Source organism: Streptomyces sp. NPDC088812 (genome assembly GCF_044750285.1).
Lineage (GTDB): Bacteria > Actinomycetota > Actinomycetes > Streptomycetales > Streptomycetaceae > Streptomyces.
Map to the genome: position 1 here is coordinate 1 of NZ_JBIVJP010000007.1, position 57,671 is coordinate 57,671.

Sequence of the window (57,671 nt, forward strand, 5' to 3'; positions counted from 1 at the left end):
TGTACTCACCCGAGAGACTCTCTCAGGCTTTCCTCCGGGCTTTTCCCTTCGGTCTTGCGTTTCCGACTCTATCAGATCTTTTCTCGATCCGATTTTCTCGGTGCTTTCCAGGTTCCCGCTTTTGTTTCGCGGTTTCCTTTCCGGCGGTTCCGACTTTATCAGAAGTTCTGAGTCGGTTTTCCCGGCCCCTCCCGGGGTGGTCCCTGCATGCTTGAAGCTGCCGGGTTCCCGTTCAGGCGGAGCCGTAAACGTACTGGAGCGGGGCGCCCCGATGCAAATCGAGGGGCCCCGCTCCAAGTCCACGCGGATGACGGGTCGTCCGCGGGTCAGACCTCCACGACGACCGGGAGGATCATCGGCCTGCGGCGGTAGGTGTCGGAGACCCACTTGCCCAGCGTGCGGCGGATGAGCTGCTGCAGCTGGTGGGGCTCGACCACGCCGTCCTGGGCCGAGCGCTCCAGGACTTCGGTGATCTTCGGGAGGACGGCCGAGAAGGCCGAGTCCTCGATGCCCGAACCGCGGGCCTGGACGTGCGGACCGCCCGTGATCTTGCCGGTGGAGGCGTCCACCACGACGAAGACCGAGATGATGCCCTCGTCGCCCAGGATCTTGCGGTCCTTCAGTGCCGGCTCGCCCACGTCGCCGACCGACAGCCCGTCGACGTACACATAACCGGCCTGGACCTTGCCGGAGATCTTGGCCTTGCCCTCGACGAGGTCGACGGCGACGCCGTCCTCGGCGATGACGATCCGGTCGTGCGGCACGCCGGTCAGGGCGCCCAGCTCGGCGTTGGCCCTCAGATGGCGCCATTCGCCGTGGACCGGCATCAGGTTCTTGGGGCGGCAGATGTTGTAGAAGTACAGGAGCTCGCCCGCGGACGCGTGGCCGGAGACGTGCACCTTGGCGTTGCCCTTGTGGACGACGTTCGCGCCCCAGCGGGTCAGGCCGTTGATCACGCGGTAGACCGCGTTCTCGTTGCCGGGGATGAGCGACGACGCCAGGATCACCGTGTCGCCCTCGACGATGCGGATCTGGTGGTCGCGGTTGGCCATGCGGGACAGCGCGGCCATCGGTTCGCCCTGGGAGCCCGTACAGACCAGGACCACCTCGTGGTCGGGGAGGTCGTCGAGGGTGCGGACGTCCACCACCAGGCCCGGCGGGACCTTGAGGTACCCGAGATCACGGGCGATGCCCATGTTGCGGACCATCGAGCGGCCGACGAAGGCGACGCGGCGGCCGTACTCGTGGGCCGCGTCCAGGATCTGCTGGATGCGGTGGACGTGGCTGGCGAAGCTGGCCACGATGATCCGCTTGCGGGCGTTGGCGAAGACCGTGCGCAGGACGTTGGAGATGTCCCTCTCGGGCGGGACGAATCCCGGGACCTCGGCGTTCGTCGAGTCGGCGAGGAGGAGGTCGATCCCCTCTTCGCTCAGACGTGCGAAGGCGTGGAGGTCCGTGAGGCGGTTGTCCAGCGGCAGCTGGTCCATCTTGAAGTCGCCCGTGTGGACCGCCATGCCGGCCGGTGTGCGGATGGCGACCGCGAGGGCGTCCGGGATGGAGTGGTTGACCGCGATGAACTCACAGTCGAACGGGCCGATGCGCTCGCGGTTCCCCTCCGCCACTTCGAGGGTGTACGGGCGGATGCGGTGCTCCTGGAGCTTGGCCTCGATGAGGGCGAGGGTCAGCTTGGAGCCGATCAGCGGGATGTCCGGCTTCTCCCGGAGGAGGTAGGGGACGCCGCCGATGTGGTCCTCGTGGCCATGGGTGAGGACGATGCCCTCGATGTCGCCGAGGCGGTTCCGGATGGACGAGAAGTCCGGCAGGATCAGGTCGATTCCGGGCTGCTCCTCCTCGGGGAAGAGCACTCCGCAGTCGAGGATCAGCAGGCGGCCGCCGTACTCGAAGACCGTCATGTTGCGGCCGATCTCTCCGAGACCGCCCAGTGGGGTGACCCGCAGGCCGCCCTCGGGGAGCGGCGGAGGCGGGCTCAGTTCGGGGTGCGGATGACTCAAAAGACTCTCCTCAACCACACGCGCCACGTACCGGTCGGGCACGTGGCGCGCGTGACGTTCGTGCAGAAGCAGTTGTCGTGTGGAAGGTGCAGGCGCCGGTGGGCCTGCCGTGTTCGGTCGTATTCAGTTGTGAAGTCTGGTGTCAGAGCTGTACCCCGCCCGCGGCAAGATCGATCTTGAGCTGTTCGATCTCTTCGGCGGAGCACTCGACCATGGGGGCGCGCAGCGGGCCCGCGGGCAGGCCCTGGAGGGTGAGGGCGGCCTTCGTGGTCATGACGCCCTGGGTGCGGAACATGCCCGTGTACACCGGGAGCAGCTTCTGGTGGATCTCGGTGGCCTTCTGGACCTCGCCGGCGACGAAGGCGTCCACGAGGGCGCGCAGGTCGGGGGTGACGACGTGGCCGACGACCGAGACGAAGCCGACCGCGCCCACGGAGAGCAGCGGCAGGTTCAGCATGTCGTCACCGGAGTACCAGGCGAGGCGGGAGCGGGCGATCGCCCAGCTCGCGCGGCCGAGGTCGCCCTTGGCGTCCTTGTTGGCCACGATCCGCGGGTGCTCCGCGAGGCGCACGAGCGTCTCGGTGTTGATCGGGACACCGCTGCGGCCGGGGATGTCGTAGAGCATGACCGGCAGCTCGGTGGCGTCGGCGATGGCCGTGAAGTGGCGGTACAGGCCCTCCTGAGGGGGCTTGTTGTAGTACGGGGTGACGGCCAGGAGGCCGTGGGCGCCCGTCTTCTGCGCCGCGTGCGCCAGCTCGATGCTGTGGCGCGTGTCGTTGGTGCCGACGCCGGCCACGACGTGGGCCCGGTCGCCGACGGCCTCCAGGACGGCTCGTACCAGGTCCGATTTCTCCGCGTCGCTGGTGGTCGGGGACTCGCCGGTGGTGCCGTTGACGATCAGGCCGTCGTTGCCTGCGTCCACCAGGTGGGTGGCGAGCCGCTGTGCGCCGTCGAGGTCGAGTGCGCCGTCTGCCGCGAAGGGCGTGACCATGGCGGTGAGGACCCGCCCGAAGGGGGTCTGCGGAGTGGAGGTCGGAGCCATGGGTAACACGCTACTCGTTGCTCAGGGCGGGGTCTGCCCTCGGGGCGGGCGACAAGTCGTGACAAAGGTGGAGCCCGGCACTGCCTGCTCGGGGGTTCAAGCAGTGCCGGGTCCGTTTGATCAGGCTAGATGAACTTCCGCAAATGCCGCAATACGGACACTTCACACGGATGATCCGTACATACGTCTTCGATCACGGGGCGACACGGCCGTTGGCGTTGAAGGCCGCGTAGGTGAGGGGCATGAGCCTGGCCCACTCGGCCTCCATCTTCTCGCCGACCATCTCGATCTCCCGCTGCGGGAAGGACGGGACCTTGGCCAGTTCGTGCTGGGTGCGCAGGCCCAGGAAGTGCATCAGGGAGCGGGCGTTGCAGGTGGCGTACATCGAGGAGAACAGGCCGACGGGGAGGACCGCGCGGGCGACCTCGCGGGCGACACCGGCGGCGAGCATCTCCTGGTAGGCCAGGTACGCCTCGCGGTACGAGTCCTCCATGGTGCGCTCGACCAGCTCCTGCTGGGCCTCGGTGCCCTCGACGAAGACGTACTTGCCGGGGCGGCCCTCCTGGACGAGCTTGCGGGAGGCGTCGGGGACGTAGAAGACGGGCTGGAGCTCCCGGTAGCGGCCGCTCTCCTCGTTGTACGACCAGCCGACGCGGTGACGCATGAACTCGCGGAAGACGAAGATCGGGGCGCTGATGAAGAAGGTCATCGAGTTGTGCTCGAAGGGGCTGCCGTGGCGGTCCCGCATCAGGTAGTTGATCAGGCCCTTCGAACGCTCGGGGTCCTTGTTCAGCTCGTCCAGGGACTGCTCGCCGACGGTCGAGACGCGGGCGGCGAACAGCACGTCGGCGTCGGACGCGGTGTGCTTGACCAGTTCGACGGTGACGTCGCTGCGGGTGAAGATCTTGGATTCGTCGACGGGCCTGTCGGTCACAGTGCGGAGGTCCTTCCGGGTCGGCTTGAACGCGGCGTCAACTCTACGGGGGTGCCGGGGGCGGGTCCTCACGGGCATGCCTCGGATTCGTCCGGGACGTCTCGTGAAATGGGGCACGTTTTCGGGCACCCGGTCGTCTGTATCAGTGATGCGTATCGGTGACACGTACCGGTGACGACGTCCACGCGACTTCCCAAGGAGGACTGACCCATCATGTTCCGTCGGCGCGAGTCCGTACCCTTCGCCTTCCTCGCCGAAGCCGACAGGTTCCGCAGCAATGTCGCCCCGCCGCCCCGGGAGCGGTCCTCCGTCGGGCAGATAGCCGGGCGCTGGCTGCTGGGGCTCACCATCGTGGCCGCGCTGGTGGGATCCCTGGTCATCGGGATGCCGGCGCTGTCCCAGGACCAGTCCGCACGGACGCAGCAGTCGCAGGCGTCGGAGGGACGCTGACTCCTCCGCCGTCCTCCGAAGGGTGCGGGAGTACTCCCACGGGACCCCGAAGGTGGTGGGGACGGGCGGGGGGCGGATAGCCTCTCCGGGCACAGCCCACGCATGGATCGAGTGAGGACCAGCCGTGCCCCTGTCCTTCCTGGCGGCCGACCGCGCCTTCGAAACGGTGGACGACGTCGCGTTGCCCTTCGACGACCGTGACCACTGGCGGCGCCCCTATCGTCCCGGGCCCTGCCGTGTCGGCGCGGCCGCGCTGTGTCTGCTGCTCGCCTCCTACGTGCTGTTCGCGGCGGTCGTGATCGCGCTGACCAGTTCGGTGTCGGAGGCCGGCGTGATCTTCGGCGTCTCGCTGCTGGTGATCGCCGCCGCGCTGCGACTGCTGCGGATGGGCGTATGGGTGAGTGCGCGCGGGCTGCGGCACGTGGGCTTCCTCCGCACCCGGACGGTGTCCTGGGGCCGGGTGGCGGCCGTACGGACCGTGCAGCAGCCGGTGCGCTGGCTGGGTCTGCCGCGGACCGTGCAGGGCCAGGCCCTGACGCTGCTGCGGCGGGACCGCGCGACGGACGGTGCCCTGCCGCTGCTGACCACGCACGGGGCCGACTTCTTCGGACGGGTCGAGGCCTTCGACCGGGCCGCGGACGCGGTGGAGGCCTGGGCCGAGGAGTACGGGCCGCACTGAGCCCGGAGGCGTACGGCGAGGGGCCCGACCGGCGCGTGTGCCGGTCGGGCCCCTCGCCGTCGACCTCCGGGTGCGTGTGTCCGTGCCCACTGCCCGGGCCCGGCCTTCGGGTGCCTGTCCGTGCCCTCTGCCCGGGGGTGCCGTCCGTTTCAGGGGGAGGACGGGTGCCGTGCGCTCCCGTGCAGGCTGATCGCGTGTTGCATGGCCTTGCGGGCGCGCGGGGTGTCCCGGGCGTCGTGGTACGCGACGGCGAGGCGGAACCAGGTCCGCCAGTCGTCGGGGGCGGCTTCCGTCTCGGCCTTGCGCCGGGCGAAGACCTCGTCGGCGGAGTCGCGGTCGATCCGGCCGCCGGGGGTGCGCTTGAGCTCGTCGACGGGCAGACCGCCCTCGGCGTCGAGTTCGGCGGCGAGCCGGTTGGCGCGGCGGACGAACTGGGTGTTCTTCCACAGGAACCAGACGCCGATGACCGGCAGGATCAGCACCGCCACGCCGAACGTGACGGTCAGGACCGTGCCGGACTGGATGAGCATGACGCCGCGGGTGCCGACCAGGAGGAAGTAGACGACCAGGACGGCGGCCGTGAGGGCGTAGGAGAGCTTTGCGCGCATGACGGTCGGGGCTCAGTTCAGGTCGAGGAAGTGTTCCAGGCCGAAGGTCAGGCCCGGGGTCGTCACCACACGGCGGGCGCCCAGCAGGATGCCCGGCATGAAGCTGCTGTGGTGCAGGGAGTCGTGCCGGACGGTGAGGGTCTCACCCTCGCCGCCCAGCAGGACCTCCTGGTGGGCGAGCAGGCCGCGCAGGCGGACGGCGTGGACGGGCACGCCGTCGACGTCCGCGCCGCGGGCGCCGTCCAGGGCCGTCACCGTGGCGTCCGGCGCCGGGGCGGAGCCGGCCCTGCGGCGGGCCTCGGCGATGAGCTGGGCGGTGCGGGTGGCGGTGCCGGAGGGGGCGTCCACCTTGTTCGGATGGTGCAGCTCGACGACCTCGACGGACTCGAAGTACGGGGCGGCGATCTGTGCGAACTTCATGGTCAGCACGGCTCCGATGGAGAAGTTCGGCGCGATGAGCACGCCCGTCTCCGGCGACTCGGCCAGCCAGCCCTTCAGCTGCGCGAGGCGCTCGTCGGTCCAGCCGGTGGTGCCGACGACGGCGTGGATGCCGTGCCGTACGCAGAATTCGAGGTTGTCCATGACCGAGGCCGGGGTGGTCAGCTCGACGACGACCTGGGCGCCGGTCTCGGCCAGCGTCTCCAGCTTGTCACCGCGGCTGAGGGCCGCCACCAGTTCCAGGTCCTCGGCGGCCTCGACCGCCCGAACCGCCTCGGACCCGATCCGGCCCTTGGCGCCGAGGACCGCCACGCGCAGCTTGCTCATCTGTTGCTTCCTTACCGAGGGTGCTTTTCCGGAGGTGATCACTGGTGGTGATCACTGGTGGTGATCACTGGTGGTGATCACTGGTGGTGATCACTGGTGGTGATCACTGGTGGTGATCACTGAGGGCTGAGGGGTGACTCACCGGGGGTGCTCACCGAGAGGTGGTCCGACCGGTGGTCACCGAAGGGTCTGCCGAGGACGTGCGGGCCGCTGGTGTCAGGCCACGGCGTCGTGCAGACGGGCCGCCTGTTTGTCCTTCAGCGGGCCGATGACCGACAGCGACGGCCGCCGTCCCAGGACGTCGCGGGCCACCGAGCGCACCTCGTCCGGGGTGACCTCCGCGATGCGGGTCAGCATGTCGTCGACGGACATCTGCTCGCCCCAGCACAGTTCACTCTTGCCGATGCGGTTCATGAGCGCGCCGGTGTCCTCCAGGCCGAGGACGGTGGAGCCCCTGAGCTGGCCGACGGCGCGGCCGATCTCCTCGTCGGACAGGCCGTGCTCGGCGACGTGGTCGAGCTCGTCGCGGCAGATCTTCAGCACGTCGTGCACCTGGCTGGGCCGGCATCCGGCGTACACCCCGAACAGGCCGCAGTCGGCGAAGCCGGAGGTGTACGAGTAGACGCTGTAGGCCAGGCCGCGCTTTTCGCGGACCTCCTGGAAGAGCCGCGAGGACATCCCGCCGCCGAGGGCGGTGTTCAGGACGCCCAGGGCCCAGCGGCGGTCGTCGGTGCGCGAGAGGCCGGGCATGCCGAGGACGACGTGCGCCTGCTCGGTCTTGCGGCCGATCAGTTCGACGCGGCCCGCGGTGCGGAGCGCGCGCCGGCCGTCACGCGGGGCGATGGGGGTGGCGTCGAGGTCCTTGAGGGCGCCCGCCTTCTCGAACGCGGCGCGCACCTGGCGTACGACCTTGTTGTGGTCGATGTTGCCGGCGGCGGCGACCACGAGGTGGGTGGGGTCGTAGTGCTTCTTGTAGAAGCGGCGGATGCGGTCGGCGGTGAGGGCGTTGACGGTGTCGACCGTGCCGAGGACCGGGCGGCCGAGGGGGTTGTCGCCGAACATCGTGTGCGCGAACAGGTCGTGCACGCAGTCGCCCGGGTCGTCCTCGGTCATGGCGATCTCCTCGAGGATGGCGCCGCGCTCGACGTCGACGTCCTCCTCCAGGATCAGGGAGCCGGTCAGCATGTCGCAGACGACGTCGATGGCGAGCGGCAGGTCGGCGTCGAGCACGCGCGCGTAGTAGCACGTGTACTCCTTCGCCGTGAACGCGTTCATCTCGCCGCCGACCGCGTCGAGGGCGGAGGAGATGTCCAGGGCCGACCTGCGGGTGGTGCCCTTGAAGAGCAGGTGTTCCAGGTAGTGCGTGGCGCCGTTGAGGGACGGGGTCTCGTCGCGGGAGCCGACGTGCGCCCAGATGCCGAAGGTCGCGGAGCGGACCGAGGGCAGGGTCTCGGTGACGATGCGCAGGCCGCCCGGGAGGGTGGTCTTGCGGACCGTGCCGATACCGTTCTCGCCCTTGATCAGCGTTTGGGTACGGGCGACGGCCCGCGCCTCCGAAGAGGTGCGGGCCGTCGCCTTGGAGCTACGGGACGTCACTGCTCGGCGTCGTCCTTCTTGTCGTCGTCGGCTTCTTCGCCCTCGATCACGGGCACGAGGGAGAGCTTGCCGCGGGAGTCGATCTCGGCGATCTCGACCTGGACCTTGTGGCCCACGCCCAGCACGTCCTCGACGTTCTCCACGCGCTTGCCGCCGGCGAGCTTGCGGATCTGCGAGATGTGCAGCAGACCGTCCTTGCCCGGGAGCAGCGACACGAACGCACCGAAGGTCGTCGTCTTCACGACGGTGCCCAGGTAGCGCTCGCCGACCTCCGGCATGGTCGGGTTGGCGATCGAGTTGATCGTGGCGCGGGCGGCCTCGGCCTGCGAGCCGACCTGGGCACCGATGTAGATGGTGCCGTCGTCCTCGATCGTGATCTCGGCGCCGGTGTCCTCCTGGATCTGGTTGATCATCTTGCCCTTGGGGCCGATGACCTCGCCGATCTTGTCGACCGGGATCTTCACGGTGATGATCCGCGGCGCGTTCGGGGACATCTCGTCCGGCGTGTCGATCGCTTCCATCATCACGTCGAGGATGTGGAGGCGGGCGTCACGGGCCTGCTTGAGGGCGGCGGCCAGGACGGAGGCGGGGATGCCGTCCAGCTTGGTGTCGAGCTGGAGGGCGGTGACGAACTCCTTGGTGCCGGCGACCTTGAAGTCCATGTCGCCGAAGGCGTCCTCCGCACCGAGGATGTCGGTGAGGGCGACGTAGTGCGTCTCGCCGTTGATCTCCTGGGAGATCAGGCCCATGGCGATACCGGCGACGGGGGCCTTCAGGGGCACACCGGCGTTCAGCAGCGACATGGTGGAGGCGCAGACCGAGCCCATGGACGTCGAGCCGTTGGAGCCGAGGGCCTCGGACACCTGACGGATCGCGTAGGGGAACTCCTCGCGCGTCGGCAGCACCGGCACGATGGCGCGCTCGGCGAGGGCGCCGTGGCCGATCTCGCGGCGCTTGGGGGAGCCGACGCGGCCGGTCTCGCCGACCGAGTACGGCGGGAAGTTGTAGTTGTGCATGTAGCGCTTGCGGGTCACCGGGGAGAGGGTGTCCAGCTGCTGCTCCATGCGGAGCATGTTGAGGGTGGTGACACCCAGGATCTGGGTCTCGCCACGCTCGAACAGCGCCGAGCCGTGCACGCGCGGGATGGCCTCGACCTCGGCGGCGAGCGTACGGATGTCCGTGACGCCGCGGCCGTCGATGCGCTTCTTCTCCTTGATCACGCGCTCACGGACCAGCTGCTTGGTGAGCGAGCGGTACGCGGCGGAGATCTCCTTCTCGCGGCCCTCGAACTCCGGCAGGAGCTTCTCGGCGGCGAGCGCCTTGACGCGGTCCAGCTCGGCCTCGCGGTCCTGCTTGCCCGCGATGGTCAGCGCGGAGGCGAGCTCCGGGCGGACGGCGGCGGACAGCGCCTCCAGGATGTCGTCCTGGTAGTCGAGGAAGACCGGGAACTCGCCGGTCGGCTTGGCGGCCTTCGCGGCGAGGTCGGCCTGGGCCTTGCAGAGCACCTTGATGAAGGGCTTCGCGGCGTCCAGACCGGAGGCGACGACCTCCTCGGTCGGCGCCTCGGCGCCGCCCTCGACCAGCTGGATGGTCTTCTCGGTGGCCTCGGCCTCGACCATCATGATCGCGACGTCGCCGTCCTCGAGGACACGGCCCGCGACGACCATGTCGAAGACGGCGTCCTCGAGCTCGGTGTGCGTCGGGAAGGCGACCCACTGGCCGTTGATCAGCGCGACGCGGACGCCGCCGATCGGGCCGGAGAAGGGCAGACCGGCCAGCTGCGTGGACGCGGACGCGGCGTTGATCGCGACGACGTCGTACAGGTGGTCGGGGTTGAGCGCCATGATGGTGGCGACGACCTGGATCTCGTTGCGCAGGCCCTTCTTGAAGGACGGGCGCAGCGGACGGTCGATGAGGCGGCAGGTGAGGATGGCGTCCTCGGAGGGGCGGCCCTCACGGCGGAAGAAGCTGCCGGGGATCTTGCCAGCGGCGTACATCCGCTCCTCGACGTCCACCGTCAGGGGGAAGAAGTCGAGCTGGTCCTTGGGGTTCTTGGAGGCGGTGGTGGCCGACAGCACCATGGTGTCGTCGTCCAGGTACGCCACGGCGGAGCCGGCGGCCTGCTTGGCCAGGCGGCCGGTCTCGAAGCGGATGGTGCGGGTGCCGAAGGAGCCGTTGTCGATGACGGCCTCGGCGTAGTGGGTCTCGTTCTCCACTAGCGTTTTCTCCGTTACTTGTCGTCTTTCGTCCCTCGGCTGCCCGTGTGGCAGGGGGACGGTGGCGGAGAAGCGCTCCGTGCGGTGCGGGCCGGTCTTCGATCGAAGCACCCGGGGCTCGCTTCCCCCCGGGGGCCACTACCGAGGACCGGCGGCGGCTAGGTGCGCTCCTCCTCGTTCTGGTGTCGTGCGTGGTACTGCGTGGTACTGCGTGATGGTGCGTGGTGTGATGTGCGTCGTGCTACCACACTACAAAGCGTGAGTGACACTCCGCACGTTTCCGTACGTACAGCAAAGGGAGCGGCCCCCGATCGTCACGGGAACCGCTCCCTTCACGGCGTCTTACTTGGCGCCCGCCGCACCACGGCGGATGCCGAGGCGGTCGACCAGCGCACGGAAGCGCTGGATGTCCTTCTTCGCCAGGTACTGCAGCAGCCGGCGGCGCTGACCGACCAGGATCAGCAGGCCACGGCGGGAGTGGTGGTCGTGCTTGTGGGTCTTGAGGTGCTCGGTCAGGTCGGAGATCCGACGGGACAGCAGAGCGACCTGGACCTCGGGGGAGCCGGTGTCGCCCTCCTTGGTACCGAACTCGGAGATGATCTGCTTCTTCACTGCGGCGTCGAGCGACACGCGTACTCCTCGAAGATGTTGGATGCCCACCGAGCGCCCCCGGTCTGCGTCTCGGGGGAGCTTCCGTTACTCGGGAGGCGGGGATCCGCTGGGCGCGGCCTCCGGAGCGGGCGCTCCGGGGGTGCGTACACAGACGGCCGTCACCCACAGTACCAGCAGGCCGGGACCGCTCCGGCACCGGTCGCCGAACCGGGTCGGCGGCACGGGCACTGCCGCTAGGGTGACGGGTTGGATCATCCGTGCGTCGGGAAGGGGTCGCCGCGCCATGGCGGACGAAACGAACGAGGACGTCAGGGCCCGCAAGGAACGGGAGCGGGACGAGCTGTACGCGCTCGACATCTCCGGGGTCGAGTGGCAGTGCGCGCCGGGTACGGAGGAGCAGGAGGAGCGCGTGGAGATCGCGTACCTGCCGGGCGGGGCCGTGGCGATGCGGTCGTCGCTCGACCCGGACACCGTGCTGCGGTACACGGAGGCGGAGTGGCGGGCGTTCGTGCTGGGCGCGCGGGACGGGGAGTTCGATCTTGAGCCGGCGCCGCACAATGGGGGGCTGGACGTGTAGGCGGCCCTGGTACGGCAGTGGGGAAGCAGCCCGCCGGGGGCCTTCCCCGCCGCCGTGCACCCGGGCACGGCAACGGCCGTACGGCTACTGCTTCTTCGTCGCCTGGCTCTCGATGCCGAGGACGAGATAGACCCACTTCGGCTGGTCGGCGGCCGGGCCGGTGGCGGATCTGACGCCGAAGAAGAGACGGCCGTTCTGGACGATGACGTCGTTGAAGTCGATCGAGGTGAAGTTCTCGGCCTCGGCCGACAGCTCGAAGTAGAAGTACGGCGTCTCCTTGCCGGTCTCCGGGTCGAGGCTGACGAGTGCGGTGGGCGAGAGGTGGTCCTGGCTCTCGCGGAGGGCGAGGAGCCGGCCGCCGCTCATGCGCACCGGGATCAGCAGCGTGTTGGCGCCGGACTCGAACTTCTGCGTACTGTCCCCGGTCGCCAAGTCGAAGCCGATGATCCAGTTGGAGGTGGTCTTCTCGATGACGTCCTTGCTGCGCACGAAGACCTGGCCGTCACCCACGGCGATGGTCGGGCAGTCGTCGATCACGATGTAGTCGGTGGAGTACGAGCAGTCCCCCACGTACGTGCCGTTGCGGAGGCTGATGGTGGCACGGTTCTTGCCGTCGGCGTCCAGCGAGAGCAGCTCGGTGAAGCCGGTCTCCCCCGCGGAGACGGCGAGGACGACAGGGTCGGTGGACGGGACCGCAACCTGGCGCACGCCCTTCGCCGCGGAGTAGGTCCACAGGGTGCGCCCCGTGGCCAGGTCCACCTCGCGCACCTTGTACGTGATGCGTTCCCAGGAGTCGACGGCCAGGCTCTCGTCGTCGCTCCAGCACTCCTCGCGCACCAGGAGCGCGCCCCCTCCGGCGGCGCCCCCGTCGTGGCAGGCGCCGGTGTTCGAGGTGCTCCACCGCTTCGTGCCGTGGTCCATGCCGTAGGCGACGGTGCCGCGTCCCCACGTCACGGCGACGGTGTCGTGCGTCAGGGTCACGCTCGGCGGGTCCTGGACGCTGCCGTTGCGGGGAGTGCCCGTGGTGGTCCCGATGGCCGCGACGGGGAAGTCGTGCGACCAGATCCTGCGGCCGTCGTCGAGGTCGAAGAAGACGACGTGGTCGCAGAAGGCCTCCTCGTCGGTGCTCGCGCGGTACAGCACGGCGGTGCGGTTCTCGTTGGTGACATGGCGGGTGTAGCCGCAGATCGGGCCGTCGAGGGCCAGCTTCCACTTCTCGTCCCCGGGCGAGGCGTCAGTGCCGAGGCGGAAGCCGACCAGCGTCTTGTTGATGCCCTTGGCGAGGATCTTGTCCGTGGCCCACATGCCGGGCATCTCGTAGCTTTCCTCGGGGGTCATGTCGTCCACGGAGAGGCGGAAGGCCATCGTGCCGACGGTGCCGGCGGGCGGCTCCTCCACCGATTCCCGGACGTCGAGGCGTCCCTGGGCGGAGGGCGTGTCCGTCGGGCTCTTCGACCCCACGGAGCCGGCGCCCCAGAGGAACCAACCGCCGGTGCCCAGTGCCGCGACGAGGACCACGGCCAGAGACCACAGCAGCGCCCTCCGGCGTCGCCCGGTCCGGACGGCCTCGGCGGTCATGGCGGACTGGGTGTAGACGGACGGGGGCGGGCCGAAGCTCACTCGACGTTCCTTTCCGTGCACTGCGCTCGAGCGGCCGCGCGGCCGGCGGGCCTTCCGGCTGGGCGGTGAACCGATTCTGCGCTCGGCCGGGCGGTGCTCAGCCGCACGCGGCCACGCGCCCGGACGGCGTTCAGGGTTCAGGCGGTCGACCGTGCCCGGCGCCGCAGCCGGTCGGCCGCCGTTGTCCGCGGCACACTCCGACGGGCGCCGGACGGTGGCGCCGCGGTCAGCTCGTCATCGACCGGACGGCCGTGTACACGTCGAAGACGGCCAGCGCCAACGGGACCAGCGTCAGCAGGACGAAGCCCTCGGCGATTTCCAGGAAGCGCCCCCAGAACGGGGTGACCCCGCCCCGGGAGGCGATCAGGCCGACGGCGGTGATGATCGCGGACGCCGCCGCGATCGCCGCGACGAGCCAGATCGTGCGGATGTCGAGGTCGGTGCGGTCACCCGTCAGGGCGTCACGGAACACGGACAACGGCGGGTTGAGCGCCAGACCGAGCCCGAGGAGCACGAGGGAGCCGAGGCCGGCGGCCAGCAGGGGGGCGACCTGGGCGGTGTACCGGAAGAGACCGGCGCGCATCAACAGGGCGATGCCGACGGCCAGCGCGAGCAGCTGGGCCCAGACCCCGTCGGAGAAGCCGAGCACGGCGCAGGCGCCGGCCACGACCGCCGCGCAGCCACCGACCAGGCCGACGAGGAGCTCGTGGCCACGGCGGGCCTGGGCGGCGATCCGTTCCACGTCGACCGGCTCCTGCGGGGCCGGATCGGCGCCGTAGGAGCTGCGGGGAGCGGCGTCCGGGGCGTCGAATCCGATGGGCAGCCGGGCGAAGCGCATGGACAGGCCGGGCAGGAAGGCCAGCGCGCCCACCGCGACGGGCGCGCACAGGGCAGCGGTCTCGGCCGGCGACCAGTGGAGGAGGATCGCCGCGAACACCGCCGCCAGACCGACGCCGGAAGCGACCGCGCCGGCGACGAAGGGCGCGTCGCCGCCGGGGGAGCACAGGGTGAGGAGGACTGCGGCGAGCAGGACCGCCGCGCAGGCCAGGAGGAACTGGAGCTTGCCGATGCCCTGGCCGTCGGCGAGCGGGAGGAGGCCGGAACCCGCCACACCGACGTTCGGCAGCGCGCCCAGCCCGAGGGCGACGGCCGAAGGCCGGTCGTCGTAGACGCGGGCCCGTACGCAGGCGAGGGCGACCAGCAGGACGCCGGTGACCGCGGCGAGGACGCCGGGCAGCGAGTGCATGTCGTGGCGTGGGTCGCCCGTCCAGGCGACGAAGGCGAGCAGGGCCGGCAGGACGCCTCCGCCGACGAGGCCCGCGGCGCGGGTCAGGTCGCCGCTCCACAGGGTGTGTTCGCGCGTCACCGCCGAGGCGATCGCCTCGGACACGTCGTCGTGGACGGCCGGGGGCAGCGACTCGGCGAAGGGGCGCAGGGTGAGGAGTTCGCCGTCGAGGATGTGCTGGGCGGCGAAGGAGCGCGAACCGTCGAGGACCCTGCCGTCCCGGCGCACCAGGTGGTAACCGACCGGGGCGCCCTCGGCGGGGCTCTGCCGGGAGAGCCTGAGGATCTCCGGATAGATGTCGACGACGGGGATGTCGTCGGGCAGGGCGACGTCGATCCTGCTGTCGGGCGCGACGATCGTGACCCGGCAGAAGCCGAGGCCCGTCCGGGAGGCGGCTCCCGTCCCGTGCCCTCCCCCGGTGGCTGCCGCGGAGGCCGTGATGCTCACCTGCTGCTCCCCCTCAGTGATGGTCCCGCGTCGGTGGTGTGAAGAATTCACGCCGGTTCGCGCCCCGCGGTGCCGGTGGTTACGGCCGGGCGGTGGAACCGACGCCGTCGAGCGGCCGTCGAGCGCCGAAGCATCCCGATTCTCGCGGAATGTCCCCGCCTCCACGGCCCCTGCCGCATGTGCTCACGCGAACATCCGGCACCCTACCTCCCTCTCGTCCCACGAGAAGTCAGTAGGATCGCGCGGCGGCCTGCGTCCGCCTGACACGGGGTTGGCGGACCTACTTCCGGGGCCGGCAAGGGAATTGGTGAGCAGTGAGCCACATCGTCGTGAAGCGTCCTCCGAGGTCGCTGCCGTCCGAGGTGCCCACGGGCGAGATCGCCGTGCAGCCTCCGCCCGAGCTGCCTCGGGGGCATCAGGAGAGCGTGCTGATGCAACTGCTGCCGACCCTCGGCATGGGCGGCTCGGTGGTCTTCTTCTTCACGAGCGGGCAGCCGTTCATGAGGATCATGGGCATGGTGATGATCGCCTCGACGGTGGCCATGTCCGTCGCGATGGTGGTCCGCTTCCGTCGCGGCTCCCAAGGGCAGTTGGCGGACATGCGCCGGGATTACCTGGGCTACCTGGCGCAGACCCGTCGCACGACCGCGGCCACGGCCACGGCGCAGCGGGACGCGCAGTACTATCTGCACCCTTCCCCCGAGCAGTTGTGGGCGCTGGTCGCCGAGGGCAGCCGGGTGTGGGAACGGCGGCCCGGCGACGAGGACTTCGCCCAGGTCCGGGTCGGCCTGGGCGCCCAGACGCTCGCCACGCCGCTCATCGCGCCGGAGACCGGCCCCGTCCAGCAGCTGGAGCCGTTGACCGCGGGTGCCCTGCAGCGTTTCCTCGCTGTCCACGGCACCCTGGACGACCTGCCGATGGCCGTCTCCCTGCGGGCCTTCTACCACGTGACGGTCAGCGGCGAGCCACAGTCGGTACGCTCCTCGGTCCGGGCCCTGGCCGGTTCGCTGGCCGCGCTGCACTCCCCCGAGGACCTGGTCGTCGTCATCGCGGCGGGCCGGGACGAACTGGCCCACTGGGAGTGGGCCAAGTGGCTGCCGCACGTGCAGGCGCCGGACTCCGTGGACGGTGCGGGCAGCCGCCGGCTGATCGGCGGTGACGCTCGTGAACTGGAGAATCTGCTGTCGTCCCGGCTCACCGGCCGCCCCCGCTTCCACCCCGGCGCCGCGCCCCTGCCGGACGAGCCGCACATCGTCATGGTCCTCGACGGCCTCTCGCTCCCCCCGGACTCGCTCCTGGCCAACCCCGAGGGCCTCCAGGGCGTGACGGTCCTCGAGGTCGTGCCCGGCGAACTGACCGGGGCGGGCGGTGACCTGGACATCGTCGTACAGCCGGGCGCACTGCACCTGGAGTCGGGGCACGGTGTGGTCTACGAGGGGACGCCCGACGTCCTGTCGTACGAGGCCGCCGAGGTGCTCGCGCGGCAGCTGGCGCCGCTGCGGATGGCGTCCGGCGGCGACGACGACGAACCGCTGCTGGCCAACCTGGAATTCACCGACCTGCTGAACCTGGGCGACGCGGCGTCCGTCGACCCGCGGCGCACCTGGCGGCCGCGTTCGCTGGCGGAGCGGCTGCGCGTGCCGATCGGCGTCGGCGAGGACGGCCGTCCCGTCATGCTCGACCTGAAGGAGGCGGCCCAGGAGGGCATGGGCCCGCACGGCCTGTGCGTGGGCGCGACCGGTTCCGGCAAGTCCGAGCTGCTGCGCACCCTGGTGCTGGGCCTGGCCGTCACCCATTCCTCGGAGACCCTGAACTTCGTCCTCGCCGACTTCAAGGGCGGCGCGACCTTCGCCGGCATGGCGCAGATGCCGCACGTCGCGGCCGTCATCACCAACCTGGCCGACGACCTGACCCTGGTGGACCGCATGGGCGACTCCATCCGCGGTGAGCTCAACCGGCGTCAGGAGATGCTGCGGGACGCCGGCAACTACGCCAACATCCACGACTACGAGAAGGCTCGGGCGGCGGGCGCGCCGCTGCAGCCCATCCCCTCCCTGGTCCTGGTGATCGACGAGTTCAGCGAACTGCTGACGGCGAAGCCCGATTTCATCGAGATGTTCGTGCAGATCGGCCGTATCGGCCGCTCGCTCGGCGTCCACCTGCTGCTGGCTTCCCAGCGCCTGGAGGAGGGCCGCCTGCGCGGCCTGGAGACGTATCTGTCGTACCGCGTCGGTCTGCGGACGTTCTCGGCGGCGGAGTCGCGCGCCGCGCTCGGCGTGCCCGACGCCTACGAGCTGCCGAACGTGCCGGGTTCGGGCTTCCTGAAGTTCGGCACGGACGAGATGGTGCGGTTCAAGGCGGCCTACGTCTCCGGCGTCTACCGTTCGGTCCCGCAGCGGACCGGGCCGGCAGGTGCGGCGCTGCCGGTGGACCGGCGGCCGGTGCTGTTCACGGCGGCCGAGGTGCCGGTGCGGTACGCGCAGGTGCCCCAGCAGCGGACCGCGGCGGACGAGCCCGAGGTCGACGAGGCCCTCGCGGACACGGTCCTCGACGTGATCGTGCGCCGGCTGGAGGCGCAGGGTCCGGCGGCGCACCAGGTGTGGCTGCCTCCGCTGGACAGCCCGCCGTCGCTCGACGCGCTCCTGCCGGGACTCGCCGCGGTGCCGGGCCGCGGCCTCACACAGCCCGGCTACGAGGGCGCGGGCCGTCTGGTCGTTCCGGTCGGGCTGGTGGACAAGCCGTACGAGCAGCGTCGCGACGCCCTCTGGGTGGACTTCTCCGGCGCGGCCGGCCACATGCAGATCCTGGGTGGCCCGCAGTCCGGCAAGTCGACGCTGGTGCGCAGCCTGATCTGCTCCTTCGCCCTGACCCACACGCCGTACGAGGTGCAGTTCTACGGCCTCGACTTCGGCGGCGGCGGTATGGCGGCCGTGGCCGGGCTCCCGCACGTCGGCGGGGTGGCCTCGCGCCTGGACCCGGAGCGGGTGCGGCGCACGGTGGCCGAGGTGTACGGCGTGATGACCCGCCGCGAGGAGTACTTCCGGTCGGCGGGCATCCCGTCGATCGGCGACTTCCGGGCGCGGCGGGCACGGGGTGAGATCTCGGTGACGGACCAGCCCTGGGGCGACGTCTTCCTGATCGTCGACGGCTGGGGCAACTTCCGCGCCGACTACGAGACCCTGGAGCCGATCGTCCTGGAGATGGCGGCGCGCGGTCTCGGCTACGGCATCCACGTCGTCGTGACGGCCTCGCGTTCCATGGAGGTCCGGTCGAACATGAAGGACCACCTGATGAACCGCCTGGAGCTGCGGCTCGGCGACACGATGGACTCCGAACTGGACCGCAAGATCGCCGCGAACGTCCCGGCGGGGGTCCCGGGCCGCGGTCAGTCGCCGCAGAAGCTGCACTTCATGGCGGCGGTGCCGCGCATCGACGGGCTGGCCTCGGACACGGACCTCTCGGACGCCACGCAGGCGCTGGCGGCGGAGGTCACCCGCCACTGGCAGGCGCCGCCCGCTCCCGAGGTGCGGCTGCTGCCGCGGGAGTTCCCCGCCGCGGAGTTGCCGGCGGGCGACCGGTTCCCGCAGCAGGGTGTCGCCTTCGCCCTCGACGAGAACAACCTCGAACCGGTCTTCGTCGACTTCGAGCAGGACCCGTTCTTCCTCGTCTTCGGCGAGAGCGAGTCGGGCAAGTCGAATCTGCTGCGGCTGCTGATCAGGCAGCTGACGGAACGCTATTCCGGCGACGAGTGCAAGCTGTTCGTCGTCGACAACCGGCGCTCCCTGCTGGACGTCACCCCGGCCTCCCACCTGGCCGAGTACATTCCGATGTCCAACGCCATGGAACACCACATGTCCGCCCTCGCCAACCTGATGCAGCGCCGCACACCGACCGCCGAGGTGACCGCGCGGGAGCTGCGGGACCGCAGTTGGTGGCGGGGCCCGACGGTGTTCGTCGTCATCGACGACTACGACCTCGTGGCGACGTCCAGCGGAAACCCGTTGGCCGGTCTCACCGAACTGCTCCCCTTCGCCCGGGACGTGGGCGTCCGCTTCATCATCGCCCGCTCCACGGCCGGCGCGGGCCGCGCCTCCTACGAGGCGTTCATGCAGCGCATCAAGGAACTCGGCGCGCAGGGCGTGGTGCTCGCGGGCGATCCCGGAGAGGGAGACCTCCTCGGCGGGATCCGGCCCCGGCCGATGCCCGCGGGGCGCGGGATCTTCGTCTCGCGGCGGCGGGGGAAGCCGTTGGTGCAGGTGGGATTGGCGCCGGAGGGCGTCTACTGAGGCGGTGCCGCCGGGGGTAGCCCCGGTGGGTGATCGGCGGGCCCGGGAGGGAGCCTCCTGGGCCCGCCGATCGTGTGTCCGGGGGGACTGCCTCCCCAGCCACCGATCACGTGTCCGGGAGGACTGCCTCCCCAGCCACCGATCACGTGTCCGGGATGCGCCGTACCTACGGTGCCGTGTCGGCCGTACGAGGAGGCAGGGCTGTGGACGCTCCTCGCCCGGCGTGGGCCGGGCGGAAGGCACCGCGCGTCGGCGTCCCGAGCCGGTACCGCGGGTACGGCAAAGGGTGGGCACCTCCCGCGCGTACCCACCCCGTCGAACCATGCCGCCGGCATCACATGAAGTAGCTGGCGCCCTTCAGGTCACCGCCACGGTAGTCACCGCCGGCGGTGTGGACCTTCTGCGAGATCTGGAGCAGCGCCGCGTGGATGGCCCGGGCGTGCTCGTCCCACTTCTTGGTCTTCTTCTCGAACTCGCTGTACGCCTCGCCGCCCCAGCCCGCGGACACCTTCAGCACGGCCTGCTTCAGGGCCTCGAGGTCGTCCTCGAGCTTCTTGGCCTGGTCGCCGAGCTCTGTGGCGAGCGCGTCCATCGTGCCGTACGTGACGGCAAGCTCGTCGTAGTGGGCTCCGGACATCTTGTTCCTCGTTTCTCAGAAGATGGTGTGACGGGGGCTCTGCTCCGTCGACGGCTCGTCAGTAGCTGTTGAGAGCCGAGGTCTTACCACCGAGGTCCTCGGTCGAGATCTTGTTGAGGTCGGCCTCGATCTGGTCCTCGAGGTTGCGCTTGTCGGTCGCGGTCATGTGGATGCCCTCGAGGAAGTCGTCGAGCATCTTGCCGATGGAGACCATGCGGCCGTTGATCTCCGTCTGCTTCGCGTTGAACGCGTTGGCGCCCCGGCCCGTCCAGGCCTTCTCGATCATGTCGATCGTGCCCTGCAGCTTCGCGAGCGACTGCCGGATGTTGTCGTAGCGATCGATGACTTCGGTCTGAAGTTGCTTCACGTCGCTGTCATTGAGCTTGCGGTCGACCATGTCGGCACTCCCTTTCGTAGCAGCTGTGGTGTGTTGGAACGGTGTAGGTCACTGCTCGGTCGTGGACAACCGGTCAGTCGGCGTGAGCCGTCATGCTCCTCGGCGCGAACGGATCACCGCGAAGGCACCGGCCCCGATCACCAGGACGGCGCCTGCGGCTCCGAGGGCCACCCACAGGGTCGTGTTGTCGGACGGCTCCGAGCCCGATCCTGCAGCCGAAGCCCGGCCGCCAGAAGTGTCCTGGGAAGCTTGTGACGAGGTTGAGGCGGAAGGGGCGGGCGAGTCGTCACCCGTGACGCCCGTCACGTTCTCCTTCGCGAGCGGGTCGGTGCCGGCCGCACCGGGGTCGTAGTCGCTGTCCTCCAGCACCTTGCGGGGCCGGATCAGCCCGTAGCCGAGGTACGTGCTCGGGTCGTCCTTCGCCCAGTCACGTCCGGCGGTGTCGATCAGGCTGGCGAGAACCTGGTTGGCCGTCCAGTCGGGGTGCGCGGACCAGATGAGGGCGGCGGAGGCGGAGGCTATGGCGGTGGCTTGGCTGGTGCCCTGGCTCGGGCAGTACGACTGGAAGGTGTTGTCGCACCACGTGGGGACGTCCAGGCCGGGGGAGGCCAGGTCGACGTAGTTGCCGTACTCGGAGAACTTCCCGACGGTGCCGGACTCGTCCGAGGCGGCGATGCCGACTACGTAGGGGTAGGCGGCTGGGTATCCGATGAAGTTCTTTTCCTGGGCGTCGTTGCCGGTGGCGGCAATCATCAACTTACCCTTGGATTCTGCGTACTTGATCGCCTCGAGATCCTCCGACCTTTCAATGTCCTCACCGATGGACATGCTGATGATCTTGGCGTCGCTATCAGCGATCGCCTTGATCACAGCCGCCAGCCCAGGGGCTTTCTCTTTCTCGCTCTCGCTCTTCATGTCCTTCATGACGACCCGATAAGGAACGATCTTCGCGCCGGGAGCAAGACCCTTCAGACCGCCATCTGCACCGGTCCCGGCGATCAGTTCCGCCATGCTGGTTCCGTGCCCGTCCCAGTCCTCGGTCGCCTTATAGCCGACGGCCTCGGGCACCTCGTCAGCGAGTACCTGGCCCTTCAGTGAGGAAGTGTTGGGGTTGACTCCTGTATCGACAACCGCTACTTTGACGCCTTTGCCGGTACTTACCTTCCACATCTCGTCGGCCTTCATCGCCGACAGGTACCACTGCTGGGACTGGACGTCCGTGGCCGCCGCGCTCGGAGCCAGACCTGCCGACAGGACGGCCAAGGCGCCAAGCGCTGAACAGACGGCGGAAACCCGTCTCCCGTTCCGTCCCGCGATAGGCGCGCTCCACCTGTCGCGCCGGCTGCTCCCTGCCACCATGACTCTGTTCGTCCTCGCTCTTGTCCGGTCAGTCGGTCGACGACGCCCCGTCGCGCCGCTCGTCACGGCGCGCACGCGTCTTGCCAGAACCCTTATCGCTCACGGGACCTCGCGTCGCGCCGATGCCGCCAGGGGTGTGTCCGCCGTTCCTGGGCCCGGAAGCTCGTTCTTTCGGCGCTCCGACCACGCCACCAGGACTGCCAAGAGGGCGGCCAGGTGTCTGTCCCGAGCCTGCCGTCGAACCCGGTGCCTTGATCACCCCACGCTGGCCCGGCCTTTCGCCCGTGCCACGCGAGGTGGGTGCGTTCTGACCTCCGATGACGGTGCCCCGCGGCACCCTGGAGCCGGTGGCGCCAGGGGCAGTTCCCTTGACGGGCTTCCCGCCGACGACGCCATCGGTGGTCCGTCCGATGCCCCCGCGGCCGGCGCCCGTACGCCCCGGGCTCGTGGCACCGTTCCCGGCGACAGGACCGCGTGGGACGCCATTGGCCTTGCCGGCCGCCGTTCCGGCAGCCCTCGGCACTCCACCGACCACGCCTCGACCTGCGGCGCCGGACGCACGGCCGCCTGTCTGCCCTGACACGGCAGCACGTCCGACCGGGCCGGTGCCACCGGTTCCGGTACGTCCCGCCGACGTACCACCGGCTCGCCCCTGCGCCGAGGTGGGCGTCCTGGTCGCGGACACTCCACCGAAGCCCGAGGTGCGCCCGACCTGCCCGCGCGCCGCAGGGGGTACTGCAACGGGGGCGAAGGGAGGGGTCGTCCCCACGGGTGTGACGTTGGGAGTCGTCGACGGCGACGTGACGGGCGTCGACTTGATGGTCTCCTGCGGCGGCAACGTACCGACGCTGTCGATCTCCGTGCCGACGTGCTGCGCTGGAGAGCTGGCAGAGTCGTCCACTCGCTGGCCGGATGACGACAGGTTCTCCGCATGCGCTTGCCTCGCGGCCGCGTCTACGGAGTACTGCGGCGTGGTTACCGCATGACTCACGGTCTTCAGGGACCCTTGGTCCGGCTGCTCATCCCTCGGGGTGATGCCCGGTGCCGGCTGAGGCACCCCCACACTCGGCATCTTAGGAAACACCGGCTCCTCGGCCGACTGCATCGTCCCGCTCGACACCGTGTAGAACGACGCCAGGCGGTACATCTGGTTGATGGCTTCCTGCCGGTGGCTCTCCGCCTTCACCGCCGCCGTGTACTCGTCGTTGGTGTCGACCTGCTTGACCACCGGGATCTCGTCGACCGTCTTGGGGTCGGTGCGGTTGTCGCGCGGGGGCATGGACTTGCGTACGGAGGCCAGGCCGGAGCTCGCGGCCATGACCTGGGTGCCGACCACGTCGGTGTAGGAGGCGAGGGAGAGAGCGGTGGTGACCAGGTCGGTGCCCCAGTTGTAGAAGGCGGTGTGGGCCTCGCCCTCCCAGTCGACGTCGCCGAGGTTGCGGCTGAGTTCGTTGGCGGCGTCGTTGATGGCGTCGCGGGCCGCGACCAGGGCCGTGCCCGCGCTCTCCAGCAGCTCCGGGCTCGCGGACTCGACGATGTCGATCATCTGGTTGAGCTCGTGGTTCTCGAAGCTGGTCTTGCCGAAGTGGATGCCCCTGGTGGACCCGAAGGGGCTCACGATCCGGGTCATGTCCGTGACCGCGTCGAGGGTGTCGTTCTGCCGGGCGGCGTCCTGGTGTTCCGCCTGGTAGAGGTCCGGCTGCTTCCTGTCGCCGCTCATCAGTACCCCGCGTCGGTGTGGTCGGCGTCGTTGTCGCGCTTGATCTGCTCGTGCAGCATCTCGTCGCGGTCCTGGTTGACCTCGGCACGGATCTCGTGGAACCGGTACCGCAGGTCCTCTTCGAGGTTGTCGAAGGTGACGTCCACGCCGTGGACGGCGATGTACATCGCCTCGAGTTGCAGGCCGAGCGACTTGGACAGTGACGTGATGCGTTCGTGGACGCGCTCGTACTCCAGGTGGAGGGTCTTCGCCTCCGGGAAGTTCCCAGTGCCGAACGAAGTCTGCGACAGGCTGTGCGCGGCGACCTTCGACGAGCCGCCCGCCGACTCCTCGAAGACCTTGAGCAGGTCGTCCACCCGCTCCTTGAACTTCGAGAGCGCCATCAGCCCACGCCGTACATCGGCGGATCCCCCGCCCGTGTCCGCAGGAAGCACGAAGCTTTCCCTCCCCGTTGTCTGCTGCTGTCCTGAGCAGCCCACGCTCCTCAAGTGTTCATGACTGCAACACGACCACTCTAATGACTGGGTACGACAGTCCCAACTTCCTTATGCGACAGGTGTGCTATAGCCGCTCGAAGCTTCACTGGTCCTTCACGTTCGGCGGCCCGCGGTCCGGGGGCCGTGCTCGGTCCGTGACCGCTTCTACTTCTACTCCGCCCCCGCGACCCTCCGCGCCCGCCGCCGCGCGTCCCGGATCGCGACCGCCGTGCCGCCGAACCCCGCGACGAGCACCGCCGCCGCCACGGCCACGTACGTGGCGAGGCGGGCGTTGCGTTCGTCGGCGGTCTCGCCCACCTGGAGCTTCGCGGCGGTGGGGGCCTCGGCCCGGGTGAGACCCTCCTGGGGGTCGGGGGACTCCAGGGGGTGGTCGTCCTCGGTGAGGGCGCGGACGGGATCGACCACGCCCCAGCCGACCAGACGGTCGTGGCCGGCGATCGTGCGCTCCGCGGTCTGTTCGATCTGGGCCACGACCTGGCGGGCGGTCCAGTCCGGGTGCTTCGCTTTGATCAGCGCCGCGACGCCCGCGACGTACGGCGCGGAGAAGCTCGTACCGTTGTCGGAGCAGTGGCCGCCCTGGGGGACCGTCGAGATCATGTCGACGCCGGGGGCCGCCACGCCGACGAAGTCGCCGGACTGGGAGAAGGAGGCGCGTTCGTTGTTGCGGTCGGAGGCGGCGACGGCCAGGACGCCGTCGTAGGAGGCGGGGTACGTCTCCTTGACGTTGCCGCCGACGCCGTCGTTGCCGGCCGACGCCACGACGACGATCTTCTGGTCGAGGGCCTCGTCGATCGCCTTCTCCAGGTCGGAGGTGGGCTTCACCGCGTTCGAGGTGTCCTGGGAGATGTTGATGACCGCGGCTTTGGCCTGGATCGCGTAACGGATCGCGGTGGCCAGGGTCTCGGTGGTGCCGTGGCCCTCCGCGTCGTTCTGCTGGATCGGGATGATCGTCGCCTCGGGGGCCAGTCCCACGAAGCCGGTTCCGTCGGCGGGGCGGGCGGCGATGATGCCGGCGACCTTGGTGCCGTGACCGACGGTGTCCGTCGTGCCGTTCTCCTTGCCGCGCTCGATCGGCTCGCCGTCCTCGTCCTTGAGGTTCTTCGGCAGGAGGTTGCGGCCGCTCGCGGCATCGACCGCATCGGTGAGCTGCGGGTTCTGCACGTCCACACCCGTGTCGATGACGGCCACCCGCACCCCCTTGCCCCTGGACTGGCTCCACAGCTCCTCCAGGAGGACGCGCTGGAGGGACCAGGGACGGCCGGAGTACAGGCCGTTGGGGAACTGGCACTGGTCCGAGTAGGGCAACGTGTCCGCGGCGGCCGCGGGGGGTGCCAGGACCGTGGCCGTGGTCAGCAGGCTCGCGGCCGCCGCGAGCGCCGTGCGCAGCACCATCGTCGGTGTCCTCCTCACGAGCCCTGCGGCTGGCGTGCCGCGGCCGTCGACAGACGCGGGCCCGTGGGCAGGAACTCCGACCACGCGGTGGGGATCGGCGCGGCGTCCACGTCCTTGTAGCCGAGGCGCGTCTGGGCCTGCTGGGCCTCCTGCTGGAGTTGCTCGCGCTCCTTGGCCGTCGTGCCGATGCCCGCGTCGTCCGTGGCGCTGTCGGCGTTGGACTGCAGGACGTAGCGCAGGCCGGTGTCGGTGACGAGGAAGACGGGGCCGTCCTTGGTCGCCTGCCCCTGGAACTGGCGGTAGAGCTGGCCGGAGCCCGGTGTGACGTAGGCGCTGGAGGAACCGGACGGCAGTTTCTCCGGGAAGTCCGTGCCCACCCAGGTGCTCAGGGTGGTGGCGCCGGTGTCGGCGTTCACTCCGCGCAGGACGTTGCAGACCGTGCTGCGGCTGCCGGAGGCCGTCGACGCCTCGTTGACGGGCGTGGGGTCCCCGGTCGGCCAGCGGTGCTCGGTGCCGAACTCCTTGCCAGGGACGATCGCGCCGGGGCTGACCTCACGGGCCTGCCCGGCCTGGTCGAGCCCGGCGAGCTCCTCGCTGAACAGCAGCAGCTGGGCGACGAAGGCGGAGACGGGGGCGACTTGGCCGGGCAGCACGACGTAGTACTGCTCCGTGTTGTTGTCGAACGCCTTGAGGACCATGCCGACCCTGTTGGCCGAGTCGTCCAGCCGGCCCGGCGCGCCGGCCGCGGTGCCCGGCTGCCCGTCGATGCCGGGGAAGGTGATGGCGTCGCCCTGGTGCAGGGTCGCCAGCCACTCCGCGGACACCCGCTGCGGCTGCCGGCCCGAGCCGACCAGGGCGCGCAGCAGCAGTTCGTCGCTCGCGTCGACGGCGTACGCTCTGCCGTCCGCGTCGACGACGTAGCGCTTGCCGTCGGGGTCCGCCACGTAGAGCAGCTGGCCGCCGGTGAGGCGGCCCTTGCCGTCGGTGACCTTCATGTCGCGGGTGGAGAGCACCAGGGCGGCCTTCTGGACGGAGTCGCCGCCGCCCGCGCCCGGGCGCTCGCAGACCACCCAGCGTTTCGCGGTGCTCGCCTCGGACGCCGAGGGCAGCCGGTCGGGGGCGTACGGGATGCCGATGGTGACTCCGTGCGGGATGTCGCCGTTGTCGAGGACGGACTCGGCGACGGTGACGACATCGCCCTCCCCCGCGTCGAGGAGCAGCTTGGCGGAGGCCATGTTGAGGACCGGGTGCAGCTGGACCTGGCCGTCGGTCTTGAGCACGACGTAGCGCGTGGTCGAATCGCTGGCCACGATCACCTTGGCGTTGGGGGTGTCCCAGCCCGTCGGCGCGGTCGGCTTGAGCATGCCCCACGCCCCGAAGACGGCCATCACGATCACCCCCACGATGACGCTGGGCACAACCGCGCGCAGCGGTCTCGGCGCCCCCTCCTCCGAACCGTCGGTCGACGACTGCAGGAAGGCCGCGAGGGTACGGCGCTTCGCGAAGGTGTAGGCATTGAGCTGATCGCGCCGGGATGCCATCTGTCTGTGTCTCTCCCCGTTTCCCGTCCTGGCCGCACTCGCGGGGCCAGCTCCCCGCCCCCGATGTCAGAGCGGCCCCCTACTATGCCTGGTGTCCGCGGGGATTTGGGGAGCGGGTAGGGTTCCCGGGCCGTCAAGTGCCCTGTGCGGTGCGGAAACACGGACGAGTCGTGAGCGAAACGGGGGGATCGGGTGATGGCTTCGGGAACGCGTGAGCGCTCCGGCCGGTCACGGGCGCGGGGCTCTTCGGCGCCCCGGCCGCACACACCTCAGCGTGCGTCGGCGGCGGGGGCGCCCCAGCTCAGGGCGCGTTCGGGACAGGCCGGGGCATTCCGCCTGCAACGCCTGGTCCTGTGGGAGATCGCGGCCGCCGTGCTGCTCGTCGGCTGGGCGGTCGGCCCGGTCGGTCTCGCGGTGGCGGGGGCCGTCGCCGTCGTACTGGTGGTTCTCTCCGTGGCCCGCCGGCGCGGCCGCTCCCTGCCGGAATGGCTGGCCACGGCACGGGCGTTGAAGGCCCGGCAGCGAGTGGCCGCGGCCCTGGAGATACCGCCCGGGACCGAACCGGGCTTCGCACCGGCCCTGGAGTGCGACCCCAGCCTGCGGACGTACACCTACGGCGGCCGTGACCGGCGGCCCGTCGGGATCGTCGGGGACGGCTCGTTCGTCACCGCCGTGCTCCTGGTGGAGGCGGACGCGACCGCCCTGCGGGCCGAGCGCAACCGGCAGCCGCTGCCGCTCGCCCTGGTGCACGACGCGCTGGACGTGGACGGGATCCGCCTGGAGTCCGCGCAGATCGTGCTGCACACCCAGCCCGCGCCCGCGCTGCATCTGCCCCCGCAGTCCGTGGCCGTGGCCAACTACGCGCCCTTGCAGGAGCAGACCGGCGCTCCGGCCGTACGCATCACGTGGATCGCGTTGAAGCTGGACCCGGAGCTGTGTCCGGAGGCGGTGGCCGCGCGCGGGGGCGGTCTCGTCGGCGCCCAGAAGTGCGTGGTGCGGGCCGCCGACCACCTCGCGAGCCGGCTCACGGGGGCCGGGTTCCGCGCGTCCCTCCTCGACGAGGAGCAGCTGACGGCCGCCATCGCCACGTCGACCTGCGCCAACCCACTGATCACGGCGGAGGCCGGTCGGACCGGGGCGGTGGAGCGGCGGACGGAGGAGTCCGGCCGGAGCTGGCGCTGCGACAATCGCCGGCACACGACGTACTGGCTACGGCGATGGCCCTCGCTGGGCGGCGGCAACGCGCCGTCCCTGCCGCAGTTCGTCGCCCTGGTCACGTCGGTTCCCGCGCTCGCCACGACGTTCAGCGTCGCCCTCGCGCGCGGTGACCGGCAGGAGGTGTCCCTGAGCGGCCACATCCGGGTGACGGGCCGCAGCGACGACGAACTCGTGGCGGCCCGGCGCGCGGTGCAGGGCGCGGCCCGGCACACCGGCGCGGGCCTCGTCCGCCTCGACCGGGAACAGGTGCCCGGCATCCTGGCCACTCTGCCCCTCGGAGGTGTTCGGTGACGGCGATGACGACCGGGGCGGCCACCACCGCAGGCCGGCCGGAGCCCTCCGCGGGCCGGCGGGCGGTACGGGCGCTGCGCAGCGGCTTCGGCCTCGTCGGCCCGCGGCACGGCCGCCACTCGTCGACCGTGGAACAACTGGCCTCGCTCGCGCTGCCCATAGGCGACGACGGGGTCGTCATCGGTGTCGATGCCGAGGGTCGGCCCGCCGTGCTGGGCCTCAACCGGCCCACGCCGTACGACGTCGTCCTCATCGGTGGTCTGTGGACCGCGCAGGTCCTCGCGCTGAGAGCGGCGGCGACCGGGGCCCGGGTGGCCGTGGAGACGGGGCGTCCGCAGGCCTGGGCGCAGATGGTGCACGCCATGGGCGGCGGGCAGAACGGTCTCGCGGTGTACGAGGTCGGCCGGGTGCCTCCGCAGGGCGCCTCCGCGGGAACGCCCGTACTGGTGGTGCGGGACTGCGGTATGCGTCCGCCGCGCGGACGGGTGGCGTCCGGGCCCTGGCAGGCCGTGCTGACGCTGCTGCCGTACCTCAGCCCGGTGGCGCCGCGCCTCATCCGGCAGGCCCGGCTCGTCGGGGTGCAGCGGATCTCGCCGGACGAAGCCGCGGAACTGGGCCGCGCCCTGACGCTGCCCCGGGAGAACGTGGAGGCGCTGCCCACCCTCGTCGACGGCTTCACGCTGTGGTGCACCGACCGCGACCGGCAGTACGTGATGACGCAGCCGACGGACGCGGAGATCGGGCTGCTGGGCAGACCTCGGCGGATGGACTGAGGCGGGCGGGGTGCTGGTGGAGGGGCGGGGCACCGCGCGGCGGGTGGTGGTGCGCGGGTGATGGCCGGCGGGCGGCAGTTTGTCGCTCGGGAGGGCGGCTTCCGCTCGGAGGGCGGCTTCCTCTAGGGAGGGCGGCTTCCGCTAGGGGAAAGCGGTTTGCCGCTCTGCGGGCGGCGGTTCTCCGCTCGGCCCGTCGTCCGGGGCAGGTGGCTTGCACAGGGCCGTGGTGGACGTGATGGACTGGTACTGAGGGACGGGCGGGCCTGCCGAGACGGGGCACCTGATGATTAGGCTGGTGCGGGGCGCGGCACCGGAAGCCGTGGGGTGGGTGTCGGCGACCCGGGGAGGGCCTGTGCGTCGGACGACCTGCCTCGGACAACTCGGCCGGCCTCGAACCACTTCGGACGACAAGGAACTCGGTCGCCCCGGCACGGCATGAGGGTGCTCGACCACACCAGGAGGAACTGTGAGCAGCGACCGGGACGGGATGCGCGGGGGCTGGGCCACACCCGGCGATGACCAGCCCGACGCGGAGTCCTCCATCGAGATGACGGGCGAGTTCACCATCGACTACGCGCCGCCGGCTTGGTACACGCAGAACGCCGGAGGGTCGGGATCGGGTTCCGACACCGGTTCGCGGGACGGAACGGGAGACGCCTCAGGAGGCGCTTCGGGGGGCGGAACGGAAGCGGGTCCCGGTTGGGGTACGGCTCCGGGTCCTGGGACCGGTCCTGCGGCGGCCCCGGGCGACGGCGCGGGGATGGACCCCCGCATCTCCGGGCCCACGGGTGCTCCGGGTGCTCCGGGTGCTCCGGGTGCTCCGGGTGCTCCGGGTGCTCCGGGTGCTCCGGGTGGTGATTTCCTGGTCGGTGGTCCGGTTCCGGGGCAAGCTTCGCCTGTCCAGGCGAACATGGCGCCCGGTGGGCCGTTCGCGCCGCCTCCTCCGGCTGTACCGGGGGCGCCGTTCCCGCCGCCCGCGGCTCCTGTTGCGGGGGCGCCTTTCACTCCGCCCGCGCCCCCTGCGCCTCCTGTGCACCCCGCGCCTCCCGCAGGGCACGGCGCCGTGCCGAGGCTGCCGGAGGGCAGCGGATTCGAACCGCAGCCACAGCCGCCAGTTCAGCCACAGCCGCCAGTTCAGCCGGTGCAGCCGGTGCCGAGCGCGGGCTTTCCCAGCCAGGGCGACGCCACGGGTGCGTCGGCCGCCGAGGAAGACGACACCTCCACCGGGGACCTCGAGAGCGGTGCCACCATGCGCTTCTCGCCGGTCGCGCTCAGGCATCAGATCGCGGAGCAGGCGGCGGCCCAGCCGGCGCCGGACACGGCGGACGGCGATGCCGCCTCCGAAGCAGCCCAGACCGCCGAAGCCGCCCACGCCTCCGGACCCTCGACGGAGGCTGCCGGGGCACCCGAAGACGGTGCGGCCGACGACGCCACCACCGATGGCGCGGAGCCCTCGGACGCGGAAGCGGAGTCCTCCGTCTCCGCCGACGAGGCCGACTCGTCGAGTGAGACCTCGGTGGCCGCAAAAACCGGGAGCGAGGCCAAAGACGCCGACGGCTCGGACGCCGAGGTGTCCGCCGCCGGGCCGCAGGAGCCCGCTGCGGCGGAGCCGGGCTCCGAGGACGTATTGCCGTCCGAGGAGGCGGAGCAAGCGGAGGAAGCGGAGGAAGCGCAGCCTCAGGCCGCCGTACCGCCGGCACCGCCCGCCTGGACCGTTCCGCAGGCCCCGCAGAGCGAGGTGCCGCCGCTGCCGCCGTCGTACCAGCCGGCCGCGCCCGCCCCCGCGGCCCAGTGGCCGGCCCAGCCGGACCCGCAGGCGCAGCCCCAGCCCCAGCCCCAGCCCCAGCAGACGGACCCGTCCGCGCCCGCCCCTGCGGCCCAGCAGCCGCCCGCGCCGCCCGCCTGGAGCCCGGCCGCGCCCGCGCCCGCCCCGCAGCCCGGGTACGGCTTTCCGCAGGCCCCGGCCCCGGCACCTACCGCTCAGCAGCAACCGCAGGTCCCGAACCCGGCACCTGCCCCCGACGCCCAGCCGGGGTACGGCTTCCCGCAGCCCCCTGCTCCCAACGCCCAGCCGGGCTACGGCTTCCCCCAGCCCCCCGCCCCCAACACTCAGCCCGGATACGGCTTCCCCCAGCCCCCCGCCCCCAACACTCAGCCCGGATACGGCTTCCCCCAGCCCCCCGCCCCCAACGCCCAGCCCGGATACGGCTTCCCCCAGCCGTCCGCCGGACCCGTGCCCACGCCCCCTGCTTCGCCCGGTGGTTACGGCTTCCCGCAGCCCCCGGCCGCCCAGGTGCCCCCGGCACCCCAGCCGCACGCCGGGATCCCGCAGCAGGCCGACGGGCAGACCACCCCCACCGGCGCTCCCCACGGAACGCCTCCGGGAGCGCCCCAGGGCTTCGCCGGTCAGCCCCAGCAGGCACCCGGGGCACCTCATGTCCCCCACCAGCCGCCACACGCCTCCCCCCAGGCACAGCCGCAGCCGCAGGCACAGGCGCCCCAGGACCCCCACGTCCCGCAGCCCCCGATGGACCCCCGTACCGGAGCCGCCTGGCCGCAGCCGATCCAGCACGACCAGCGGCAGCCGGTCAACCCGGGTGCCGCCCCGCTGGGTTACACGGCGGCCGTGGAGCTCTCCTCCGACCGGCTGCTCAACAACAAGAAGCAGAAGGCGAAGAGCAGCCGCCCGGCAGCCGGCGGCGGCCGGTTCAAGCTCGGCGGCAAGAAGGAGGAGGCCGAGCGGCAGCGGAAGTTGGAGCTCATCCGCACGCCCGTGCTGTCGTGCTACCGCATCGCCGTCATCAGCCTCAAGGGCGGTGTCGGCAAGACGACCACGACCACCGCGCTCGGCTCCACGCTGGCCACCGAGCGGCAGGACAAGATCCTCGCGATCGACGCCAACCCGGACGCGGGCACCCTCGGCCGCCGTGTGCGGCGGGAGACCGGGGCCACCATCCGTGACCTGGTCCAGGCGATCCCTTACCTCAACTCGTACATGGACATCCGGCGGTTCACCTCCCAGGCACCCTCCGGGCTGGAGATCATCGCCAACGACGTGGACCCGGCCGTCTCGACGACGTTCAACGACGAGGACTACCGGCGCGCGATCGACGTGCTCGGCAAGCAGTACCCGGTCATCCTGACCGACTCGGGCACGGGTCTGCTCTACAGCGCGATGCGCGGTGTGCTCGACCTCGCCGACCAGCTCATCATCATCTCGACCCCGTCGGTCGACGGCGCGAGCAGCGCCAGCACCACGCTGGACTGGCTGTCCGCGCACGGGTACGCCGAGCTCGTCTCACGGTCCATCACGGTCATCTCGGGTGTCCGCGAGACCGGCAAGATGATCAAGGTGGAGGACATCGTCAGCCACTTCGAGACACGGTGCCGGGGCGTCGTCGTCGTGCCGTTCGACGAGCATCTCGCGGCCGGTGCCGAGGTCGACCTCGACATGATGCGGCCGAAGGTGCGGGAGGCGTACTTCAACCTCGCGGCGATGGTGGCGGAGGACTTCGTCCGGCACCAGCAGATGCACGGTCTGTGGACCAGCGACGGCAACCCGCCGCCGGTCGCCGCCCCGCCGATGCCGGGCCAGCCCATGCCGGGCCAGCCCTACCCGCCCCAGGCGGAGCAGCCCTACCCGCAGCAGCCCGGCCAGCCGTACCCACCGCAGCCGTACCCGCAGGGTCAGCCGTATCCCCAGGGCCAGCCGTATCCCCAGGGCCAGTCGTACCCGCAGGTGCCGCAGCAGGGCGGGCCCTACCCGCCGCAGCCCGGCCAGCCGTACCAGCAGCCCGGTCAGCCGCCCGCCGGATACCCGCAGCAGCCACCGCAGCCACAGCACCCGCAGCCACAGCACCCGCAGGGCGCCGAGGGCCAGGCCGCTCCCCCGCCCCCGCCCCCGCAGCAGTAGCCGCGAGCAGTAGCCGCGAGCAAAGGGCGGCCGGTGTCCCAGGACACCGGCCGCCCTTTCGTGGGGTGGGCCGCGGGGGTTACTCCGCCGCCGCGATCAGCTCCCGGCAGCGTTTGACGTCCTGCGCCATCTGTTCCAGCAGCGCCTCGAGCGTGTCGAACCTGGCCTGGCCGCGGACGAAGGCGAGGAAGTCGACGGCGACATGGAGGCCGTAGAGGTCGAGGCCGACGCGGTCGATGGCGTACGCCTCCACCGTGCGCTCGGTGCCGTCGAACTGCGGGTTGGTGCCGACGGAGATGGCGGCCGGCATCGCCTCGCCGTCCGCGTGCAGCCAGCCGGCGTAGACGCCGTCGGCGGGGATCGCGGTGTGCGGGAGCGTCTCCACGTTGGCGGTGGGGAAGCCGAGTTCCCGGCCGCGCTGGGCACCGCGTACGACCACGCCCTCGACGCGGTGCGGGCGGCCCAGGATCTCGGTGGCGCCCTCGACGTCGCCCTCGGCGACCAGGCGCCGGGTCAGCGTCGAGGAGAACGGCTCGCCACCACCCGCCTCGCCGGTCAGGCGCAGCTCGACGACCTCGATCTCGAAGTCGTAGACCTCGCCCTGCTCGGCCAGGAAGTCCACGTTGCCGGCGGCCTTGTGGCCGAAGCGGAAGTTGGGGCCCTCGACGACCGTCCTGGCGTGCAGCTTGTCGACCAGGACCTTGACGACGAACTCGGCCGGGGACAGCTTCGAGAACTCGGTCGTGAAGGGCAGGATCAGGACCGCGTCCACGCCCAGCTCGGCCATCAGTTCGGCGCGGCGGTGGTGCGGGGCGAGCAGCGGCGGGTGGCTGCCGGGGCGGACCACCTCGCTGGGGTGCGGGTCGAAGGTGACGACGACGGTGGGCACGCCCAGCTCGCGGGCGCGTTCCACGGCGTGCTGGATGATCAGCTGGTGGCCGCGGTGCACCCCGTCGTAGGAGCCGATGGTGACGACGCTGCGCCCCCAGTCCTGGGGGATGTCCTCCAAGCCACGCCAGCGCTGCACTGTGACCGCTCCTCGAACCCGTGTCCGTGTTTACCGTTGACCGCGTTTTCCGTTGACCGCTTACGCAGCTCTAAGGGTGCCATGCCGCGTCTTGTCGGCCCGCATCGGCATGGGGCCTGTGATCCGGCCCACGTCCCCGCGTCCCCGCCCCCGGCGTTCTTCCACCCGTAGCCGCCCCGCCGTGCCGCCACGCCATGCCCCGCCGCGCCGCCACGCCGCGCCGCCCCGCGCCGCCTTGCCGTGCCGTGCCGTGCCGTGTCACCGGGGCCGTCGCGCCGCGGCAGTCACGCCGGGGGCTCAGGCCAGGACCCCGGCGGCACCTGCCAGGTTCTCGATCGTGCGGCGGGCGCCCGGGCCGATCAGCGGCGCCCACTCCGCGGGGGCCTCGGCGAGCCAGCCCGCGACCTGCGCGGCGAAGCCGGGGACGTGGCGGCCCAGCTCGACCACGCCGCGGTCGAAGCGGGTCGCGCCGTCCGGGGTGCGGACGAGGAGGAGGCCGGTGCGGTGGACGAGGACGCGCAGGGCGTCGCCGCGCAGGGCGGCGGCCGCGTGCAGGACGGCGTCCAGGACGGCGGGGTGGTGCTCGTGCGCGAGGAGGTGCTCCAGCAGCTCACGGCGGAGGGAGCCGGACTCCGGGCCCGCGCCGGGGGCGGCCAGGACGGTGGCCAGGGCGGCCCGCATCTGCTCGGGGCCGCTCTCCAGCAGCCCTGTGACCAGGGGGATCAGGACGGCGCGGGCGGCCGGCCCCCGGTCGAGGCGCCGGTCGACGGACACGGCCACCTCGCCCGCGGTCTCCGGCCGGTGCTCCACGGTCTCCCGGACGAGGTCCACGATCCGGTCGGCCAGGTCGGGCGTGGCCGTGTCGGCTAGCGCGCCCAGCAGGCGGCCCGGTTCCGGGTGCGGGCCGCGCAGACGGGCGCGGACGGCGTCCAGGACCGGCTGGGGGTGGGTGGTCAGGGCGGTGAGCAGGGTGCTCGGCGGCAGCCACGGGTCGCCCGACGCGAACCGTTCCAGCGCCTGCGGCAGGTGCCGGGCGCGGGTCTGCGGGTCCCGTACGAGGAGGGCGATCGCGCCGCCGTGCAGGGTGCGGTCGGCGGGGCGGGCCAGCAGGGCGAGGGCCGCGTACCGCAGCAGCGCCCGGTCGGCTGCGGTGCGGACGTGGGGCGCGGCACGCAGGGCGCAGACCAGCGCCGCGGCCCGCCGGGCCGGTCGCTCGTCGTGGGCCCAGCGGTCCACGGCCCGGCACAGCGCGGCCGGTTCCTCCTCCGCGAGCACCGCGAGCAGTTCGTCGGCACGCGGGTGCGCGCAGTCCACCAGAGCTTCCGTGAGGTCGTCCGGGGCCCGGTGCCGATGTGTGTGCAGCAGTGCCTGCGCGGCCGTCGCGACGGTGGCGTGCGGTGTCGCGGGCAGCGGCCGCTCGTCGTCGAACCAGTGGGTGAGCAGCGGCTGTACGGCGGCGGGGTCGGCGGTGAGCAGGCCGGCGACGGCGTCCAGGTAACGGGGCCGGTCCGCGGCGTGCGGGGCGGCGTCGGCGAGGACCAGGCGGCGCAGCAGGTCCAGCCGGGTCCGATCCGGCAGGGGCAGAGCGGTCCAGAAGTCGGGGTCGAACCCGGCAGGGCCGCCTGGCCGGCCGCGCCGGGCCGCGAGCCGGTCGGCCAGCAGCCGCAGGACGTCGGCGTACGGTGTGGCGTCCGGGACGCGCAGCAGGGTCTCGCCGAGCAGTCGGGCGGCCCACCACACGTCCGGGTCGGCTTCGAGGGCGTCCGTCACCTCGCGGAGGTGGTGGGAGAGCCGTGGTGTGCCGTGCTGGCGGGCGACGAGCAGCAGTGCCTGGACGACGGGGCCGATGCGGTGGTGCGGGACGGGCGACGCGAGGGCGCCGTCCTGAACCCTGCCGCGCGGGACGGGCACCACGGGGACGCCGTCCGAGGTGCGGTGGTGGTGGACCAGGGCGCGCAGGGCCTCTTCGAGGTCGAGGTGGACGCCCTGGATCCAGTCGGCGAGTTCCTCGTGGGCGAAGCGGTAGCCGCTGCCCGCCGGTACCAGGAGGCCCTCGGCGAGGACCGCCGACGCCCAGCCGGTGCCGCCGCCGAGCCGGGCCGGGGCGGGCCCCCACGGGAACACCGCCTCGAAGGAGGCCCGGTCCAGTTGCCCCTGTCCCGGGCCGAGACATCGCCGGGCGGCCTCGTGGACCTGGCCGGACACCTTCGCCGCGAGCCGGCGTACGGCGGTGCCGCGCAGGCCGTTCTCCGCGGCCAGCCGGACCGCGACGCGCAGGCACATCAGGTCGAGGTGGGCGGCGAGGACGTCGTCGCGGCCGAGGGGCGCGCCGGGGGCGTCGGCGCCGGGCAGGGCGGCGCGGAGTTCCGCGCAGAGGCGGAGGGTGAGGGGGTGCCGGGCGTCCGAGGGGTGGAGCGCGGTGTCGGGGACGCCGTATCGGGCGCGGGCCTCGCGGGCCTCCTCCGGGGTGAGGTCACCGAGCGGGACGCGGGGCGGGAACGCCCGGGTCGTACGGCCGTACAGCGTCTCCGGCGGGAAGTGCGCCCCGGCCTGCTCCCAGTACTCGGCCCGGCAGGCCACCACGAGCCGGGTCCGCGTCTCCCGCAGCCATGCCACCGTCCCGGCGGTCCACTCGCGCAGCCGGTGGGCCAGGGCCGAAGGCATCTCCTCCGGGCCGTCGAGCAGGAGCAGCAGGGGGCGTCCGGCCGCGCCGGCGAGGTGGGCCACCCGCTCCGGCGTGAGGTCGCCGGGGTTCAGGCCGGGACGGGACGCGGCCACGATCCGGGCCGCGCGGTGCAGTGCCCGGCGGGCCGCGTCGGCGACCGAGCCGTCGTCGTCCCGGAGGTCCGCGCCGCGCAGCCACAGGGTGGGCGCCGGTTCCGTGCCCCGGCCGCGGCGTGCGGCGAGCGCGGCGAGTTCGGTCGTACGGCCGCTGCCCGGGGCGCCGACGAGGCCGAGGACGGCCGCCGGGCTCGTGGTGAACGCGGCGAACTCCCGGGCCGGCAGGGCGCGTTCGACCGGCGGTCCGGCGGGGTCGGCGGGCGGGCCGTCCGAGCCCACCGAGGTGGCGGTGAGTTCCAGGACGCCGGCCAGGTTGAGGTCGGCGCCGTAGGCGGGGACCGTCGCCGCGTTGCGGGCGAGGAGCGCGGCGAGCGGGCCGTCGGGCGGGGCCGGGCGCAGCGGCACGGCGAAGGCGGCGTCGTGCCGGCCGGAGCGCAGGGCGGTGCCCAGGACGGCGACGACCGCCCCGGTCGCGGCGTCGAGCACCGGTCCGCCGGCGGCGCCCCCGCCGGGCCGCAGCGCGTCCCGGCCCGCCGTGCCGATCGCGAGGTCCAGGGCGGTGCCGAGGGAGTGGCACCGGTCCGTGGCCGTGTACGTCACGGGTGTCGCGGCGAGCACCCGCGCCTCGCGCCAGCAGCCGGCGGCCAGCCGGACGTGGGCGCCCGTCGCGACGCCGTCCCGGACGGTGACCGGCAGGGGGTCGGCCACGAGGCCCTCGGCGCGGACGAGGGCCAGACCGAGCTCCGGCAGCGGGGCGACGGCGTCGGCGGTGACCACACGACCACGACCACCGCCGAAGCCACCACCGCCGAAGCCACCACCGCCACAACCACCACCGCCACCACCGCCACAACCACCGCCACTCAAGTCACCGCGGTCATCCACGCCCCCTTGCTCGTCGCCTTGCAGGTACCCCTGGACCCCCTGGCCCCCTTGGACCCCCCGGTCCCCCGGGTCATCTCGGTCACCGACGACGTGCAGGACGAGACGGTGGAGACCGTCGACGGCCTCATGGCTGGTGACGACCGTGCCGTGGTGGTCGGCGACGAAGCCGCAACCGCGCGGCCGGCCGGCCGGGTCGTGGAGAGTGACGAGGGAGGCGTCGAGGACCCGCGCGGCAGGATGCGCGGGACCGGCCGGGTACGGCGGTTCCACCGGGCGCGGAGGACGGTACGGAGATCCCGCGGGATGCGCCGGCTCTGCCGGATGCGCAAGGTCCGCCGGATGCGCCGGGACCGCCTGGTCCGCCGGGTCCGCCGGGTCCGGAGAAGGGTACGGAGAAGGGTACGGAGAACGGTACGGAGGACCGGCCGGATACGCCGGATGCGGGGCGGGACCGGGGGAAGGGTGACGGCCGTCGTCGGTTCGCGGGTCCCTTTCCGCCATCGTCGTACCTCCCACCGCACGTGCGTGTCCGTTCGACGGTAGGCACGGGGGATCGCCCGGGCGGACGGCGGAATGAACGCGCCCCCTGACACCCCCGGGTTCACTCCGAGCGCCTGCCCGGACGGGTGAATGAACGGGGGCCGTCGGACACACCCTAGGGGTGGGGGAACCGAGGGGGGACCGTGGAGCGGCGGCGGAGCAGGGCCCCGTGCCGGCCGCTCCACGGGCGGTACCGGCGGTGGCTCAGCCGAGGACGGCCAGGCTCTTCGCCTTGCCCTTCTGCTCCTCGACCAGCGCCAGGAACCGTCCCTCGGGGTCGAAGACGGCCACCGGGCCGGAGCCGGAGTACTCGTCGGGCATCTCCAGCCGCACGCCGTTGGTGAGCAGCCGGGCCCGCCGCGCGTCCACGTCCCAGCGGGGGAACGCCGCCGCGGCGGCCTCCGCGATCGGCATCACCGTCAGCTCCTTCTGGAGCTGGTCCAGGGTGCGGGCCGCGTCCAGCTTGTACGGGCCGACACGGGTGCGGCGCAGGGCGGTGAGGTGGCCGCCGACGCCGAGGTCGGCGCCCAGGTCGCGGGCGAGGGCGCGGATGTAGGTGCCGGACGAGCAGACCACGGAGACGATCAGGTCCAGCACCGGGGTGCCGTCCTCGGCGACGGCGTCGCGGACGTCGTACACCGTGAAGGAGGAGATGGTGACCGGCCGGGCGGGGATCTCGAACTCCTCGCCCTCGCGGGCCCGCTTGTAGGAGCGCACCCCGTCGATCTTGATGGCGCTGACCTTGGACGGGACCTGCATGATGTCGCCGGTCAGCTTGGCGATGCCGGCGTCGACGGCGTCCCGGGTGACCGCGGAGGCGTCGGTGGAGGAGGTGATCTCCCCCTCGGCGTCGTCCGTCACGGTGTTCTGGCCCAGCCGGACGGTCCCCAGGTACTCCTTCTCGGTGAGGGCGAGGTGCCCGAGGAGCTTGGTCGCCTTCTCCATGCCGAGGACGAGGACGCCCGTCGCCATCGGGTCGAGGGTGCCGGCGTGCCCGACGCGGCGGGTCCTGGCGATGCCCCGCATCTTGGCCACGACGTCGTGCGAGGTGAAGCCCGACGGCTTGTCGACGATGACGAGGCCGTCGGGCGCGGTGTGCTTCCGGTTCATTCGGCGGTGTCGTCCGTCTCGTCGTCACCGGGCTTGCGGTACGGGTCGGCGCCGGCGGCGTACGCGGCGCCCGCGGACGCCTCGCGCACCTTCTCGTCGGCGGCGCGCGCCTTGTCGAGGAGGTCGTCGATGGTGCGGGCGTTGTCCGGCAGGGCGTCGGCGACGAAGGACAGCGTCGGCGTGAACTTCACCCCGGCCGCGCGGCCGACCTCCGAGCGCAGGATGCCCTTGGCGCTCTCCAGGCCGGCGGCGGCGGCCTTCCGCTCCTCGTCGTCCCCGTACACGGTGTAGAAGACGGTCGCCTCCCTGAGGTCACCCGTGACCCGGGTGTCCGTGATGGTGACGTGGGAACCGAGCCGCGGGTCCTTGATCCCTCGCTGCAGCTTCTGGGCCACCACCTCTCGGATGAGGTCCGCCAGCCTCTTGGCGCGCGCGTTGTCGGCCACTGGTCCGTCTCCCGTTCTTTCTTCTGCTTGCGTTCTCTGGTCTGGTCGGTCAGTCGTCTTCGCCGTGGAAGCGGCGCCTGACCGACAGCAGCTCCACTTCGGGGCGGCCGGCGACCAGCCGTTCGCACCGGTCCAGTACGTCGGTCAGGTGCTCCGCGTCGCCGGACACCATGGCCAGGCCGATGACCGCCCGGCGGTGCAGGTCCTGGTGGTCCACCTCGGCCGCGCTCACCGCGTACTTGCGCTGGAGCTCGGCGACGATGGGGCGGACGACGGAGCGCTTCTCCTTCAGCGACCGGACGTCGCCGAGGAGCAGGTCGAAGGACAGAGTCCCCACGTACATGTGTGTAGCCGGTTCACCCGCCGGTACGGGATCGATGGCCCCGTCTGCCGTGTGGAACAGGGCATCAGGAACGGTACAACGATACCCGCGGTGGTTCGACGGGGTTTCCGGGTGCCCCCGGGAACGGCGGCGCGCCGGCTGGCAGGGACGGACCCTGCCGGCCGGCGCGCACCTCGGGTGGTCACACCCGCGGCTTCTCCCGCATCTCGTACGTCGCGATGACGTCGTCGATCTTGATGTCGTTGAAGTTGCCGAGGTTGATACCGCCCTCGAACCCTTCGCGGATCTCGGTGACGTCGTCCTTGAAGCGACGCAGGCCCTCGATGTTGAGGTTCTCCGCGATGACCTTGCCGTCGCGGATGAGGCGCGCCTTGGTGTTGCGCTTGACCTCGCCCGAGCGGATGAGGACACCGGCGATGTTGCCCAGCTTGGACGACTTGAAGATCTCGCGGATCTCCGCCGTGCCGAGCTCGACCTCCTCGTACTCCGGCTTCAGCATGCCCTTCAGGGCCGCCTCGATCTCCTCGATCGCCTGGTAGATGACCGAGTAGTAGCGGACGTCCACGCCCTCGCGCTCGGCCATCTGCTGCGCACGGCCGGCCGCGCGCACGTTGAAGCCGATCACGATGGCGTCCGAGCCCATCGCCAGGTCGATGTCGGACTCCGTGACCGCACCGACGCCGCGGTGCAGGACGCGGATGTCGACCTCTTCGCCGACGTCCAGCTGGAGCAGCGAGGACTCGAGTGCCTCGACGGAACCGGAAGCGTCACCCTTGATGATCAGGTTCAGCTGCTGGACCTCGCCGGCCTTCAGAGCCGCGTCCAGGTTCTCCAGGGAGAACCTGCGCGTGCGCTTGGCGAAGGCCGCGTTGCGCTCGCGGGCCGCACGCTTCTCGGCGATCTGGCGGGCCGTACGGTCCTCGTCGACGACGAGGAAGTTGTCGCCCGCGCCCGGGACGTTGGTCAGGCCCAGGACCTGGACCGGCGTCGACGGGCCGGCCTCGGCCACGTTGTTGCCGTTGTCGTCGAGCATGGCGCGCACACGACCGTAGGCGTCGCCCACGACCATCGTGTCGCCGACCCGCAGCGTGCCTCGCTGGACGAGGACCGTCGCCACGGCACCGCGGCCGCGGTCGAGACGGGACTCGATCGAGATGCCCTGCGCGTCCTGGGCCGGGTTGGCCCGCAGGTCGAGCGAGGCGTCGGCCGTGAGGATCACGGCCTCCAGCAGCGAGTCGATGTGCAGGCCCTGCTTGGCGGAGATGTCGACGAACATGGTGTCGCCGCCGTACTCCTCGGCCACCAGGCCGTACTCGGTCAGCTGACCGCGCACCTTGGTCGGGTCGGCGCCCTCGACGTCGATCTTGTTGACCGCGACGACGATCGGGACGTCGGCCGCCTTGGCGTGGTTGAGCGCCTCGACCGTCTGCGGCATGACGCCGTCGTTGGCCGCGACGACCAGGATCGCGATGTCGGTCGACTTCGCACCACGGGCACGCATGGCGGTGAACGCCTCGTGACCCGGGGTGTCGATGAAGGTGATCTTGCGCTCTTCGGCGTTGACCTCGGTCGCGACCTGGTAGGCACCGATGTGCTGGGTGATGCCACCGGCCTCGCCCGCGATGACGTTCGTCTTGCGGATGGCGTCGAGCAGGCGGGTCTTGCCGTGGTCGACGTGACCCATGACGGTGACGACCGGCGGGCGGACCACCAGGTCCTCCTCGTCGCCCTCGTCCTCGCCGAACTCGATGTCGAAGGACTCGAGCAGCTCGCGGTCCTCCTCCTCCGGGCTGACGATCTGAACCGTGTAGTTCATCTCGCCGGCGAGGAGTTCCAGGGTCTCGTCGGAGACGGACTGGGTCGCGGTGACCATCTCGCCGAGGTTCATCATGACCGCGACGAGCGACGCCGGGTTGGCGTTGATCTTCTCCGCGAAGTCGGTGAGCGACGCACCGCGCGACAGGCGAATGGTCTCGCCATTGCCGCGAGGCAGCATCACGCCGCCGACCGACGGGGCCTGCATGGCCTCGTACTCCTGGCGCCTCTGCCGCTTCGACTTGCGGCCACGGCGCGCGGGACCACCCGGACGGCCGAAGGCACCCTGCGTGCCGCCGCGGCCACCGGGACCGCCGGGACGACCACCGAAGCCGGGACGGCCACCGCCGCCACCGCCCGGACCACCGGGACGACCGGCGAAGCCGCCGCCACCACCGGCACCCGGACCACCGGGACGACCGGCGAAACCGCCGCCACCGCCACCGGGACGGCCGGCGAAGCCGCCGCCGCCGCCCGGACGACCGCCGCCGCCACCGGGACGACCGCCGCCGCCGGGACCGCGACCGCCGGGGCCGCCGCCGGGGCGGGGGCCGGCAGCCGGGCGCTGCGGCATCATGCCGGGGTTCGGACGCGGGCCGCCGGGACGCGGACCGCCGGGGCCGCCCTGCGGGCGGGGCATACCGGCCGGCGACGGGCGCGGACCGCCCGGAGCCTGCGGACGCGGACCGCCGCCCTGGCCACCGGGGGCCTGGGGACGGGGACCGGCGCCCGGAGCGCCGCCGGGACGCGGGCCGCCGGGGCCGCCCTGCGGACGGGGGGCCTGCGGACGGGCCATACCGGCGTTGCCGCCGGAGGTGAAGGGGTTGTTGCCCGGACGGGGACCGGCCGGACGGGCGCCCGGACGCGGTGCGCCGGCGCCACCGGGGCGCTGACCCTGCGCGGCGGCCGGACGGGGGGCCTGACCACCCTGCTGCTGACCCTGGCCGGGGCCGGGACGGCCACCGGGCCTGGGGGCGCCGGGGCGCGGACCCTGTCCGGCGGGCTTCGGCGCGGCCGGGGCCGACGGCGGAGCGGTGAACTCCGGGGCGGCGGGGGCCGGACGCGGCGCGGGCCGGGGACCCGGACGCGGGCCGGGCGCCGACGGCGCGGGGGCCGACGGCGCCGACGAGGCGGCCGGGGCGGCCGGGGCCGCGGGCTGCGGGGCAGCCGGAGGCTTGGGGGCGGCCGGCCGCGGCGCGGCCGGACCCGGACGAGCCGCCTGCGCCGGGGACGGCGCGGCGGGCTTGGGGGCAGCCTTGCGCGGGGCGCCGGGCTTGGCGGACCTGCCGCCACCGCCACCCTGGAAGGCGTCAGTCAGTTTGCGTACGACAGGCGCTTCGATCGTCGAAGACGCCGAACGGACGAATTCACCGAGTTCCTGGAGCTTGGCCATGACGACCTTGCTCTCCACACCGAACTCCTTGGCGAGTTCGTATACCCGGACCTTAGCCACTTCGCTCCTTTGAGGTCCGGGTTGCGTCCGGACCGTCGCTACTTCATGGGCGTACTCATCGCGTGCTCATCGAGTGCTCATCGCAATCTCGACCTACTTCCAACTCGCGGGGTACCAGAGCCGCACGGGGGTTCCGCGCGACGCTTCTTACGGTGTTACCTGATCGGCAACTGTCGTCTGCTCGACGTACCGGCGCAACGCCTTTGTGTCGAGCGCTCCCGGGGCGCGCAAAGCCCTGGTGAACGCTCGGCGGCGTACCGCCTGGTCGAGACAGACCGGGGCGGGGTGCACGTACGCACCCCGGCCGGGCAGCGTACCGCGAGGATCGGGGACGCAGGCGTCCTCGACCGCCACGATGCGCAGCAGCTCCGTCTTGGCCGCCCGCTCCCGGCACCCCACGCAGGTGCGCTCAGGGCATGTTCGGGCGTGCGTCCGGCCAGACACAGTTAAGTCTACCTCCCCGTAGCGACCCCACCCCTTTGGGGCAGGAATCGCACAGTTACCGCGCAAGAACTGTCGTGATCTCAACGGCCACCGGCCGAGATCTATTCCCCGGTCTGCTCCGTGTCCGGCCGGATGTCGATTCGCCAGCCGGTGAGACGGGCGGCGAGCCGGGCGTTCTGCCCTTCCTTGCCGATCGCCAGGGACAGCTGGTAGTCCGGAACGGTCACGCGGGCGGAGCGGGCCGCCATGTCGACGACCTCGACCTTCGACACCCGGGCGGGTGACAGCGCGTTCGCCACCATCTCGGCCGGGTCGTCCGACCAGTCGACGATGTCGATCTTCTCGCCGTTCAGTTCGCCCATGACGTTGCGCACGCGTCCGCCCATCGGGCCGATGCAGGCGCCCTTGGCGTTCAGACCCGAACGGGTGGAGCGGACCGCGATCTTCGTGCGGTGGCCGGCCTCGCGGGCGATGGCGGCGATCTCGACGGACCCGTCGGCGATCTCCGGCACCTCCAGCGCGAAGAGCTTCTTCACGAGGTTGGGGTGGGTGCGCGAGAGCGTCACGGACGGTCCGCGCACGCCCTTGGCCACGCGGACGACGTACGACCGCAGGCGCAGGCCGTGCGAGTAGGTCTCGCCGGGGACCTGCTCCTGCACCGGCAGGATGGCCTCCAGCTTGCCGATGTCGACGAGCACGTTCTTCGGGTCGCGGCCCTGCTGGACCACTCCGGTGACGATGTCGCCCTCACGGCCGGCGTACTCGCCGAGCGTCGCGTCGTCCTCGGCGTCGCGCAGCCGCTGGAGGATCACCTGCTTGGCCGTGGTGGCGGCGATGCGGCCGAACCCGGACGGGGTGTCGTCGAACTCGCGGGGCTGCTGCCCCTCCTCGAGGTCCTCGGGGTCCTCCTTCGCCCACACGGTCACGTGACCGGTCTCCCGGTTCAGCTCCACGCGCGCGTGGCGGCGGCTTCCCTCGGTGCGGTGGTAGGCGATGAGGAGGGCCGACTCGATCGCCTCGACCAGCAGGTCGAAGGAGATCTCCTTCTCCCGCACCAAGCCCCGCAGGGCGCTCATGTCGATGTCCACGGCTACGCCTCCTCCTCTTCCTTCATGTCCTTCTTGTCCTTGCGGCTGAACTCGACCTGGACGCGGGCCCGGTCGATGGCGTCGAAGGCGAGTCTGCGGGTGGTGGCCTTGCGGCCCTTCACTCCCGGTACCTCGACGTCGAGGCCGTCGTCGTCCACGGTGAGGATGCGGGCGACGAGTTCGCCGTCCTCGTGGAGCTGGAACCGCACCAGGCGGTCGGTGGCCCGTACGTAGTGGCGGTGTTCGGTGAGGGCGCGCTCCGCGCCCGGGGTGCCGACCTCGAGGGTGTACTCGCCCTCGCCCATCGCGTCCGTCTCGTCGAGCTTCGCCGAGAGCGCGCGGCTCACATCGGCGATCTGGTCCAGGTCGGCACCGCTGTCGGAGTCGACGACGACGCGCAGCACGCGCTTGCGTCCGACGGAGTCCACGGCGATTTCTTCGAGATCCAGACCCTGGGAGGTGACGAGCGGTTCCAGCAGTTCTCGCAGCCTCTCGCTCTGGGTGGTGCTCATCCGGGTGACTCCTCGGCCGCGTGTGCTGTTGTGGGATGGGTCGCGTGTCTGGTCAAAGGGTATCCGGTCGCGGGGGGTGTTGCCGTCCACCGTGGGCGGGCCCGCGCCGCCCCGCGCGCGCCGTGCGGCCGGCGGGGTGGGGCCGGTGCCGATGAGTGGTGCCGGGCGGGTGCGCGGGTACGGTGATCACGGGCATGCCCACCCGTGATCGGTGTTTCTGTCGTACGAGTTCCCCGAGGACGTCTGCCGTGCCGTTCCCCCCGCCGCCGCGCACCCTCTCGGGTCCGCGCAGAAGAACCCTGCTCGCCTCGGCCGTCGGGGCCGCCCTGCTGGCGAGCTGCTCCTCGGACGGCGACTCCGGCGGGGACGGCTCGGACGGCGGCCCGTCGGCCGCGGAGCGGGCACGCGCGGGTGCGGCGCGGGACAGCGCGGGGCTGGTGGCACGGTACGACGCCGTCCTCTCCGTCCATCCGACGCTGCTGGGGCAGCTGGCGCCGCTGCGGGCGGAGGTCGTGGAGCACATGACGGCGTTCGGGGGCGCCGCCGGGCAGCCGGCCTCCCCTTCGGCCTCCCCGTCTTCCTCCGCCGCGGCCTCGTCCCCCGCGTCCCCTTCCGCGTCGGCCTCCGGGGCGTCCTCCCCGGCCGCCGTTCCCCCGGTCGAGGGCGACGCGCTCGCCGGCCTCGCCGCGGCGGAGCGCACGCTGGCCGATCAGCGGCTCGCCGCCCTGGCGGCCGTGCCCGGCGAACTGGCCCGGTTGCTGGCCTCGGTGGCGGCGGCCGGTGCCGCGCACGCGTACCTGCTGACGGAGGGGGCCCGATGAGCGGGCGGAAGAACGACCGGGACAGCGGGGAGCTGGCGGCGCTCCAGGCGGCGCTGGCCGCCGAGCACGCGGCGGTGTATGGGTACGGGGTCGTCGGCGGCCGGGTCCGCGAGGGGCGGCGCACGGAGGCGCAGACGGCGTACGACGCGCACCGGGCCCGGCGGGACGCGCTGGCGCGTGAGGTGCGCGACCTGGGTGCGGAGCCGGTCGCGGCGAGCGCCGCGTACGCCCTGCCGTTCCCGGTGGAGGACTCGGTCGCGGCGGTGCGGCTCGCCGCCGAGCTGGAGGAGCGGGTGGCCGGGGTCTACTCCGACCTGGTGCGGGCCACCGGGGACGCACGGCGCCGGGAGGCGGCCGGGGCGCTGCGGGAGGCGGCGGTGCGGGCGGTGCGCTGGCGGGGCGGGAGCGTAGCCTTCCCTGGTCTCGCGGAGCGGTCCGTCACGGCCGGGGACCCGGCCGTCACCGGCGCCGGGCCGTCGGCCACGGAGGCGGGGCGGGCGGCCTCGACCTCTTGATCGCCGCGCGCAGCGGCGGGCACGTCGGGAGACTTCAGGAAGACGTCGGAAGACTTCAGGAAGACGTCGGAAGGCACCGGAAGGCGACGGCAGGCGTCAGGACACACGTCAGAGGCGGCGAAGGCCGGGAAGGCGGCGGACGGGGGCACAGGCGCACCGGCGGGGCCGGCGGCGGGCCGACGGCACGCGGCGGAGCGGACCGGGGCGGAGCGGACCGGGGCGGGACCAGGAGCAGGGAAGGGACGGATCGCGCATGGCTTTCGAACCGCCGCGGCGTCTGGTCAGGGCGCTCGGTGAGACGGCACCGAACGGTGACGACTGGCTGGAGAAACTGCCGGAGGCGGCCCGACAGGCCGTCTCTCTACGCGGGTTGACCGTCGAGCGGGTGCAGGTGCCGGGTGGGCGCAGCAGTCTGGTGGTGCTGGTGCGGTGCGCCGACGGGACCCCGGCCGTGCTGAAGCTGGCCCCGCCCCGTTCCCGGCCCGAGGCCGAGCGGGCGGCGCTCGCGCACTGGGGCGGCCTGGGTGCCGTACTGCTGCTGGAGGGGCCCGTGACGGAGGGGGTGCTGCTGCTGGAGCGGCTGCATCCCGATGTGTCGGTGCGGTCACTGCCGGAGGCCAAGGCGCTGCTGGAGGCGGCGGGCACGTTGCGACGGCTGTGGGTCGAGCCGCCCGGCGACGGCGACGACGCCGGCGGGCGGGTGTTCGAGACGGTGGCCGAGCGCACCGGGCGGCAGGCGGAGGCGATGCGGGCGAGTGCCGACGCCGAGGTGGTCCCGCTGGTCGACGCGGCGCTCACGGCGCGTGCGGAGCTGCTCGCCGCGCCGCCCGAGCACCGGTTGCTGCACGGCACGTTCCGGCAGAGCAAGGTGCTGTCCGGTGAGCGGATGCCGTGGCTGGCCGTGGGGCCGGATCCGGTGGTCGGCGAGTGTGCCTTCGACCTGGCCCGGCTGGTCCGGGACCGGGTGGAGGACCTGATCGCCTCGCCGTCCGGGGCGGCGACCACCCGGCGGCGCGTGAAACGGCTCGCGGAGTCGCTGGAGGTGGACCAGGAACGGCTGCGCGGCTGGACGCTGTTCCGCGCGGTGGAGTCCGGGCTGCGGGCCCGCCGGGTGGGCCGGGCCCGCGACGCGGAGCTGCTGCTGGAGTTCGCCGGCTGGCTGTAGGCGGAGCGGGTGCCGGCAGCGGTCGCGGGGTACCGGCGTGAGAGCGGCCGAAGTACCGGCGGCGGCCAGGGTGCGGGCGTGAGAGCGGCGCGGGTGCCGGCAGCGGTCGCGGGGTACCGGTGTGAGAGCGGCCGAAGTGCCGGCGGCGGCCAGGGTGCGGGCGTGAGAGCGGCGCGGGTGCCGGCAGCGGTCGCGGGGTACCGGCGCGAGAACAGTGCGGGTGCCGGCCTGGGGGCAAGAGTGGCCTGGCCGCCGGACCGGGGCGGGCGCGAGGACGGGAGCGGCCGGAGTGCCGGACCGCGGTGGCCGCGAGGACGGGAGCAGCCGGAGCGCCGGACCGCGGTGGCCGCGAGGACGGGAGCGGCCGGAGTGCCGGACCGGGGCGGGCACGAGGACGGCCGCGATGCCGGACCCGGGGCCGGCACGGAAGCGGCCGACGCATCGGACCGGGCACGACGGCGGAAGCAGCCGGAGTGCCGGATCGGGCACCGAGGACGGCCGCAATGCCGGACCGGGGACGGGCGCGGAGGCGGCCGGCCCGTCGGACCGGGCACCGAGGACGGCCGCAATGCCGGACCCGGGGCGGGGTGCCGTGGTGGCGCCCCGCGTGCCGGGTGGCTCGTCCGTCAGGCGGTGAGGCGGGCGAGTGCCTCGTCCACCGTCAGTTCCTCGCGCTCACCGGTGCGGCGGTCCTTCAGCTCCAGCACGCCCTCGGCCGAGCGGCGGCCCGCGACCAGGATCTTCGGTACGCCGATCAGCTCGGAGTCGGTGAACTTGACGCCCGGGGAGACACCGGCCCGGTCGTCGACCAGGACGCGCAGACCGGCCGCCCGCAGCTTCTCGGAGACGTCGAGGGCGAGTTCGGTCTGGAGGGCCTTGCCGGCGGCGACGACGTGCACGTCGGCCGGGGCGACCTCGGCGGGCCAGCACAGGCCCTTGTCGTCGGCGGTCTGCTCGGCGAGGGCGGCGACGGCGCGGGAGACGCCGATGCCGTAGGAGCCCATGGTGACGCGGACCGGCTTGCCGTTCTGGCCGAGGACGTCCAGCTTGAGGGCGTCGGCGTACTTGCGGCCGAGCTGGAAGATGTGGCCGATCTCGATGGCGCGGTCCAGCTTGAGGCCGGTGCCGCAGTTCGGGCAGGGGTCGCCCTCCTGCACGACCACGACGTCGACGTACGCGTCGACCTCGAAGTCACGGCCCGCGACGACGTTCTTCGCGTGCGTGTGCTCCTTGTTGGCGCCGGTGATCCAGGCGGTGCCGGGGGCCACGCGGGGGTCGGCGATGTACGTCAGCTTCTCCTGGCGGCCCTGCGGACCGACGTAGCCGCGGACCAGGTCCGGGCGGCCCGTGAAGTCCTCGGCGGTGACCAACTCGACGGTGGCCGGGGCGAAGTGGGCCTCGACCTTGTCCAGGTCGACCTCGCGGTCGCCGGGGACGCCGACGGCGACGATCTCGCCGTCGACCTTGACGAGGAGGTTCTTCAGGGTGGCGGAGGCCGGGACGCCGAGGGAGGCGGCGAGGGTCTCGATGGTCGGGGTGTCCGGGGTCGGGATCTCCTCGAGGGCGGGCACGCCGTCGGCGTCGACCGGCTTGAGCTCGTAGGTGATCGCCTCGGTGTTGGCGGCGAAGTCGCAGTTCGGGCAGTCCGCGAAGGTGTCCTCGCCGGCGCCGGCCGGGGCGAGGAACTCCTCCGACTTGGAGCCGCCCATGGCGCCGGCGGTGGCGGCGCAGATGCGGTAGTCGAGGCCGAGGCGCTCGAACACCTTCTGGTAGGCCTGGCGGTGCAGGGCGTAGGACTGGGCGAGGCCCTCGTCCTCGGTGTCGAAGGAGTAGGAATCCTTCATCAGGAACTCGCGGCCGCGCAGGATGCCGGCGCGGGGGCGGGCCTCGTCCCGGAACTTGGTCTGGATCTGGTACAGGATGACCGGCAGGTCCTTGTAGGAGGACGCCTGGTCCTTCACGATCAGCGTGAAGATCTCCTCGTGGGTCGGGCCGAGGAGGTAGTCGCCGCCCTTGCGGTCGTTCAGCCGGAACAGCTCCGGGCCGTACTCGTCCCAGCGGCCGGTCGCCTCGTAGGGCTCCTTCGGCAGCAGGGCGGGGAGCAGCACCTCCTGGGCGCCGATCGCGTCCATCTCCTCGCGGACGATGCGCTCCACGTTGGCGAGGACCTTCTTGCCGAGCGGGAGCCAGGTCCAGATGCCGGCGGCGGTGCGGCGCACGTAGCCGGCGCGGACGAGGAGCTTGTGGCTGAGGACCTCGGCGTCGGCGGGGTCGTCGCGCAGGGTCTTCGCCATCAACTGGGACATGCGCTGGACCGGTGCGTTCGCCATGGTTCTCGTACTCCTGCCGGATGGGGGTCCCCCGCTCGGGCGGTGCCGCGAGTGGGAGATGGTGATGGCTAGGAGGTTAGCCGGGAGCCCTGGGTGGCCGGAAATCCGTCAGCCGTGCGGGCGGCGCAGCGGGAGGGGGGCGCCCATGACCGCGTACGGGCGGGGGGCGCTGGGGAAGAGGACGCGGCGGGCCAGGTCCTGGTAGCCGAGGGAGCGGTAGAGGGCCCGGGCAGGGCTGTCGGTGTCGATCGCCGAGAGGATCGAGCGGGGTTCCGTGGCGCCGTCGGTGATGGTGGTGATCAGGGCGCGGCCCGCTCCGCGGTTCTGGTGGGCGGGGTGGACGTGCAGTTCCGTGATGACGAAGGAGTCGTCGAGCCAGGCGTCGTTCCCCTGGGCGCGGAGGTAGGGCTCCACGACGGTGGACCACCAGTGGGTGCGGTCGTTGGGCATGCCGTACACGAAGCCCACGAGTCTGCCGCCGGCCGTGGCGCCGAGGGCCCTCGCTCCGGGGTACGCCATGTGACGCAGGACGATCTGCCGGCGGACGGCCACTTCGTCCGGGCCCAGCCCGAAGGCGACGGCTTGGACGGCCAAGGCCTCGTCCACGTGGGCTGTGAGGTCCAAGGGGCCGATGACGAGGTCCATGACGGGAGACTACAGGGGAGGTTCCGCGATCCGCGGGGCGCGGGCTCGTCCGGCGTCGGGGGCCGGGCCTCCTTCAGAACAGCACGCTCATGAAGGCGCCTGTCTCGCGGAACCCCACCCGCTGGTACGTCCTTCTGGCCGCCGTGTTGAAGTCGTTCACGTACAGGCTCACCATCGGGGCCACGTCCGCCAGGGCGTAGCGCAGGACCGCCGCCATGCCGGGGGCCGCCAGCCCTCTGCCCCGGTACTCGGGAGCCACCCACACGCCCTGGATCTGGCAGGCCTGCGGGGTCGCCGCGCCGATCTCCGCCTTGAAGACGACCCTGCCCCGGTCGTCGAGGCGGGCGAACGAGCGTCCTGAGCCGACGAGTTCGGCGACCCGGGCCTGGTAGAGCAGTCCGCCGTCGCCCGCCATCGGGGAGACGCCGACCTCCTCGGTGAACATGGCCACGCACGCCGGCATGATCGTTTCCATCTCGTCCTTGCGGATGCGGCGGACGTAGGGATCCGGGACGATGTCGGCGGGCATGCGGTCGGTGACCATGAGGGGCTGGCGGGTGCGGACCTCGCGGGCCGGGCCCCAGTGGGGTTCGAGCAGCCGCCAGAGCTGGGCGGTGGGTTCGGCGGGGCCGACGACCGAGGAGCAGCGGCGGCCGGCCCGGCGGGCGCGCTCGGCGAAGGCGCGGACGGCGCGGGGGGTGGCGCAGATGGGGACCAGGTTGGCGCCGGCGTAGCACAGCGACGTCAGCATGCCGTCCTCGTACCAGCCCCACATCTCACCGCCCAGCCGCCACGGGTCCAGGCCGGCGACCTGGACACGGGAGGTCACGAAGGCGTTCGCGACCGGCTCGCGGTCGAGGACGGCGAGCGCGGCGTCCAGGTCGCTCGGTTCGAGGACCCGGGAGGTGGTCTGCGTCAACACGTGCGGGGCCTCACACTGGGGTCTGCCTGATCTCCGCACTGTACCTGCGGAAGCTGGGCAGTGCGCCCTGCGGGTCGGGGCCCGGGCCTGGGGGCCGTCGGGCTCCGACCCGGTGTGGGGGGCTGCCGCCCCCGGGCCCCCGCTTCGGCCCTGAAGGGGCCTCGTCCTCAAACGCCGGACGGGCTGTGTGGCCCCGACCGGCGCTCGCACGGCGAGGGCTCCTCCTCGAACGCCGACGGGCTGTGTCGCCCGACCGGCGCTCGGACGGCGAGGGCTCCTCCTCGGACGCCGACGGGCTGTGTCGCCCCGACCGGCGCTCGCACGGTAGGGCTTACTCTTCGGACGCCGACGGGCTGTGTCGCCCGGCCTGCGCTCGGAAGGTGAGGGCCCGGCCGGTCAGCCCGCGACCGACACCGACGGTTCGCCGGAGGTGACGCCGTCCGCCTCCATCTGCTCGGCCAGCTTCATGGCCTCCTCGATGAGGGTCTCGACGATCTTGGACTCGGGGACGGTCTTGATGACCTCGCCCTTGACGAAGATCTGGCCCTTGCCGTTGCCGGAGGCGACGCCGAGGTCGGCCTCGCGGGCCTCGCCCGGGCCGTTCACCACACAGCCCATGACGGCCACCCGCAGCGGGACCTCCATGCCGGTCAGGCCCGCGGTGACCTCCTCGGCCAGCTTGTAGACATCGACCTGGGCGCGGCCGCAGGACGGGCAGGAGACGATCTCCAGGCCGCGCTGCTTGAGGTTGAGGGACTCCAGGATCTGGAGGCCGACCTTGACCTCTTCGGCGGGCGGCGCGGACAGCGAGACGCGGATGGTGTCACCGATGCCCTGGGAGAGGAGCGCGCCGAAGGCGACCGCGGACTTGATGGTGCCCTGGAACGCGGGGCCCGCCTCGGTCACCCCGAGGTGGAGGGGGTAGTCGCAGGCCGCGGCGAGCTGCCGGTAGGCCTCGATCATCACGACCGGGTCGTTGTGCTTGACGGAGATCTTGATGTCCCGGAAGTCGTGCTCCTCGAAGAGGGAGGCCTCCCACAGGGCGGACTCCACCAGCGCCTCCGGGGTCGCCTTGCCGTACTTCTGGAGCAGACGGCGGTCCAGCGAACCGGCGTTGACGCCGATGCGGATCGGGGTGCCGTGCTCCTTCGCCGCCTTCGCGATCTCCTTGACCTTGTCGTCGAACTGCTTGATGTTGCCGGGGTTGACCCGCACCGCCGCACAGCCGGCCTCGATCGCCGCGAAGACGTACTTCGGCTGGAAGTGGATGTCGGCGATGACCGGGATCTGCGACTTGCGGGCGATCGTCGACAGGGCGTCCGCGTCGTCCTGCGTGGGGCACGCCACCCGCACGATCTGGCAGCCCGACGCGGTCAGCTCCGCGATCTGCTGGAGCGTGGCACCGATGTCCGAGGTACGGGTCGTCGTCATCGACTGCACGGACACCGGGGCGTCCCCGCCGACCGCCACCGAGCCGACCTGGATCTGCCGGCTCTTCCGACGCTCGGCGAGCTTGGTCGGAACGGACGGCATGCCGAGAGAAATCGCAGTCATCTGCTGTGCAACCCCAAGTCGTGGATCAAGGTCCGGTCCCGTGAGCAGCGGGCTCCGGGCTCCGAGATTACGGCACGGGCACTGGCCGGAGCACATCCCGCCGGTCAAACCCACTCGATGGGAGACCGCCGGCGCCGGGACGGCGAACGGGCGGGCACCACCCAGGGTGCCCGCCCGTCCCGAACGGTGTGTGGCTAGGAGATTCTGACGGGGTTAACCACGTCCGCGATCAGTACCAGGATCGTGAAGCAGACGAAGATCCCGGCGACCACGTAGGCCACCGGCATCAGCTTCGCCACGTCGAACGGGCCCGGGTCCGGACGGCGCAGCACCTTCGCGAGGTGGCGCCGCAGGGATTCCCAGAGCGCGCCCGCGATGTGGCCGCCGTCGAGCGGCAGCAGCGGCAGCATGTTGAACAGGAACAGGGACAGGTTGAAGCCCGCGACCAGCATCAACGCCATGGCCAGCTGCTGGGTGGGCGGGATGTCCAGGGTGAAGATCTCGCCGCCGACGCGGGCCGCGCCGACCACGCCCATGGGCGAGTCCGGCTCGCGGGGCGCGCCGTCGAAGGCCGCGTTCCACAGGGCCGGGATCTTGCCGGGCAGGGCCGCGATGGAGTCGACGGCCTCGCCGATGCGGTCGCCCATCCAGGTCAGGGACTCCCCGAAGTCCTGCCGGACGATGCCGGTGGCCGCGCTGAAGCCGAGGAAGCCGGCGGTGACGTACTCGCCCTGCACGATCTGCCCGTCGGCGTCCTTCTTCGCCACCTGGTTGGTGGCGATCGTCGCCTGGAGGGTGAGGTCCTTGCCGTCGCGTGAGACGACGAGGGGGACGGTCTCGTCGGGGTGGGCGCGGATGAGGTCGGACAGCTCGTTCCAGTCGTCCGTGCGGACGCCGTCGAAGGAGACGATCTTGTCACCGGCCTTCAGGCCCGCGGCCGCGGCCGGGGACGCGGGGTCCTTCGCGGTGCAGTCGTCGCGGTTCTCGCTCTGCTTGATGACGCACTGGGAGACGGAGCTGACGGTGGTGGTCTGCTGGGAGATGCCGAAGCCCATCAGGACGGTGAGGAACAGTCCCACCGCGAGGACCAGGTTCATGAACGGGCCCGCGAACATCACGATGACCCGCTTCCACGGCTTGCGCGTGTAGAAGAGGCGGTTCTCGTCGCCCGGCCGGAGCTCCTCGAACGCGGCGGAGCGGGCGTCCTCGATCATGCCGCGCCAGGGGGAGGTGGAGCGGGCGGTGATCCGGCCGTCGTCGCCGGGCGGGAACATGCCGATCATGCGGATGTAGCCGCCGAAGGGGACGGCCTTGACGCCGTACTCGGTCTCGCCCTTGCGGCGCGAGAACAGGGTCGGGCCGAAGCCGACCATGTACTGCGGCACGCGGATGCCGAAGAGCTTGGCCGTGGACAGATGCCCCAGCTCGTGCCAGGCGATCGAGAACAGCAGGCCGACCGCGAAGACGACTATGCCGAGGATCATCATCAGGGACGTCATCAACGCGCCTCCGCGGTCGTCGTCTGTGCTGTCAGTTCGCGGGACCGGGCCCGTGCCCAGGTCTCCGCTTCGAGGACGTCCGACACGGTCAGTGAAGTTCCCGTGGCCGGCGTGCCGTGCTCCTCGACCACCCGTGTCACCGTCTCCATGATCCCGTTGAACGGCAGTGCGCCGCGGCGGAACGCCTCCACGCACTCCTCGTTGGCGGCATTGAACACCGCCGGGGCCGTTCCCGCGAGCTCCCCCACGTGCCGGGCGAGCCCGACCGAGGGGAAGGCCTCGCCGTCGAGCGGGAAGAACTCCCACGTCGACGCCTTGCTCCAGTCGAAGGCGGGCGCCGCGTCGGGCACCCGCTCGGGCCAGCCCAGGCCGATGGCGATGGGCCCCCGCATGTCGGGGGGCGTCGCCTGCGCCAGGGTCGATCCGTCCGTGAACTCCACCATCGAGTGGACATACGACTGGGGGTGCACGACGACCTCGATGCGGTCGAAGGGAATGTCGTAGAGCAGGTGCGCCTCGATGACCTCCAGGCCCTTGTTGACGAGGGTCGCGGAGTTGATCGTGATCACCGGTCCCATGGCCCAGGTGGGGTGGGCGAGGGCGTCCTCGACGGTGACGTGCGCCAGCTCTTGTCTCGTGCGGCCGCGGAAGGGGCCGCCGGAGGCGGTGACGACGAGCTTGCGCACCTCGGCGCGGGTGCCGGCGGCGAGGGCCTGGAAGAGGGCCGCGTGCTCGGAGTCGACCGGGATGATCTGGCCGGGCTTGGCGAGCGCCTTGACCAGCGGGCCGCCGACGATGAGCGACTCCTTGTTGGCGAGCGCGAGGGTGCGGCCCGCCTCCAGGGCGGCGAGGGTCGGGGCGAGGCCGATGGAACCGGTGATGCCGTTCAGGACGGTGTGGCAGTCGGAGGCGGCCAGCAGCGTGGCCGCCTCGGGTCCGGCGAGGATCTCGGGCAACGGCTCGCCGGTGCCGTACTCCGAGGTGAGCGCCTCGCGCAGGGCCGGGACGACGTCCTCGCGGGCCACGGCGACGGTCCGTGCCCGCAGTCGGCGGGCCTGCTCGGCGAGGAGCGCGACCCGGCCGCCGTTGGCGGACAGGCCGGTCACCCGGAAGCGGTGCGGGTTGCGCAGCACGAGGTCGACGGCCTGGGTGCCGATCGATCCGGTGGAGCCGAGGATCACCACGTCCTTGGGGCCGTCGCCCGCGACGGGGTCGTAGACGAGGTGCGGGTCGGCGAGTGGGGCTGGACTGTCGCTCATTCCCCCATTGTGGCCGGAACGGCTGTGCCGGTGGACAGGGTGTCCCCCCGGAAGGTGCGGCGCCCGCCCGCGCCGGCCGGCGCACAGGGCGCGCACGGGCGCGGGGCGGGGCGTACGGAACGCGGGCGAGCCGCGTTCGGGGCGGTTCGGGGCGGTTCGGGGCACACACAGGCGCGGGGCGGCGTGGGGCGCGTGCAGGCGCCGGGTGGGGTGGGGCACACGCACGCGCGGGGCGGCGTGGAGCGCGTGCAGGCGCCGGGTGGGGTGGGGCACACGCACGCGCGGGGCGGCGTGGAGCGCGTGCAGGCGCCGGGTGGGGTGGGGCACACGCACGCGCGGGGCGGCGTGGAGCGCGTGCAGGCGCCGGGTGGGGTGGGGCGCACGCGGGCGTGCGGAACGCGGGGAGGGGGAGGGGTGAGGGATGAGGGATGCGGGGTGCGGGGTGCGGGGTGCGGAACGCGCGCAGGTGTGCGGGAGGTGGGCAGGGTGCGGGGCCGCACGGGGCCGGGGGCGCTTCCCGGGGCGGGAGTCCGTCGCCGGACACGGGTCCGGGAAGCGCCGTGGGGCCGTGCGGTGGGGTCACCTGATCGGGCGGTGGACGTTCTCCCGGGCGCTGGGGCCGGGGGTCGCGTCGGCGATCCACGGGCCGTCGCCCGAGGGGTCGACGACGCCCTGCTCCAGCCACTCGTACGTCCCGGCGAGGACGCCCTTGACGACCTTGCGGTCCACGTCGTCGGTGTTGTCCCACAGGCGGGTGAAGAGGGCGTCCACCCGCAGCCGGGCCTGCCGGCAGAAGGCGTCGGCGAGCTGGTAGGCCTCGCGGCCGTGCTCGCCGCGGGAGCGCAGCAGCTCGGCGCGCACACAGGCCGCGCTCATCGCGAAGAGCTCCGCGCCGATGTCGACGATCCGGCCCAGGAAGCCCTGCTTGGTCTCCATCCGGCCCTGCCAGCGGGACATGGCGTAGAAGGTGGAGCGGGCGAGCTTGCGGGCGTGGCGCTCGACGAAGCGCAGGTGCGGGGAGAGGTCGACGCCGTGCTTGAACTCGGCGTACGAGGTCGGCAGCTGCCCCGGTCCGGCGACCAGCCTGGGCAGCCACTTGGCGTAGAAGACTCCCGCGTTGGCGCCGGCCCTGGCCTTGTCGGGGAGGGACTTGGCGGGGTCGATGAGGTCGCTGGCGACGGAGAGGTGGGCGTCGACGGCCTCGCGGGCGATCAGCAGGTGCATGATCTCCGTGGAGCCCTCGAAGATGCGGTTGATGCGCAGGTCGCGCAGGAGCTGCTCGGCGGGGACCGCGCGCTCGCCGCGGGCGGCGAGGGACTCGGCGGTCTCGAAGCCGCGGCCGCCGCGGATCTGGACCAGCTCGTCGGCGATCAGACAGGCCATCTCGGAGCCGTAGAGCTTGGCGAGGGCGGCCTCGATGCGGATGTCGTTGCGGTCCTCGTCGGCCATCTGGGAGGAGAGGTCGACGACGGCCTCCAGGGCGAAGGTGGTGGCCGCGATGAAGCTGATCTTGGAGCCGACGGCCTCGTGGAGGGCGACCGGCTTGCCCCACTGCTCGCGGACGGCCGACCACTCGCGGGCGATCTTCAGGGACCACTTCCCGGCGCCGACGCACATCGCGGGCAGCGAGAGCCGGCCGGTGTTGAGCGT

The 57,671-nt window shown here is 72.1% G+C and carries 43 protein-coding genes (1 of these 43 running past the window's edge); 10 read left to right on the forward strand and 33 right to left on the reverse strand.

What is annotated here, in order from left to right:
* Nucleotides 1-326 precede the first annotated feature (326 nt).
* The 3 genes from ACIP67_RS14075 to thyX all read right to left on the reverse strand — a co-directional run bounded on the left by ACIP67_RS14075 (nucleotide 327) and on the right by thyX (nucleotide 3,988).
* Nucleotides 327-2,012 carry a ribonuclease J gene (locus ACIP67_RS14075; protein WP_401691602.1) on the reverse strand — a complete coding sequence of 562 codons (1,686 nt, stop codon included), beginning with the start codon at nucleotides 2,010-2,012 and terminating at the stop codon, nucleotides 327-329.
* Nucleotides 2,013-2,154: 142 nt separating this feature from the next.
* A complete protein-coding gene (gene dapA, locus ACIP67_RS14080) occupies nucleotides 2,155-3,054 on the reverse strand; it encodes a 4-hydroxy-tetrahydrodipicolinate synthase (protein WP_401691604.1) in 900 nt (299 codons plus the stop codon).
* A 193-nt stretch (nucleotides 3,055-3,247) separates the two neighbouring features.
* A complete protein-coding gene (thyX, locus tag ACIP67_RS14085; protein WP_401691606.1) occupies nucleotides 3,248-3,988 on the reverse strand; it encodes an FAD-dependent thymidylate synthase in 741 nt (246 codons plus the stop codon).
* A gap of 213 nt (nucleotides 3,989-4,201) precedes the next feature.
* Between thyX and ACIP67_RS14090 the strand changes: the two genes are divergently transcribed.
* Nucleotides 4,202-4,438 (forward strand): hypothetical protein, encoded by a 237-nt coding sequence (locus ACIP67_RS14090; protein ID WP_401691608.1) that lies wholly within the window; start codon nucleotides 4,202-4,204, stop codon nucleotides 4,436-4,438.
* Nucleotides 4,439-4,562: 124 nt separating this feature from the next.
* A complete protein-coding gene (locus ACIP67_RS14095) occupies nucleotides 4,563-5,117 on the forward strand; it encodes a hypothetical protein (protein ID WP_401691610.1) in 555 nt (184 codons plus the stop codon).
* A gap of 149 nt (nucleotides 5,118-5,266) precedes the next feature.
* On the opposite strand, the gene ACIP67_RS14100 is transcribed toward ACIP67_RS14095, so the two are convergent.
* From ACIP67_RS14100 to rpsO, 5 genes are all read right to left on the reverse strand, one after another.
* Complete coding sequence (locus ACIP67_RS14100) at nucleotides 5,267-5,725, reverse strand: hypothetical protein (RefSeq protein ID WP_401691612.1); 459 nt, start codon at nucleotides 5,723-5,725, stop codon at nucleotides 5,267-5,269.
* Between the two features lie 12 nt (nucleotides 5,726-5,737).
* Nucleotides 5,738-6,490 (reverse strand): 4-hydroxy-tetrahydrodipicolinate reductase, encoded by a 753-nt coding sequence (dapB, locus tag ACIP67_RS14105; protein WP_401691614.1) that lies wholly within the window; start codon nucleotides 6,488-6,490, stop codon nucleotides 5,738-5,740.
* A gap of 216 nt (nucleotides 6,491-6,706) precedes the next feature.
* Entirely contained in the window at nucleotides 6,707-8,086 is a 1,380-nt protein-coding gene (locus ACIP67_RS14110; RefSeq protein ID WP_401691616.1) for a M16 family metallopeptidase, read from the reverse strand.
* Complete coding sequence (locus ACIP67_RS14115) at nucleotides 8,083-10,302, reverse strand: polyribonucleotide nucleotidyltransferase (RefSeq protein WP_401691617.1); 2,220 nt, start codon at nucleotides 10,300-10,302, stop codon at nucleotides 8,083-8,085. Before ACIP67_RS14115 ends, ACIP67_RS14110 begins: the two co-directional genes overlap by 4 nt.
* Nucleotides 10,303-10,644: 342 nt before the next feature.
* Complete coding sequence (gene rpsO, locus ACIP67_RS14120) at nucleotides 10,645-10,932, reverse strand: 30S ribosomal protein S15 (RefSeq protein ID WP_004924725.1); 288 nt, start codon at nucleotides 10,930-10,932, stop codon at nucleotides 10,645-10,647.
* A 265-nt stretch (nucleotides 10,933-11,197) separates the two neighbouring features.
* On the opposite strand from rpsO, the gene ACIP67_RS14125 reads away from it, so the two are divergent.
* Nucleotides 11,198-11,491 carry a DUF397 domain-containing protein gene (locus ACIP67_RS14125; RefSeq protein ID WP_385075079.1) on the forward strand — a complete coding sequence of 98 codons (294 nt, stop codon included), beginning with the start codon at nucleotides 11,198-11,200 and terminating at the stop codon, nucleotides 11,489-11,491.
* Between the two features lie 84 nt (nucleotides 11,492-11,575).
* Here ACIP67_RS14125 and ACIP67_RS14130 read toward each other — a convergent pair whose 3' ends face one another.
* Together ACIP67_RS14130 and eccD are read right to left on the reverse strand one after the other, a co-directional pair.
* Nucleotides 11,576-13,111 carry a PQQ-binding-like beta-propeller repeat protein gene (locus ACIP67_RS14130; protein WP_401691619.1) on the reverse strand — a complete coding sequence of 512 codons (1,536 nt, stop codon included), beginning with the start codon at nucleotides 13,109-13,111 and terminating at the stop codon, nucleotides 11,576-11,578.
* A 226-nt stretch (nucleotides 13,112-13,337) separates the two neighbouring features.
* Nucleotides 13,338-14,843, reverse strand: a complete 1,506-nt coding sequence (gene eccD, locus ACIP67_RS14135; protein WP_401691621.1) for a type VII secretion integral membrane protein EccD — start codon at nucleotides 14,841-14,843, stop codon at nucleotides 13,338-13,340.
* A gap of 314 nt (nucleotides 14,844-15,157) precedes the next feature.
* Here eccD and eccCa point away from each other — a divergent pair, with 314 nt between their 5' ends.
* Nucleotides 15,158-19,129 carry a type VII secretion protein EccCa gene (eccCa, locus tag ACIP67_RS14140; RefSeq protein ID WP_401691623.1) on the forward strand — a complete coding sequence of 1,324 codons (3,972 nt, stop codon included), beginning with the start codon at nucleotides 15,158-15,160 and terminating at the stop codon, nucleotides 19,127-19,129.
* A 334-nt stretch (nucleotides 19,130-19,463) separates the two neighbouring features.
* Here the strand turns inward: eccCa and ACIP67_RS14145 are convergent, their stop codons facing one another.
* The 7 genes from ACIP67_RS14145 to eccB form a co-directional block, all read right to left on the reverse strand.
* Nucleotides 19,464-19,766, reverse strand: coding sequence for a WXG100 family type VII secretion target (locus tag ACIP67_RS14145; protein WP_401691624.1), 303 nt, complete (start codon nucleotides 19,764-19,766; stop codon nucleotides 19,464-19,466).
* A 58-nt stretch (nucleotides 19,767-19,824) separates the two neighbouring features.
* Nucleotides 19,825-20,133, reverse strand: coding sequence for a WXG100 family type VII secretion target (locus ACIP67_RS14150; RefSeq protein ID WP_401691626.1), 309 nt, complete (start codon nucleotides 20,131-20,133; stop codon nucleotides 19,825-19,827).
* A gap of 120 nt (nucleotides 20,134-20,253) precedes the next feature.
* Nucleotides 20,254-21,426, reverse strand: a complete 1,173-nt coding sequence (locus tag ACIP67_RS14155; protein ID WP_401691628.1) for a S8 family serine peptidase — start codon at nucleotides 21,424-21,426, stop codon at nucleotides 20,254-20,256.
* Between the two features lie 124 nt (nucleotides 21,427-21,550).
* On the reverse strand, nucleotides 21,551-23,242 hold the full coding sequence (locus ACIP67_RS14160) for a hypothetical protein (protein WP_401691630.1): 1,692 nt from the start codon (nucleotides 23,240-23,242) through the stop codon (nucleotides 21,551-21,553).
* Complete coding sequence (locus ACIP67_RS14165) at nucleotides 23,242-23,625, reverse strand: hypothetical protein (protein ID WP_401691632.1); 384 nt, start codon at nucleotides 23,623-23,625, stop codon at nucleotides 23,242-23,244. Before ACIP67_RS14165 ends, ACIP67_RS14160 begins: the two co-directional genes overlap by 1 nt.
* Nucleotides 23,626-23,889: 264 nt before the next feature.
* A complete protein-coding gene (gene mycP / locus ACIP67_RS14170) occupies nucleotides 23,890-25,131 on the reverse strand; it encodes a type VII secretion-associated serine protease mycosin (protein ID WP_401691634.1) in 1,242 nt (413 codons plus the stop codon).
* Between the two features lie 14 nt (nucleotides 25,132-25,145).
* Nucleotides 25,146-26,672, reverse strand: coding sequence for a type VII secretion protein EccB (eccB, locus tag ACIP67_RS14175; RefSeq protein WP_401691636.1), 1,527 nt, complete (start codon nucleotides 26,670-26,672; stop codon nucleotides 25,146-25,148).
* Between the two features lie 195 nt (nucleotides 26,673-26,867).
* On the opposite strand from eccB, the gene eccE reads away from it, so the two are divergent.
* The 3 genes from eccE (at nucleotide 26,868) to ACIP67_RS14190 (ending at nucleotide 32,867) form a co-directional block, all read left to right on the forward strand.
* Nucleotides 26,868-28,181 carry a type VII secretion protein EccE gene (eccE, locus tag ACIP67_RS14180; RefSeq protein ID WP_401691638.1) on the forward strand — a complete coding sequence of 438 codons (1,314 nt, stop codon included), beginning with the start codon at nucleotides 26,868-26,870 and terminating at the stop codon, nucleotides 28,179-28,181.
* A 5-nt stretch (nucleotides 28,182-28,186) separates the two neighbouring features.
* Nucleotides 28,187-28,954 (forward strand): hypothetical protein, encoded by a 768-nt coding sequence (locus ACIP67_RS14185; protein WP_401691640.1) that lies wholly within the window; start codon nucleotides 28,187-28,189, stop codon nucleotides 28,952-28,954.
* A 466-nt stretch (nucleotides 28,955-29,420) separates the two neighbouring features.
* On the forward strand, nucleotides 29,421-32,867 hold the full coding sequence (locus ACIP67_RS14190; protein ID WP_401691642.1) for an SCO5717 family growth-regulating ATPase: 3,447 nt from the start codon (nucleotides 29,421-29,423) through the stop codon (nucleotides 32,865-32,867).
* A gap of 79 nt (nucleotides 32,868-32,946) precedes the next feature.
* Here the strand turns inward: ACIP67_RS14190 and ACIP67_RS14195 are convergent, their stop codons facing one another.
* The 9 genes from ACIP67_RS14195 to rimP all read right to left on the reverse strand — a co-directional run bounded on the left by ACIP67_RS14195 (nucleotide 32,947) and on the right by rimP (nucleotide 45,311).
* Nucleotides 32,947-33,894, reverse strand: a complete 948-nt coding sequence (locus tag ACIP67_RS14195; RefSeq protein WP_401691644.1) for a bifunctional riboflavin kinase/FAD synthetase — start codon at nucleotides 33,892-33,894, stop codon at nucleotides 32,947-32,949.
* 297 nt (nucleotides 33,895-34,191) lie between these two features.
* Nucleotides 34,192-37,830: a serine protease gene (locus ACIP67_RS14200; protein WP_401691646.1), complete on the reverse strand. Its 3,639-nt coding sequence runs from the start codon at nucleotides 37,828-37,830 to the stop codon at nucleotides 34,192-34,194.
* A gap of 474 nt (nucleotides 37,831-38,304) precedes the next feature.
* Nucleotides 38,305-39,210 (reverse strand): tRNA pseudouridine(55) synthase TruB, encoded by a 906-nt coding sequence (gene truB / locus ACIP67_RS14205; protein ID WP_401691648.1) that lies wholly within the window; start codon nucleotides 39,208-39,210, stop codon nucleotides 38,305-38,307.
* Nucleotides 39,207-39,656: a 30S ribosome-binding factor RbfA gene (gene rbfA, locus ACIP67_RS14210; protein ID WP_401691650.1), complete on the reverse strand. Its 450-nt coding sequence runs from the start codon at nucleotides 39,654-39,656 to the stop codon at nucleotides 39,207-39,209. Before rbfA ends, truB begins: the two co-directional genes overlap by 4 nt.
* A 49-nt stretch (nucleotides 39,657-39,705) precedes the next feature.
* Nucleotides 39,706-39,999 (reverse strand): DUF503 domain-containing protein, encoded by a 294-nt coding sequence (locus tag ACIP67_RS14215; RefSeq protein ID WP_385075136.1) that lies wholly within the window; start codon nucleotides 39,997-39,999, stop codon nucleotides 39,706-39,708.
* Between the two features lie 181 nt (nucleotides 40,000-40,180).
* Entirely contained in the window at nucleotides 40,181-43,267 is a 3,087-nt protein-coding gene (gene infB / locus ACIP67_RS14220) for a translation initiation factor IF-2 (RefSeq protein ID WP_401691653.1), read from the reverse strand.
* Between the two features lie 147 nt (nucleotides 43,268-43,414).
* On the reverse strand, nucleotides 43,415-43,711 hold the full coding sequence (locus ACIP67_RS14225; RefSeq protein ID WP_389520136.1) for a YlxR family protein: 297 nt from the start codon (nucleotides 43,709-43,711) through the stop codon (nucleotides 43,415-43,417).
* A gap of 101 nt (nucleotides 43,712-43,812) precedes the next feature.
* On the reverse strand, nucleotides 43,813-44,799 hold the full coding sequence (gene nusA, locus ACIP67_RS14230; protein ID WP_401691655.1) for a transcription termination factor NusA: 987 nt from the start codon (nucleotides 44,797-44,799) through the stop codon (nucleotides 43,813-43,815).
* Nucleotides 44,800-44,801: 2 nt separating this feature from the next.
* Nucleotides 44,802-45,311 carry a ribosome maturation factor RimP gene (gene rimP, locus ACIP67_RS14235; RefSeq protein WP_389520140.1) on the reverse strand — a complete coding sequence of 170 codons (510 nt, stop codon included), beginning with the start codon at nucleotides 45,309-45,311 and terminating at the stop codon, nucleotides 44,802-44,804.
* A gap of 248 nt (nucleotides 45,312-45,559) precedes the next feature.
* Between rimP and ACIP67_RS14240 the strand changes: the two genes are divergently transcribed.
* From ACIP67_RS14240 to ACIP67_RS14250, 3 genes are all read left to right on the forward strand, one after another.
* Nucleotides 45,560-46,132 carry a hypothetical protein gene (locus ACIP67_RS14240; protein WP_401691657.1) on the forward strand — a complete coding sequence of 191 codons (573 nt, stop codon included), beginning with the start codon at nucleotides 45,560-45,562 and terminating at the stop codon, nucleotides 46,130-46,132.
* Nucleotides 46,129-46,647, forward strand: coding sequence for a ferritin-like domain-containing protein (locus tag ACIP67_RS14245; protein ID WP_401691659.1), 519 nt, complete (start codon nucleotides 46,129-46,131; stop codon nucleotides 46,645-46,647). The genes ACIP67_RS14240 and ACIP67_RS14245 overlap by 4 nt, the downstream gene beginning before the upstream one ends.
* 253 nt (nucleotides 46,648-46,900) lie before the next feature.
* Nucleotides 46,901-47,812 carry an aminoglycoside phosphotransferase family protein gene (locus ACIP67_RS14250; RefSeq protein WP_401691660.1) on the forward strand — a complete coding sequence of 304 codons (912 nt, stop codon included), beginning with the start codon at nucleotides 46,901-46,903 and terminating at the stop codon, nucleotides 47,810-47,812.
* 626 nt (nucleotides 47,813-48,438) lie between these two features.
* Here ACIP67_RS14250 and ACIP67_RS14255 read toward each other — a convergent pair.
* The 7 genes from ACIP67_RS14255 to ACIP67_RS14285 form a co-directional block, all read right to left on the reverse strand.
* A complete protein-coding gene (locus ACIP67_RS14255; RefSeq protein ID WP_401691662.1) occupies nucleotides 48,439-50,142 on the reverse strand; it encodes a proline--tRNA ligase in 1,704 nt (567 codons plus the stop codon).
* Nucleotides 50,143-50,250: 108 nt separating this feature from the next.
* A complete protein-coding gene (locus ACIP67_RS14260) occupies nucleotides 50,251-50,787 on the reverse strand; it encodes a GNAT family N-acetyltransferase (protein WP_401691664.1) in 537 nt (178 codons plus the stop codon).
* Between the two features lie 73 nt (nucleotides 50,788-50,860).
* Complete coding sequence (locus ACIP67_RS14265) at nucleotides 50,861-51,709, reverse strand: GNAT family N-acetyltransferase (protein WP_401691666.1); 849 nt, start codon at nucleotides 51,707-51,709, stop codon at nucleotides 50,861-50,863.
* 396 nt (nucleotides 51,710-52,105) lie between these two features.
* Entirely contained in the window at nucleotides 52,106-53,263 is a 1,158-nt protein-coding gene (ispG, locus tag ACIP67_RS14270; RefSeq protein WP_401691671.1) for a flavodoxin-dependent (E)-4-hydroxy-3-methylbut-2-enyl-diphosphate synthase, read from the reverse strand.
* A 194-nt stretch (nucleotides 53,264-53,457) separates the two neighbouring features.
* Nucleotides 53,458-54,750: a M50 family metallopeptidase gene (locus ACIP67_RS14275; protein WP_401692136.1), complete on the reverse strand. Its 1,293-nt coding sequence runs from the start codon at nucleotides 54,748-54,750 to the stop codon at nucleotides 53,458-53,460.
* An 11-nt stretch (nucleotides 54,751-54,761) separates the two neighbouring features.
* The gene (dxr, locus tag ACIP67_RS14280; RefSeq protein ID WP_401691673.1) at nucleotides 54,762-56,021 is read right to left on the reverse strand and encodes a 1-deoxy-D-xylulose-5-phosphate reductoisomerase; all 1,260 of its coding nucleotides are present in this window, start codon (nucleotides 56,019-56,021) and stop codon (nucleotides 54,762-54,764) included.
* Between the two features lie 579 nt (nucleotides 56,022-56,600).
* Nucleotides 56,601-57,671, reverse strand: partial view of an acyl-CoA dehydrogenase family protein gene (locus tag ACIP67_RS14285; RefSeq protein ID WP_401691675.1) — the 3' portion only. 882 nt of this gene lie beyond the right edge of the window; 1,071 of the gene's 1,953 nt are visible here — the last part of the coding sequence; its start codon lies off the right edge, out of view; the stop codon is at nucleotides 56,601-56,603.

Bases quoted from the DNA above. Each gene is read 5' to 3' on its own strand.
- ACIP67_RS14165 (WP_401691632.1), bottom strand. From the start codon at position 23,625: ATGGCGCTCTCGAAGTTCAAGGAGCGGGTGGACGACCTGCTCAAGGTC.
- rimP (WP_389520140.1), bottom strand. From the start codon at position 45,311: ATGAGCACCACCCAGAGCGAGAGGCTGCGAGAACTGCTGGAACCGCTC.
- ACIP67_RS14125 (WP_385075079.1), top strand. From the start codon at position 11,198: ATGGCGGACGAAACGAACGAGGACGTCAGGGCCCGCAAGGAACGGGAG.
- ispG (WP_401691671.1), bottom strand. From the start codon at position 53,263: ATGACTGCGATTTCTCTCGGCATGCCGTCCGTTCCGACCAAGCTCGCC.
- dapA (WP_401691604.1), bottom strand. From the start codon at position 3,054: ATGGCTCCGACCTCCACTCCGCAGACCCCCTTCGGGCGGGTCCTCACC.
- ACIP67_RS14245 (WP_401691659.1), top strand. From the start codon at position 46,129: ATGAGCGGGCGGAAGAACGACCGGGACAGCGGGGAGCTGGCGGCGCTC.
- ACIP67_RS14215 (WP_385075136.1), bottom strand. From the start codon at position 39,999: ATGTACGTGGGGACTCTGTCCTTCGACCTGCTCCTCGGCGACGTCCGG.
- ACIP67_RS14250 (WP_401691660.1), top strand. From the start codon at position 46,901: ATGGCTTTCGAACCGCCGCGGCGTCTGGTCAGGGCGCTCGGTGAGACG.
- dapB (WP_401691614.1), bottom strand. From the start codon at position 6,490: ATGAGCAAGCTGCGCGTGGCGGTCCTCGGCGCCAAGGGCCGGATCGGG.
- ACIP67_RS14100 (WP_401691612.1), bottom strand. From the start codon at position 5,725: ATGCGCGCAAAGCTCTCCTACGCCCTCACGGCCGCCGTCCTGGTCGTC.
- eccB (WP_401691636.1), bottom strand. From the start codon at position 26,672: ATGGCATCCCGGCGCGATCAGCTCAATGCCTACACCTTCGCGAAGCGC.
- ACIP67_RS14145 (WP_401691624.1), bottom strand. From the start codon at position 19,766: ATGTCCGGAGCCCACTACGACGAGCTTGCCGTCACGTACGGCACGATG.
- ACIP67_RS14275 (WP_401692136.1), bottom strand. From the start codon at position 54,750: ATGATGATCCTCGGCATAGTCGTCTTCGCGGTCGGCCTGCTGTTCTCG.
- mycP (WP_401691634.1), bottom strand. From the start codon at position 25,131: ATGGTGCTGCGCACGGCGCTCGCGGCGGCCGCGAGCCTGCTGACCACG.
- ACIP67_RS14260 (WP_401691664.1), bottom strand. From the start codon at position 50,787: ATGGACCTCGTCATCGGCCCCTTGGACCTCACAGCCCACGTGGACGAG.
- truB (WP_401691648.1), bottom strand. From the start codon at position 39,210: ATGAACCGGAAGCACACCGCGCCCGACGGCCTCGTCATCGTCGACAAG.
- dxr (WP_401691673.1), bottom strand. From the start codon at position 56,021: ATGAGCGACAGTCCAGCCCCACTCGCCGACCCGCACCTCGTCTACGAC.
- ACIP67_RS14185 (WP_401691640.1), top strand. From the start codon at position 28,187: ATGACGACCGGGGCGGCCACCACCGCAGGCCGGCCGGAGCCCTCCGCG.
- ACIP67_RS14090 (WP_401691608.1), top strand. From the start codon at position 4,202: ATGTTCCGTCGGCGCGAGTCCGTACCCTTCGCCTTCCTCGCCGAAGCC.
- ACIP67_RS14160 (WP_401691630.1), bottom strand. From the start codon at position 23,242: ATGAGCGGCGACAGGAAGCAGCCGGACCTCTACCAGGCGGAACACCAG.
- ACIP67_RS14255 (WP_401691662.1), bottom strand. From the start codon at position 50,142: ATGGCGAACGCACCGGTCCAGCGCATGTCCCAGTTGATGGCGAAGACC.
- eccE (WP_401691638.1), top strand. From the start codon at position 26,868: ATGGCTTCGGGAACGCGTGAGCGCTCCGGCCGGTCACGGGCGCGGGGC.